The following is a 57509-nucleotide window of genomic DNA, read 5'->3' as shown; positions in this document are numbered from 1 at the left end:
CGCGCGATCTGCTCGACCTGCTCTCGCTCCGGTGCGCTCAACTCCACGGATGAGTCAAGGAAGACCCAGTCGAACTGGCCCGGCGTGAACTCGCCGGTGCGAAGCGCTGACCGGACATCGACGGGGTACACGGCTGCCGCCTTCGGGTGCTTACGCAGCAGCAGGTTCAGCATTGCCTGACTGGAGTCCACGCCGGCGTACCGATCCGGCGCGCCAAGCCCGAGGTCCAGCACGCGACCAGTCCCGCAACCGATGTCCAGCACATGCGGCGGGTAAGTGCCCCGGACGCCGGCGAGGAGCTGTTTCACACGTTCTGACTCTCCATCTGGAATCGGGTGCTCGGCGTCCCAGGTCGTCGCGATGGCGTCGAATGGCGTCTCGATGCCGCTGATCGTCGATTGCGCGTTCTGGACCCCGTAGAAGAGCTCGGTCGTCGCCCGGTTCACCAGCGTCGTGTCTGTGAAGTGCCTGTCCTCGGTCCACCAGCGGCACCTGCCGTCGGGACTGAACAGATAGATCTTCGTTAACGAGTAGTACTTGCCCGGCTGCCCGAACGTGTGGATCACCCGCGCTGCACGGACCATGTCCTCGTGCGTCATGCCAGCCGTGCGGTTCTCGACCACGTAATGGTGCGGCGCGGTCCCGGCGTGGGTCTTGGCGAAGATCCATTCGAGTTCGTTCAGCTCGTACGAGCCACCAATCGAGATCGGCATGAGTGATTCGGTCCTGCGTCATCTGTCCTTCCTAGGGTTCGTTCGTCCGATCGCCGTGATCATCGCTGCGACCACCGACAGAAACGGCAGGGCGGTGCTTCGTCGGTCCGGCTCTGACGCCTGCTTCCTGGCAGGATTTGAACCCGCGACCTCAGGAATTACACAGGCGATTCCGGGTGCTATCGAACGTTGCGGGCAACTGAGGTCGCACGTCCGCATTGACCCGAATCTGTCGGACCCCGATGGGAGGATTGCGGAGTGAAGGACACCCGATTCTCAACCGGCTTCGACAGCACTGCGGATCTTCTCAGCGGCGTCGACATCGACGACGTCGGTGACATCGAGACCTTGCTGATGTTCCTCTTCGCCAGGCCAATGGGCGTTGATGAGGTGTGGGATGACGACGGGGCCGCAAGTTCTCTTGATGTCAATGTGCACGGCAATGACGGGAGCATCGGATTCGTCTACGACTTCCCAATGAGCGTGATGGAGTTGGCTCGCTCATGCGCGGACACGGTGAATGAACTCGGCCCATTCACCCGAGATCGGTTCGCCCAAGAGGAGTCGCCTGACGTCTCGACCATGAGTGACGCCGAACTCATAAGTGCCTTGCAGCAGGCCCTCGGCCAGGTCCGCGTTTTCAACATGATGGACGCCGGCGATTGAGGCTCGAACCAGGTCCATTTTCGCCCGATTCTGTCGGTCCCCTCCTCTACATTTGATCAATGATGCTTCCCCCGGACGACCTGGAACCTGAGCCGTACGACGTCCCGCGCGGCATCTGCCCGACTTGTGGATCGGGCGACATCACCCATTTGGTCATCGGGTTGCCCACCGGACCGGATGTGATGACAGGCGACCCAGACTGGGTGCGCTGGGTCGGCTGCGTGCACCCCGGCTACAACCGGGAGTGCACCAGCTGTGGTTCCACCTGGAGTGCCCAAGCTGCCGCTTCGGACGCACCGGTCCTACGACGACGCACGACTCCCGCACCGCTGCCACGCCCCTTCAAGCGCCGACGCGGATAGGCGCCGACGGCATGCAAATACGCCTTCCTGCAGGCGCGGGTGCTGCACTTCCGCACATCCCACACCGCCAAATGCACCTACGCACCGTCCTCGATGCTTGGGCTACGGCGTACAAAGGACCCGAGCATGGCTGACCATCGGCGGTCCGCGCGATTCTCGTGGAACCTCGTCGATGAGACCTTGATCCGCAAGCTCCTCAGGGCCGCCTACACGAAGTTCGGCCCGCCGGAACAAGCGCAGAGCGTCTCGTCACTAACGCCCGAGCAGCTCCGGCGGAACGCGGAGCGCGTTCTCGGCCGACCACCCAGGACCGCACTGCGATTCGAGCTAACCGACACACTCCGCCTTGGCTGGCTCCCCATGGCAAGCGCCGAGGACCTGGCGAACCTCACCGGCATGGTCAACCGCTACAACTCTCTGACCACCCGGAAGGAGAGGCTCGACTTTCTGCTGACGCGGAATCGCACGGACGGCTTCGTCGCAAATCTGTGGTCAGCATTTGTTGCCGCCCACAAGGAGGCTGTCCTGCACCCAGTCGGCCCCGGCGGCGCGACTCAGAGGGCCAAGGCGTCCGTAATGGAGCTGGTCGGCGAAGACGCCAAGGCGCGGCATACCCCGTACAGCCATCAGGCACACGCGTGGCGGGAGCTGGATCGACTGCGTTCGGCCGGCGGACATCGTTCCGGGCTGATCGTCATCCCGACCGGCGGTGGCAAGACAGCCACCATGGTGACCTGGATCATCGGCGAGCTGCAGCGCCGCTCCAAGTTGCGCGTGTTGTGGATCGCCGACCAGCAGGAGCTCGTCAACCAGGCAGCACGGGAGTTCCGGGAGCATGCCAGAACGGCCCCGGTTGGCTTCCGCCGACGGCTCAGGGCGGTGCACGGACAGGCCGGTAGCGCCTCAGCCCTCGCGGATCGAGACGTCGACGTGGTCTGTACGACGCGGCAGTCGCTGATCGGACAGCAGTTCGACGGAAAGTCGAAGGCAACAATCCGGGCGTTCCTCACCGGCCCGACAGTCGTGGTCATCGACGAGGCTCATCACGCCGTCTCACCGACCTACCAACGGCTGGTCGATTTCCTCTGGGAGGTCGGAAGCGGGTTGATGCTGGTCGGGCTAACCGCCACCCCGTGGCCCGCGGGTGCTGGGCAGACCGCCAAACTCCGGCAGACCTTCGCCCGCGAGCTCGTATCAGTAGCAACCGCGGAACTCGTCGCGAAGGGCGATCTGGCTCGCCCCGTCATCCACACCGTAGCCACGACAGAGCAAGTGAACGTCAGTGCGAGCGATCTGAAGCGACTCGCATCTGGCCGTGAGGTACCTCCCCGGGTGGCGCGACAGCTTGACCGCGCGGGCCGTAACAACCTCGTTGTGAAGCAGTGGGTGGACCGCCAACAGGTGTGGGGTAAGACCCTTGCCTTTGCTTGTGACACCGCCCACGCAGACTCGCTCGTGGACGCCTTCCGCGACGCCGGGGTCGCAGTGCACGTAGTCCACAGTGCGGCGGGCACTGACCGTGCTGCTGTTCTGGATCTCTTTCGACGGGCCACTGAACCGCAGGTCCTTGTCAGCGTCGGCATGCTCCTCGAAGGCGTCGATATCCCGTCGGCCCGCACCGCTTTCTTGTGCCGCCCAACCGCGAGCCACATTGTGATGCGGCAGATGGTCGGCCGCGTGCTACGTGGCGTGCGTGCGGGTGGTGATCCCGAAGCACACGTCGTTGAGTTCGTGGATAGCTGGCGCGAAGACGGCGGTCTCCTCAGTTCGGTCAGCATCCTCAGCTCGGCCGATATCCCGGATGTACCTGCGAGCCCCACCGGAGCAGGCGAAGGCGTCGGGGAGCACGAACTGCCTCCGATCCTCGCCGAGGATGGTGAGACCGAGGTGGGTACCGATCTGATCCGCAGTATTTCCCGAGCCATGGAGGCTCGAGTCCGCAGGGACGGTCTTACAGCCACGCTGACGAGCAGCCGCCTCATCGGCTTCTACGACCTCGACGTACGACGCATTCCCGTCTTCGAACACGCGGCTCTAGCTTGGACGGATGTCGCCACATGGGCCACCGACCCAAGAGACAAGCGCGGCACGACTGCGATGTCCTTCTTCGACGACGTCCCTCCTCCGGCACCGCTTGACGATGAAGTCGCCGCCTTCGTCGACTACTGCAAGTCCTATATCGGAGCGCCGCCCTTCGTTCCCCTTGAGGCATCGGTCGACGTGGTCGCGACGGCACGCAAACTCATCGCGGCGGGCCGGCTCTCCGAGCTGGAGCGCGTTGCAGTGCTCCGAGAAGAGTACGAGTCGTCGCTCGCGCGCAGCCTCTATCCCAGCCTTCAGTTCTTCATCGAAGCCGTCGAGCAAGAAGTGCTCGCGCAGCTGAAGGTGATCGATTCGGGCGCCCGACCCGAGTCCGTGCCGAAACCCGATGCCATCCCTTCCAAGACCCTCCGCAGAGATTCCAACCGGAACCTCAAGGGCTTGTTCAAGGAGACCGTCAAGGCCGGCGTGTCACTGCTTGCCGCTGAGTCAGCGTACGACGGCTGGCTCGACGCTGACGAGCTACCCGAGATCGATTGGACACGCCGAGACGTCCAAGCCGTGTGGGGCTATTGGAGCTGGCGCAAGGGCGCCAGGGCACGCGACAAGCCGGTCATCCGCATCAACCTCGCGCTCAAGGCACCGAAGACGCAGATCTCGGACGACCTGCTCAAGTACCTCATCTGGCACGAGCTCTGCCATCACCTAACGCCCGGACAGGGACACGACGCGGAGTTCAGACGGCTGGAAGGCCTTTGGCCAGAACACGCGCGACTCGACCACGAACTTGACACTCTTCACGAGGCCTACGCGATGCCGAAAAAGCCCGCGAGATAGTAGTCGGGACGCCCCCCGGCCTCACGCAGGCCTAAATCTGGACGCTAGATCCTCGCGCACCGACGCGACGTCGACGACTCCCTCGCCCGTCTCAGAGAGGAACTTCGCGAGTCGCTTCGGCCATAGGACGTGAACCCCCCGGGTTGCGAAAGCTCCACCGATCAACGGCCAATCGGCTTCTACGAAACAGAGCGCTCCGGTCACCGGCAGGTCGTCCACAACCTCGCGGACCAGGTCGACCTGCTTCAGCACCCCGTCGACCAATTTTGTGCAGTCGCGTCGACCAACCATGACCTTCTCGGCGCGGGGACGTAGGATGCCGCCCTCGATGTTCAGTTCAGGCCGACCCTTGTACCGCTTCGCGTCGATCACCCAGATGCCGGCAGGCGTGATGGCAATGTGGTCGATGTTGGCCTTCGTGCCTGGGATGCGCCGGTCGTGCAGGACCGCGAACGACGCCGAGACGAGCGAGTCGAGCCGGGCACCAAGGCGTTCCTCGCCGATCGCGCCCTTCGCCCACGCCTTTGTACTCAATTTCTCGTCGGACAGCGCGACCGCAATGCCGCCGAGCTTTCCCCACTTCTGGCGGAGCTGCTCCTCGTCCTTGGCCTTGCGTCGCTCGTACTCTCGGCGTGCCGACGATCCAGCGATGCCAACCTCCTCGGGCGGTGCGTCGACTGCCAATGCCTTGACCTGGTGCAACTCCGCGACGCCCTGCACCTTGGTCGGGCACTCGACGCAGCGCACGGTCTTCGTCTTCCGCTCGTAGATGGCTTCGGCCCGTGCTGGCAATTCCGTCCCGCAGCGTCGGCAGAGCCCGGCGTAGCGGAGCTTCATCCGCTTCTCTGAATTGACGCCGGGGGCGTCTCCGTCATTCGGGGCGGGCATCGGGCCACACTATTGATGAGGGCCGACAGCGTCGGTGGCCCATCCCATGGAGGACGACCTTCGGATCGCGAAGGCTCACGGCTCTAGCACAGGCACGCTGAGTCGATCGAGCATCGACTGGGCCTCGACCTGGATCGCGCTAATTTCGCGGTCCAGGTCACTTCGGGACGCTTGGTTGTCGCGCACCGACTGGTTGACCTCGTCGATCTCGCGGAGGGCGGCACCAAACTCGGCGTCGAGTTCGCCACGAACCTGGGTGAGCGTGGTCCTCGCGATGTCGTCACACTGCGCAAGCACGCCGCCAATCAGCGCGTTTCGGCGACGCATCTTCTCCTTCGTGGCCGCCTCCTCCTGACGCTCCTCCTTGACGACCGAATACGCCTCAAGAGCTACAGGAAGGACGACGCTTCCGACCCTGGCGACCTTGCCGATGTTGTTCGCCCAGCGCACGGCCTGGTACGGCTTGAATTTGATACCGACGCGCTTCCCAGCGTTGTAGACGATCTTGTGTCCCTTGCTACCTGCTGCCTGCTTGATTCCGTCGCCCGCACCCCAGCCCTGCTGGAACTTCTTCAGATGATCGGTCGCCTTCGGACCCCAAGCGGGGACGCGTAAGCTTCTGCTTTTGACCCGGCTTGCGCACCACGCCCGGCTTGACCGGGACGATCTGCGCCTCAATGTCGCCTTGGACGTCCAGCGCGAGCAACTGGTGGGCGTACGGCGACGCCTCAATCTCGCGCACCTCAGACGTGAAGTCGGCAAGTTGTGAGTCCAAGACAGCGCGCACCCCATCGACGAACCTCTGATTCGCCGAGTTCAGCTCATCGTTCAGCATCTCGGAGGCGGCATCGAGCTCGGACCAGTCGGGGTTCGGAGACTCCTCGATCGACTCCGCCGTGTCGGCGAGGTGCTCCGCTGCCCGGATACACGCGGTTCGGAACTCGGTCGCCTGTCGTTCGAGAGCCGAGTCCAGGAGTCCACGGCGATTCGTGAGCGCGCCGCGTTGGCGCGCGAGGACAGTCAGGACTGCTTCCTCGTCGGGGTCATCAGTGAGCACGGCGAGTGCCTCGCCGGCGACGAGGGCGACCTGCTGAAGTGGCACGCGGAAACGCGCCAAGTCACCACGATCCCGTGCAATCCGGTTGATCATGTCCTTGACCTCGATCATCCTCGACGCCTCAATGCGGCGGCTCGCACGCGACGCGTCCTCCTCATGCAGTCCGTCCACATAGGTCTTGGCGTCGCACTCAACCCACGGCACCTGATCGGCGAAACGGCCAAGAGCCTCACGGACCGCGGCCTCCCGCACCCCTTCGGCCGCGACGAGGCTTCGACACTTGGTGACCACCACAAGCAACTGCGGTGCCTTTCGCAGATCCTCGGTGACGTGCCGCAGGTGCTCGACCGAGCGATCGTCGAACAGGTCAACGCTTACGGCGAACATCACGAGATCGGCGGTACGCAGGGCCTCCTCGGCGAGCTGGTCGTGCCCGAGCAGACCGGCTTGCACTCCAGGGGTGTCTACCAAGTCCACCAATCCATCCCAGTCGAAGACCTCAACCTTGTCGGTCGCGACCGCCGAGTCGATCACCACCTGAGCGGCCTCGTCCGTGAGTGCCTTGATCAAGGTCGACTTGCCGCTGCTGTACTGCCCGGTGAGAACCATCCGGGGCCGTTCGTGCTCCTCCACAAGCAGCATCCGCCGGAGCCGCGCTCCCTCATCGGCCGGCAGGTTCTCGAGTAGCCCATCGAGCCTCTCGGAAAGGTGGCGCGCCACAGCGGGCGCGGAGTGAAACAGGATGTCGGTCATGCGGGGGAACTCCTTTGGACGCTCGGGCCGACGATTTCCACCTGGGTGCCCAGGTGGTCAGACAAAGTCGCTGACCACGCAGCCAGCACCGGCTCCGGCACTGCGGCGTTGGTGGTAACAACCGTGTGGTCGGGACGGCAGCGAATGGATGCGGGGACCTCCTCGGTCAGGCCGAGGACGTAAGACGTCGCGTTTGCACCCAGCACGCCAGGAGAAGGTGCGCGCCCGAAGGTCAGAACCTCGGGCGAGGACGGTGGGAACAGCCATGCCTCGGCCAGAGCTTCGTCAGTGACCTGGATCGCGGTGCAGACCCCGGGGAGCCGGGTCACCCTCTCTACGGACGCGGCCAGGCGAGGTCTGCCGTCGGCGTGCAAGAGGCAGCCGACCGTCTCATGGTCGAGTTTGGAGATCGCGATGTCGATCACCTGCTGCTGAGTCGCCATCACGCCGGCGACGGTCAACGCTGCGGCCTCGGACTCTGCACGGCGCGCGAAAGACCGCGCAACCTCCTCCGCGACGCGTGCGATGGTGTCGGTCCCCGTGGACAGCATCTGACTCTCCAGCTCGCGAAGAACCTCGCCGATCTTGGTCCGCAGGAGCTCGCGGTTCGCTTCCAGGATCTTCGCTTTGCTCGTGAACAGAGCCTGGGCCTTCTTCCGCAGGGGGGTTACGAGCAGTGAGCCGGCCCCTCCTATGACAGCACCGATAGGACCTCCCACGGCGAAACCGACAGCGGCTGCTGCGAGCGCTCCCCCTCCTCCGACCACGATGCCGGCTGCCTTTCGTTTCCACAGTCCCCTGAAGTCACGTAGCCCGCCCACCTTCAGGTTCGGTCTAGCGGCCGTCGTCCATTCTCGTTCGGCGGCGGCGGTCGCCTCACCGACTGCTCGGGACAGCGCGGTAAGCCGGGCATTCAACGCCTCATCGAGTTCGGCAACCAGAGCGCCCTGCTCCTTGTCCCACTCCTCGGAGACTTGCGGGCCGAAGTCGGTGACGTTCTGGTGCCACCCCTGTCGCCGACCGATGAGGCGGATGAAGTCGTCCTCCATCCTCTGCTTGCAGGCATCGACCAAGCGTGCCGTCCGCCGCTCCTGGTCCTCGCGCATACCGCGGGCAATATGGACGAACTCTCGGGTCTGTTGCTCCACGGTGGCGAGGGCTTCGCTCAACGCCTCTGCCTGGGAGCGGACTTCGTCGGCCTCGCGCAGCACGCGCCGAGCGGTACGGCGATCCCGGCTCTCAAGTTCCAAGCTCGCAAGCAGTTCGTCTAATCGGCTCGCTTCGCGAAGCTCGGAACCGTAATCACGGTCCAAGCGCGACTGGCGGGCCGCCTCGGCGTGGAGCATCACTTCGGCGACGGGGCGTACGCCGGCAGCGGAGAGGTGAGAACGGATCGTGTTGAAGTGCCCCTCGTGCTGGTCGAACACCGAGTCCGGGTCCTCGAGGAAGTCGTCGCGGTCCAGGTTGTCGACGAGTGGTGCGCGGCAGTTCAATGCCACAACTACGGGCTTGCCGCGGAACGCCACCGCGCGCAGTGCTTGTGCGGTCTCTTCCTGGAAGGAGTCGTTGCTCGCGACCCACAGCACGAGGTCTGCCCCGGGGACCTCAGCCATCGCGAGAGCTACGTCATCCGCGCCGTCCAAGGCCCCCACTCCGGGGGTGTCGACGATCTCGACGTCAGCGCAAGTCCACTGCCGGCGCCGCGAAGACGTCGAGCGACGTTCGTTGAGCGCCGACCCCGATACGGTCCGCAGAGCCAGCGGTGAGCGTCGAGAGGAGGGTGCTCTTTCCGGCCATCGTCCGCCCCATCAGCACGACACGCATGGGTCGAGCGCTCGGGGGTGCATCAGTGACCTCCACCGCTGTAAGGACGTTGAGAAGCTGTCCAGCGGTCTCGTTTTCAGAGACTGCGTTGAGTGACAGGCGGTAAGAATCCGTCAGTGTTGCGCGGCACGTCGCGACCGCCTTTGAGTGCGACGGTAGAGGGTCCTGGCGTTCTGGTTCGGGACCGATGAACTGGTCCCGAGCCGCCGGACTCCAAGCGTGCCTGTTCGTGCGCTTCTCCTCACGAAGTGTCGTGCGTGTGATTGAGCCCGCGCCTGTCCCGTCCGGGTAAGAAGGGCGGTTCACCGTCGCTTCCCGGGGATGTGGTTCCGGTCCGTGATCGTCGTCATCAGGGAATGGGTCAATCTCCTCCGGCGGCAGCGCGCTTTAGCCACTCGGACGTCACGGACATGCTTCGGCTGTTACGCGTGTTGATGCTGACCTCAGCCATCACTTGCCTCGGCTTCGTGGATGTAGGTCACGCCGAAGGCTTTGACCTGCCGGTACTTCTGGAGCTTCACCGCAAGGTCGAAGGCGTCGTTTGCGACGAACTGGAAGATGTCGAGGCCGCGGCCGAGGTTGATGCGCCAGCCGGAGTTGGCGACGATCGAGCGGTCGTGGATCGTGGCGTCGAACTTCACGTCGAGGGTGATGCCGGCGATCGCGGCGGCCTGCTTCACGCGGAGCAGGAATTCCATCTGCTTCTGCAGCTTCTCTGGCCCGTCGGTGTTCTCGCTCGTCACGAGGAACACCTTCACCTCGTCGGCCGGGTCCTTGACGACTGCAAGCGTTTCGAGCAGCTCCATGAGGTTCCGCGCTTGGTGGAATTGACGGATGTACGGGTCCGTAATCGTGATCTCGGTGGCGCCGTGCAGGTATGGGAGCAGGAGTGTTTCGTAGGAGACGCCACGCTGGTTCTCCTGGAACTCTCGGTGACCCTCGAAGAGGGGCTCGGGCTTCGGCGCAGACTCGGCTGGTGCGGCCTCGGCGGGCTCCTCGACCTCACCACTTTCGATGCGCCGCTGGTGGTAGTGGGCCGGGTACTCGTCCTCCTCCAGTGTGGTGACCGCGTGCCACTCGCCGGACTTGTCGAGGTAGCCGAACTTGACCTCAGCCATCGTGGAGTCGATTCGCAGGATCTGGTCCTTGACGCGCTTGCGGCCCTCGATGGCGAACCGGAGGATCTCGGCGATCTCTTCCTTAGTCGCTTCGCCCTGGGGGTAGAGGATCTTCATCAGCCCGGAGAAGGTTTTGTGGATGCCGTCGCGGTCGCGGGTGGAGATGTCCGAGCCCAGCGTGAAGTGCTCTTGGTAGCGGTCGGAGTAGTCCGCGTTGCGCATCGACTTGAGGACTTCGGCGATGTAGTCGACGACGAAGCCGTAGCCCTCGGAGAACATCTCCCCGCGGATGGTGTCGACCTCCCAGCCCGGGATGAAGTGGTGGAGGCGGTCGAGGTACGCCGCGTCGTGATAACTCTCCGGCAACTCGTCGAACAGGTCGGAGTGCTTGAGCATGTACGCGACGTTGTGGGACGTGTTGCCGACGAACACCATCGATGCCTCGGCTCCCAGGGTCTCGATCCCACGGGAGAACGACTTGTTCGCCATGTAGTTCTTCATGATGTCGACGAGAGCCTTGTCGGTGCGCTTCTTCTTGCCGGCGAACTCGTCGAACGCGACGACGTCCCAGTAGCCGACCAGGCCGATGCGACCGTTGGAGTTGTTTACGAAGAGCTTGGGGACGGTGACCTCTCCCCCGGAGATCAGCATGCCGTGCGGTGAGAACTCCGAGAAGATGTGTGACTTGCCGGTGCCCTTGGGGCCGAGCTCGACGAGGTTGTAGTTGCGCTCGACGAACGGGATCAGGCGGACGAGCTGGATGAGCTTGGCGCGACGGCCGAACAGGGCAGGGTTGAAACCGATCGACTGGATCAGCAGGTCGATCCACTCGTCGGTGGTGAACTCACGGCGCGAGGTGGTGTAGCTGTCGAAGTCGAAGTTCGAGAGTTGAATCGGCTTCAGCGAGCCGAGTTGCCAGGGGACGACGCGGGCGTCGTCGAAGTGGAAGTAGTCGATGTCGCAGATGCACCAGACGCCGCCGACGAGGAGCTTGGGGTGAGCGTTGATCGTGGCCGACTCCACGACGACTCCCTTGATGCCGAGGTTGGAGAACTCTGCCTCGTACCGATCGTCCTTGTCGTTGAGAGAGACAGAGACCTTGTCGATGATCTTGTAGCGCCCGCGTTCCTTGATCGTCGACTTCACCAGCTCGGACTGGTTCCGTTGGACGTAGTGGTCGGCGAGGATCTTGCGCACCGAGTCGATGCCGGCCTGGATGGTGGCTTCGTCGTCGGAGGCTGCGTACTGGCCAAGGAGGTACTCCAGGACGTAGGAGGGCACGATCGCGTTGCCCTTGACGGCCTTGACGAGGTCCTTGCGGACTACGAGGCCGGCAAAGTGCTGGTTGATCTTCTTGTCGAGCGCCGTCTGCTCGGGAGTCTGGTCTGCCGTCTGCCCCTCGATGGTGCCGTCGAGGAGGTCGGCGGCGATCACGTCGAGATCGGTCTCTTCAGTCATGTCGGCCGCCCTTAGAAGTCGAAGTCCGAGGTGAAGGAGCGCTTGAGCGTGAACATCGCCTTCTCGTACACGCGCCACTGGTTCGTGTTGGGAATGAGCTCCTCGAGGCGGAGCTCGACGGCGCGGTTGTTGTAGTCGTTGGCGTCCTTGTTGAGCAGCAGTTGGACGCTCTGGTAGCGGTCACGCTGCTCGGGCGAGGAGGAGTCGAAGGTCAGCTCGGGCGGCGGGTCGTTGGAGATCAGCGTCTCCCCCACGTACAGCCCCGCGCGCAGCACGCGGGCCTGAACCTTGTCGCTGACGGGCTCCGACTGGAACAGCTTCACGACCAGCTGGCCGGTGGTGATCTTGTCGGTGTCCGGGCAGCACCTTGACGTTGACCAGGCGTGTGTCGCTCTTGCGCTTCTTGTTGATCACGAGCACCGGTACGACGATCTCCTGCAGGGTCGCACCGCCGTGGACGAATCGTGTTCCGCCGCCGGCGAGCCTGAGGCGGTGGATCGACTTGGGGATCTGGACCTCGATGTCGCCGTCGAGATTGAGTTGCTCAGCGGTGAACGTGGTGAAGGCGTCGTCGACCTTCAGCCCGTGGCCGAGCACGTAGCGCTTGTTGGAGACGAGGATCTTGTCGCCGTGGGCCTTCTCGGAGAGGAAGAACTGCTCGGGCAGTGCCTCGTCTTGGAAGAGGAAGCCGTGGTCGGCGGTCACGAAGATGTTGGTGGCGTTGGCGTTGGCGGTCTTCTTGACCAGGTCCACCAGCTCGGCCAGCGCGTCAGCTCGGCGGCTTCGAAGACCCGGCGCTCGGTGCCCGGCTTGTCGCCGATCGCGTCGATGACGTCGTGGTAGATGTACAGAACCCGGTTGTTCTTGAACATGTCCCGCCGCTCGTCGGCGGTCAGGGCCCGGAAGGTCCTCGGCTTGGATGGCGCTGCCGCCCACGGTCTCAAGCACCTTCGAGCGCGGACCTACGCCGTTGGTGGGCAGGCCGTCGGCGAGCACTGTCTTGCCGTCAGCGGAGTGCTTCAGAGTGCGGTGCGGCAGGAGTGCGGCCATGCCGAGTTGGGTGTAGCTCGGCAGAACGCCGAGGACGGCATCGAGGTCGGCGTTGAATCGGTCCTCCTGGCGGATGCGGGAACGCAGCTCGTCGGCCACCTCGTATCGGAGGGCGTCGGAGACGATGACGACGGCCTTCTTGTCCTCGCGGAGCGAGCTTGCTCGACGTAGTCGCCGTAGAACGAGCGCTGGGAGCGCAGGACGACCGACTGCCAGCTGGTTGCTGCGTCGACCTGCTTCTGCCAGGCGTTGCCGAGCTCGTAGACGAACTTGTTGGTGTAGCGTCTTCTCGACCAGGTCGCGCAGCGCGTCCAGTGGGCTCGGTCCCTCGAAGGAGCGGCGGGCGTAGGTGAACTGGCGGTAGAGCTGGTCGATGCGGAACCAGTCGGTTCGGTAGCGCTCAAGTCCCTCGTCGAAGGCCGAGATGGTGAAGTCGATTGTGCTCAGCTGCGACAGCAGGTCGGCGGCGGCGTCGATCGCCGCATAGAGCTGGCGGTAACCGTCGATCCACACGCTGCTCTGGCGGGCCCGGACGACTTCGGCCGACCTCACGAGCGGTGACAGTCTGTTCCGTGACGGCTCGAGCAAGGTCCGCGATGATCTTGCGGTCGGTCTCCTCGAACAGGTCATCGGCGACGAGATCGCGGAACGTCGCGTTCTCGATGGTCGCCGTGTAGTCGAGGTCTGCCGATGCCTGCTTGGCTAGGGTCGACATCGCGAGCTTGGCTGCGGCGATCGTTGCGGAAGCTGGCGAAGTCGAGCTGGATGTTCTGCAGCCCTCCGGGGCGGTCGGACTTGAAGCCTCCGAGAGCCGCGCGGAACATCCACAAGACGAAGTCGTCGACACTTGGTGCGGTCGACTCGTAGCCATAGATCGAAGCCGCACCGAGCCAGAGAAAGTCCGCGAGTTCCAGATCGACGAGGGCGTCGTACTTGGAGTGCTGGCCCTTCGATTTCTCAACCAAGAGCGTCCGCATGATCTCAAGGAGGCTGTGCTCCTTCTGCCCGAGCACCACCGCGGACATCTTGGCGCGAAGGCGGGCCGCGTCATCCTCGGTCGTGAGCAGCCCCTTGAGGGTCTCGACGCGCTTCCCCGCGTTGAAGAACTTCTCGTGCTGCGCCACGACCGCGTCGATGCCTTCGGCAGTCAGACCGAGGTCTTGCGAGACCAGGGAGCTCCGGTCGGCGGTGAAGACCCCGTAGGCCAGCTCAAGGTCCAGGAGCCAGTTCCCGACGCCGGCGGGCACTGGGCCTGATCGGTAGACCAAGAACTTCTCGGCGGGTTGCTCCTGGAGCAGTCGGTACTTGATCGCGATACTCGTCGTTTGCTACGCGCAACGTTGTGATACCCGGCAGGGGGATGCTGTCAACGACGGACGCGTACTGACCCTCCGGGTCGTGCCAGAAGACGACGCGGCGGTCGCGAAATCGTCGTTCCAGGTGAGGCATCAGGTTTGCGACATTGGTCATTCGGTCGCCTCCAAGCCAGCGATCTTCTTCAATGCCACACCGAACTTCGGATAGTTGGCCTTCACGCCTTCGTCGAGGTCAATGGCGATGTTCTGTGAGGCCAGCGGGTAGAGCACGTCATGCTCGTACTGGTCGAGCTCCAGCAGGATCGTGCGTAGTCGGTCAGACTCCCTCGCGTTGTTGGACCGTTCAGCGTGCTCCAGGCTCGCCATGAGTTTGGCTTGGAACTCACGGAGGTATTCGTTCAGGACCGTCGATGCGGTCGACGGCGTGTAGCGGTGCATGTAAATCAGGGCGTTGAACGACCCCTTTGGACTGGAGAAAAGCCAGTAGATCGGGCGCTTCTTGTACCGAACTACATGGTCGTCGTAGAACCTTGACCTACCGGCCTTCGTGAGGAAGTAGTCGCGCAGGTGCTTGACCTTGAGCGATTCGTTGATGAATCGGAGATTCTCCTCAAAGTGTTGGGCGCCGAACGCCTCCCGAAGGAACCGTCGGAACTGCTCGACGATGTCGTCCTCGAACCAGTCGCCATCAACGATCGGCAGGACGTTGTCGAAGTCTGGCGCGAACCTCGCCGACGGGACCTTGGCGATGTAGTCGGCGAAGGTGGCACCTTGATCGGACAGAACGAACCCCGGCGCGTCCAAGCTGAACCGCCCCAGCATGCATCCGACCGCAAACGACACCAGCCCCGCGACCAGGCCGTCGGTGGTCGGAACTGAGACGTCGCGGTCTCCGGTAGGCGGCAGGTCGTACGCCTTGGAAAAGAGCAGGTCGATCTCCTGCTCGGCTTCCTGCGCTTGATGCGCGAGGGCGATCTGACGACGGTGCCAGTCGGCGGTAAGCTTCGCGCAGGCTCTGCCTGCCGTCCCAGTGCGCGACCAAGGGATGGCGTTCGAATTCTGCGACTTCCTCTGACTGAGCAAACAGACGCCTCTGGTGCTCGACGAGCCAAGACACCAACTCAACTATGCGTTCCCGATCGCTGGTCGGCGGAATCGGCAACTCCTGGATCTGTCCGACGAGGACGTCGATCGTCCCGGAGATCCGTCGGAGGATTTCGGTCGCAGGGGCACTGTTCAGCAGACCTAGGAGCCATCTGCGCGAGTCATCGCTCACTCCGATCCCAGCGCCCTTGTGGCCGAGGACGAACCCAGCAGGGAGCAGGCGGAACTCGGGGCGCGCGGCAGCCATGGCGGACCATGTGATGGTCTCCTTGAAGTACTCAGACGAACCGTCGTGGCGGAACCCGGGATTGGAACCCGCCCGGGACGCTGCGATCATCGCGCTACCGCCGGCCCGATAGTCGAGGATCTCAGGCCCATAGCCATACCACTTGGCCGGAAAGCTGCCGCGATTTACTGGATACCAGCGGAGATCCGAGGTGTCCGCAGCGGATCTGGCGCCGAACTTGATGGTCTCACGCGAAACCTCGAACCAGAATCGCATGTAGCGCTCGTTGTTCCCAGTCGAGATTCCGCGGTGGACGTGGGCGATGCTCTTCACTCGGGAGGCGTTGAAGAGATCACACAAGTGAGCAGGCAACGAATACGCATAGGACGTCAGCGGCAGCTTCCTAAACTCCGCCGAGTCCACGACGTAGACATTTGTTGTCTCATGGCCACTGATTGCTCGGCGAAGGATGCGGTCCTTCGCCTCGGACCCTTGAGCGTTCAGGTGTAAGAAGGTCGTACGACTTGGATCGCTACGCTGCATATCGCGTCCGCTCAACACGAACGCAGCGTTTGCCCCAAAGATGTCTGAGTGCTTCGAGCTGTCTTGAAGGTGCAGCAGGCTTGAGAGCGAGTAGTTGTCCAAGATCCACTTGCGCATCGTCTCGAAGCTCTTGATGAAGAGCCACGAGTCGCCGACAACCATCGCAGTGATGCCGAGGTCTGCCTGGAGGCTTCTGCTTCGGAGAATGAATCCGGCGTAGATGTCGGCTTTGCCGCTGGGAAACACGTCCTGCATGAACGAGGCGAGGGTGGAGCCCATGTTGGCGCTCCCCATGTAGGGCGGATTGGCAACGACAACCGCGTACTTCTCAGCGAGATACTTCGCTTGGGTGATTGCTCGATGCGCCCACTCCAGCACATCCGCATGCAGGATGTCGCCGCGGTCGTCGAGTTCATCGACGTGGCGCGCGAGCCGAGCAGTGATGTCGGGATCGGGCTCGATGAGCGATCCCAGGGTGTCCGCTTCGGCGAACTGGTTCCAGAAGGTGACCTCGGCGTGCTTGTCGCCGCCCTTGGTTAGGAGGAAGTCAAGTTCGTTGGGGCTGAACGCGATTGGGGCGAGCACGCAGATCCCTGGCTCGACCTGCTTGTTGAAGAAAGTTCGCTGCTTTGCACGGGCCTTCATCGTCAATGCGAACGCGGCCAGCGCCCCCGCACGCGGGTCGATCTCAGTGCCGTTGAGATTGTGAGTGAGGATCAAACCAGGAATATCGGCTGGGCCGTAGCCCTCCTCCTCGTAGATCGCATATAGCAGGTCGAAGGCGTAGGTAAGCATGTGCCCCGAACCGCAGGCTGGGTCGATGACCTTCAACTCCTCAGGCCTGCCGATCCTGAGGAAATCGGTCTGCTCGCCGACCGGCTCGATGTAGTAGTCCATCTGGCTGGCGAGGCCGGACGACGGTCGGTTGAGCATCCAGAGCCGTCCGAGCGAGTTCTCTACCAGGTAGCGCACTATCCAATGCGGCGTGAAGAGCTGGGTCGCAGCGGGCAGTTCATCGGCGCCTGCCTTCTTGCTCTTCTTGAACCCGGCGAAGACCTCGTCTTTACGCTCAGAGATGTAGAACTGGTAGAGCCATCCGATCACCTCGACGTCCTTACAGACGTCAACCGTCAGGACCCTGACCGCGCGGTTGAGAACGGAGTCATCGGCGAGAAGGTTCGCCGGGATCAGCAGTTCCGTGTAGTCACCCTCACGCTCGAACATGAACGGCATCGCCTTGTTCCAGTGTCGGCAGTAGTCCGCCAGCAGCAGCGCATACGCCTCGCCCTGTGGATCGCCGCTTCCGCGAGTGCCGTCCAGAAGTCCCGCGACGGCCGTTCGGGTGAATTTGCTCGCGACCTCGGCGTCAACGACACCACGTTTGGCCTCGGACAAGATCTCGGGCTGGCCTATCTCAATTCCCGCCTGCGGAGAAACGATGCCGATGCCGGTGTACCCGTTGGCGTCCATGAAGCGCAGGGCGACGATCCGGTTGAACCAGATGTAGGCGACCTTGTCCGCGACGGCAGCGCGGCCCTTGTCGCCGCCTCCCGCCGCGGCAACCGCTCTCTCCAGTGCAGCGATAGCCTTGGCCTGCTCGACCCGCTCCGACGAGCCCGGCGCAAGCACTGCGGCGATGCGGGCGGTGACCTCGCGGATGAGCGCGGTCCGTGCCCAGGTCGCGAAGATCTTTAGCGGTGCGGTTTCCATCAGAGGGTGATTCGCTTTCCGTCGTTCAGGGTCTCAATGAGCGCGCTGCGCAGGGCGGTCAGGTAGTTGTCGACGTCTGCCTCGGTCTCGAGGACCCCAGACGCACCTGGCACCCGGACGGTCTTCACTGAGACGGTCTGCTTGACCGGCTCAGGATCGGGGCTCGGAGTGGCTGGCGACGATGCGAGCAGGTCGAGTAGGCCCGGGTACTCGCTGGACTCGAAGTTCGAGCCGATCTGCTGGATGAGCGCGACCTGGTTCTCGGTCCCGATCCGGGCGAGCGTCTGGTCGATCCGCTGGACGGCGCGCTGCTGGGCCTCCGGTGTGGCGGCCGCGTAATACGCGGTGTCGGCGAGCTCGCCGCGGCGGTTCTCCAGGGTGCTGGCGACCGCCGCGCGATTGTCCGCGACAACACTGTCGATCTGGCCCCGCAAAGCGTCGGTGGCTTGCTTGAGCTGGGTCATCTTGCTGCCACGGAAGGCGTTCGGGTCGGCGAGCGCAGTCTTGATGGCCTCATCGCTGCCGGAGGGCAGGTAATTGAGGTTGCTGGTGTGGGTGGTGAGGAGAGCTGCGGCGTCGTCGTAGATCGTCCGCTGTGGTCCGTTGACGAAGGACTGGATCTGGTCGATCACGTGGTCCTTCGCTTCGAGGAGGTCGTCGCCGAGGTTGAAGTCGTTGAGGTACCAATCGTCGCTCTTGCCGACCGCCTGTTCCAGAAGGCCGATCGGGCCGTTGAGTTGTTGGACGAACGGGTAGCGCGAGACGCTCACTGCAGCTCGCAACTCGTCAAGCTTGCCCTTGAGCTTGTCGGCGCCGTGGCGGGCCAACTCAAGGGGATCCTTCGGAGCGCTGGGCTCATCGAAGAAGTCGATGCAGAACTTGCGGAAGCTTGCGACCTTGCGCTCGTCAAACGTCCTCTGCGGCGCGATGACCTGGTGGCCGTGTTTCTGCGTGTTACGCAACGCGGTGGCGACCTCGGTCCGCTTGAGGACGTTGCCATCCATTGTCAGCGTGACCTTCGAGGCGCCGACCAAAGAGGCCACGATGACCTCGATCGAGGCCAGGTCCCACCCGTAGGGCTTGGCCTGGAAGGTGTCGACGATGCTCTTCATGGTGACCTGCTCGCCCTGGCCGGTCTTACGCAGGATCGCCGAGAGGACCTCTTGGGCGGCCTGGTCGATCTTCATCAGTGCTTCTGCATCGAACAGCCCGCTGTCAGGGTTCGCGGCGCCCGCCACCTGCTGTTCGCCGTAGGTGACGCCGCCGAGCAGCTTGAGCTGCGTGTATGTACGGCTGATGAGTTCCTGGAAACCCTCGGTCACTCGTCCGAGCGCGTCGGCCGAGCTGGCGGGGACGTCGGCGGCGTTGATGATCAGCCCCGCCTTGCCGACGGCGGCCTGTATGCGCTGGGCGAGCTCCTTCTCGCGTTCACGGTTGAGGGTCGCCTTGCCCTGAAGGATCTGCTCTTCGATCGCGGAGAGCGAGCTGGTGCGCTTGCGCTTGATGTACTTGTCGGTCTTGAGCAGCAGCCGCAGGTCGGTCAGCACGCGGTCGTCGGGGTCGAGCACGACCCGAAGCTCGTCCTTTCCGGCGCTGTGCATCCGGGTCTCGTCCGCGGTGTAGGGGTAGTCCGGCGTGATGAAGTGGACCGAGAGTTCCTTCTGCTGCCCGTGGACCTGGTCGTCGAGCTTGAACCCGAACGGGAAGTCCTGGCCGTTCTTGGCGTAGCGGATCTTGTTGGTCTTGATGACGTCGACCGAGAGGACCTTGAACAGCTGGGAGCTGACCTCGGAGGCGTCGATGTCGACGTTCTTGATCTCCTCCTCGATAACCTGCTCTTCGTTGGTGAGGTACTCGTAGACCTGGCCGTTGCGCTGGATGTAGGTCTGCCGCTCCAGTTCGGCGAGCGCTTCTTTGACGTCCTCGGCCAACGCCGGCAGATCGAGCCCGAAGCGGTCGTAAACGAGCACGGTGAGGTTGCGGGCGGTGGCCTGGAAGCTCTCGACGTACTTGACGAGGAAGAGCGCCTTGAGAAGCCGGATGGCCAGCTCGTTGTCGAGGTTGCGCTCGGCGACGAGGATCTGCTGCTGGGCCTGTGCCTTCAGCGAGGCGCGGATGCCTTCGAACATGCGGTCAAAGGTGGCCAGCGTTCCGAGCTCGCCGGTGCCGACGACCTTTGCGACGTCCTGGACGACGCCGAGCATGGACCGCTCGCCGACGGAGCTTGTTGCGGCCTTCGAACGCGTTGTGGTCGGAGATCCCGATAATCGCTGCCTGGAAGAGCGGGAACTGGTAGCTGACGAAGGGGTAGGTGCCGACGAAGTGTTCTTCGTCGGTGTAGTTGCGGTACTTCTTCGCGCCGTCGACGAAGTCGAACAGTGTCTTGAAGTTGGCCGACTCGGTGGCGTAGATCTCTCGGAGTGCGAAGGCTCCGGCGTCGTTCTTCTCGAGCAGACGCTTGCGGATGACCTCCTCGACGTCGGCGCTGGTGAGGTGGACGCGGGTCTTGAACCGGGCCTGAATCTTGGAGAAGTCGTTGCCCTGCTGCTTGGTGCGGTCACCGACGACCTTGTCCATGTCCTCCTGGGAGGTCACGAAGACCCAGGCTCGGCCGCCGCACTTGGTATTGAGGCTTTCGGCGATGGTCTGGAGGTTGAGCATCAGGTGGGTGTTGGACCCGATGAACTGGCCGACCTCGTCGACGTAGAAGTTGAGGCGGAAGCCGTCGGGCTGCTTGTCGAGCCATGCCTTGACCTCGTCGGCGAAGTCTTCGATGGAGACCGCGTAGGACTGTTGGTACTGCTTGATGATGCCGTCGGTCGCTTGGCCGTTGATCTCGGCAAAGGCACGGTCGATCGAGGCGCCCTCCAGCGCGCTCTGCTCGCGGCCCTGGCTCCACGGGATCTTGGCGATCCGCTCGAAGGCCTCCCTGAACGCCTCGTACTGGTCGCGTGTGTCGAGGTCGCGCTCGAAGCGGGCGACGTGTCCCTGGTTGCCGTAGTAGCCGCGGCTCTCATCGAAGACCTTCACGAACACCTTGAGCAGCGCGTCGGCCTGGTCTTTGGTGATGAGGGTGGCCTTCTGGTCGATGTTGAACAGCAGGCTCTTGGCCGCGATGCGCTCGGCCTTGGTCAGCAGCGCGGGCAGGAACGATCCGGTGGCCTTGGAGCGAAAGCTCTCCGAGACCTGGCCGCGGTCGAAGTCCTGGCCCTCAACGTCGCCGAGCAGGTGCGCGAGCATCTTGAGCAGGTGTGACTTACCGGAGCCGAAGAAGCCGGAGATCCACACACCGTTGGCGTTGGTGTAGTTGGTGTAGGCCTCAAGCAGGAGCTCGAGGCCCTTGGCTGCCTCGTTCGTCAGGACGTACTCGTCGACCTCGGTGCCCAGGTGTGCAGCGTCGTCGGCCTTGATGACGCCTTCGATGGGGCGCTGGATGTCCTTGGCGAAGATCTGGTTCAACAGCATCGGGGTCACGCTTCCTGTTCCAAGATGTTCTTGGCTCGGTAGTACTGGTCGTCGGTCAACGTGTTGAACAGGACGAGACTCGACCCGAGCGAGTCTGACTGCCGGTAGTCGCCGGGGAAGAACATGAGCATCGGCTTTCCGGTCACCACGCTCTGTAGGTTGTTGAGCACGTTGTGGGACCGGATGTAGGGGAAGACCTCGCCGATGCCGGTAAGGAAGACGATGTCGAAGGCGCCGTCCTGCACCCTGGCCCGCAGTGCCGGGGCGAGGTGGAGTTGCGGGTCGAGCATGGCCTGCAACATCTCTCGGAAGTCGTCCTTGTCGTGGTCGGGCTCGAAGGCGAGCACCCGCTCCCAGACACCGCGTTCCTTGAGAATCTCCACCGACAGGTCGTAGAGGTTGACCTCTCGCACGGTGATGCCGTGCTTGGTCGAGAGCTTGGTCTTGATCCGCTTCTTCGCCTGCGCGACCGCGAGGGAGGCTTCGGGCGGGAAGGGGTAGATGAAGAACGGGACTTCGTTGCTCAGTCCCTCCATACTGAAGGAACCGCTGGCTGCTCAGCACAGCGAGCAGGTGCGCTTCTTGCGCATTCAGGTCCATCGTCTTCATCAGGCTGCGCTCCGGGTCGGGAAGAAGCGGAGGTCGCTGGGCGTCCGGAGATTCAGGAGACCAAGGAGTCGTTCGGACAGGACAGCGGGCACGATGTGCCCGGACTCCGAGAGCAGGTCGGCCTCCACGAGCATCTTGAACACCGTGGATCGAAGCTTCTGCATGGTTGAGTCCTTGATCGTCGCGAGCTCGTCGTGCCACAGGGCCTTGCTCCGGATGAAGCCGTCGAAGTCCTCGTAGGCGAGCGTCGGTGCCAGCAGCAGGAATCGCTCGCGCAGCACCTCCTCAGCGAACTCCGCGATGAGGCTGTAGCGGCGGCAGGCCGCCACCCACATCAGGTGGCCGCGCTCGGTTGCCGTCAGGTCGCCGAGGAGCTCGAGCTCTGGCTCGGTCAGCGCCGAGAGGCGTTTCACCGTCTCGCGGACAAGGCGGACCCCGGTGCGGTGGGTGCGCGCCTGGAGAAGGTTGTCGGCCACGGCTCGGTCACGGGCCTTTTCCCAGTCGCGTTCCTCGAGGTAGACGGGCGCCAGGAGAGCGGCCTCACGGGTCAGGAGCGTGCCGGTGGTGAACGACAACGCATAGCGATCGCTGGTCTCCGCATCGGTCACGGCTGGCACCTCCTTACTGGTGTCTCGGGCAAAGTCGTTCAGGCTATCGGGGACCGGCGACAGTCTCGGTCGTGAAGGTCCGGTTGAGCCGACGGATCAGCCGGTGTTGCTCGGTTCATCTGAGGTAGCGGCACCGCCGCGGCGCACCCATTCGTCGACCTCGCTGGTCTGGAACTTCCAGAGCCGGCCGACCTTGTGGGCTGGCATGGCCTTGTCGGCGATCCAGGCGTAGACCGTGTCCTTCGTGACGCCGAGATGGGCGGCGATGTCCTCTGCGGACATCCACGGTTCGGACACGACGCGTCGACCCTTCCCTCGGCGAACCGGCTTTAGCCGGGTGTGTCCGAGCGTAGTCGAGGGTGAGCCGGGTTTCGGCCGGTTCAGCAGAACCAACGGCCTGTCTTGGAGCCACCTGCCCACTGTCCGTCACCGGGCGCTCCGGCCCGACAACCTGACCAGCTCGCACGACACCCGGGGCGCCCGCTGCCGAGCTGGCGAAAGCCTCTCGCCCAGCTGATCGCTCCCAAGGCCCGGGATCACCTAGGTGACCAAGCAGAGGAGGACTCAATGAGCACTTCACCCGCGGAGCAGCCGGGCTCCGGCATCGTCACCTTCACCCAGCAGGGCGACCGCGCCCTCGATCGCCTCGCCGCCGACCTGGTCGACCACTGCGATGGCTCCACCGCCAGCATCGCCGACATCCTCGAGCGTGTTCTGTCGGCCGACATCGCCGCGGCTCCGCCGGACAAACTCGGCGAAATCCCCCGTCGCCGGTGAGGCCGGCCCAGCCCCCGAGAGTCCAGACCATGCAGCCCGTCGACGCCTCGGCGCCGACCGGTCCACTGCCGGCGGCGCTCCGCCCCCGCCACCCCGGATCGGCCGTTGACACGCGTGGCCACACGCGCGAGAGCTCCTCCGGCCGCATGAGCCCACTGCCACCTAGACTGACCTAGAAAACCCTCCAAATCTAGGTGAGTCTAGGAAGGTGGCGCTGGTGGACCAGAGCCCGTACACGCCCGGTGCCGGCCACAACCCGCCCGTCCTGGCAGGACGCGACGGCCTTCTCCGAGACTGGCATTTGGCGCTCAACGACATTGTCTCTAGCGGCCGCGTCCGCGCACAGGACATGATCCTTGCCGGCCCGCGCGGCGTGGGGAAGACCGTAACGGTGAGCGCGTTCGCGGACCTGGCCAAGGAGCAAGGCTTCGAGGTGGTCAACCTCCAGGCTGTCTCCGGCCAGGCTGGTCTGGTAGAGGCGCTGCTACAGCGCGCTCGCACCCGTATGGCCGAGGAGGCCGGCCCGTGGCAGCGCGCCCGCAAGGCCTTCGAGCGAGTCGGTGGGGTCAACCTGAGCATCGCGGGTATCGGTGCCGGGATCTCCACTCGCCCATCCGACGCTCCCGCAGCAGGCTTGGACGCGGGAACGCTCGCTGACGCCCTGGCCACGCTGGCGGCCGAGGTCCGCAAGGACGCCCATAGCGGGGGGCTGCTGATCACAGTCGATGAGCTCCAGGTCGCCTCTGGTCCTGACCTCGCCCTGCTCGCGGCGACGCTGCACCGACTCAACGTTCGACCACCCCTCCGCGCCGGTTCTCTTCGCCGGCACCGGGCTGCCCTTCACTCCCGATGCGCTCCGCAAGGCTGGCGTGACCCACCCTGATCGCCTCTTCGTGCTGGAGCCCATCCCCCTCACTCTCGAACCCGATGACGCCCGCTACGCCGTGGTGGAGCCAGCACGCCGGGCCGGTGTCGCGTGGACCCCCGAGGCGGCGGCAGTCGTGGTCGAGGCCAGCAATGGCTACCCAGCCCACCTGCAGCTTTTCGCCCACGCCATCTGGACATCCGCGGCCGGGCCCGACCAGATCACCCTCAGCGACGTCGAAGCTGCACTCCCCCAGATTGCCGACATGCTCGAGCGCCGCACCCTTGGCCCCCGCTGGGACCGAATCAGCGATCGACAGATGGAGTTCCTTGCCGCCCTCGCTCTGCACGGCGGGCGCGCCTCGACAGCGGCGATCGCCAGGACTCTCGGTCGCTCCCAGCAAGAGCTGTCCTGGCTCCGTGAGGAGCTCATCGAGGAGGGCGACGTCTACGCACCCAAGCGCGGCCAACTGGCGATGGCGGTCCCGCTCTTCAACCGCTTCGTTCTGAGCCACTACGAACGCACACGACCCGAGGCAGCGACCGAACTGCTGAGCTTGCAGGAGATGATCGCGAACGCCGGGCTGGATCCCTCAGCAGCGCACGCGGGTAGGGACATGCTGCGCCTAAGCGAGCAGAACGAAACCCGCCAGTTGCCACCGCCCAGCGCCGGATCTGGGCGGCCGCGTTCCTGAGTGGCGGCGCGCACCTCTACCGAACGGTGTTGGCATACATTCAGTTACACAACGCAGCTGTGTAACGGGCTTGGAGCGGGCCGACACGGACCGCAGATCGCGCTAGAGATGGCGGTTTGGCCCGTCGCAACATGGGCCCTGTCACGTCGGGCAGTGGCGCGGCAAAGGGCTGCGGCGGCGCGACATCGGCCAGGTCGTCGAGCAGCTCGGAGTCGTTCGACGTCAGTGCCTCCGAGCTGTCGGGAGCGCAGTAGGCGTTCCACTCCCCCACCGCCGCGGCGAGCCGGCGGTAGGCCTCGACGTCCGGCCGGGGCGTTGAACCAGGCAGCCGCGGCGCAGCGCGAACCCGCCGCGCGATCAGGGCCGCCTGTGTCCTCCATGGCTGATCAGTCTCCCGCCTCGCAGGCCCGGAGGGAACCCCTGCGGTTATCCACAGCCGGCCGCCGGCGGCCGCGCGTACCGCCGGCGAGATCCGCGAGACTCGAGCCAGCGACACCTCTCGGCAGGAAGGGCAACCCGGTGGACGACAACGACCAGCTCGAAGCGGGCGGGCACGCGACAGGCGGCCCGCGAGCACGTCTACGGCTTCAACCGCGCCACGATGTGGGAGCGCGACCAGATCCCGGCCGAGACCTCCGACCAGCTCGCGGAGTTCGCCGACCTCGCGGCCGCGCTCCCCCAGGCGTTCTCGCAGCTGTCCAGCACGCTCGAGCAGGCCCTGGCCCACCAGGTGCTCAGCATGGACTCGATGACCGACGAGTCCGACCCGGCCATGGCGATCGGCGTCGCGCGCCTCCACCTGGAGGAGGCCCGCGGTCTCGCGGTCGACCTCCACAAGCACCTCAACGCCGCGCGCAACGCCACCGCGCACATCATCAGCCAGGGCGTCGACGACGGGCAGGAGTCGATGCCCTGGGACCAGCCCTGACCCGGCCCCGCTCGAACGGCCCGCGAGATTTCTTCGCGTCGGGTGATCGCCCCGACGGGTCGACCTTCCTTTGGTGACTGAGAGATGACCCCGGTCCACCAAGGAGCTGCCCGTGAGCACGCCCACCGATTCCCCGTCCGCCGCGGCCGACCGTGACCCGGTTCAGGAGGCCCGCGCCCACCTCGAGCAGGCCCTGGCTGCGCTCGATCGACTCCGCGAGGTCCTGCCCGCCTCCGAGCAGCATCCCCCGCCCGAAACGCGGAGGCGGTGAGTCGGCATGACCACCGACACCGCCCTGCAGCGCCGCCGACGCCGTCTTCATGGCCGAGCAGGCCGTGAGCACGAGCGCGCTGGGTCGTCGAGGAGCTGCACACGACGATCAACTCCGCGCTCCGGGTGCTCGACGACGCCGAGCTCGACTCGGCCAAGGCCCAGCTCTCCGACCGCGGCGACTTCTACCTCGAGGCCGCCGGCGAGCACCTGGGCCGGCTGCAGCACGCGGTGCAACGACAATGCCGGAGCTGACCCACGACCTCGCTCGCGCACCTCGACCGCGCATCGCAGTCGGTCACCGACGCCCGCGACCCTCCTCGACCTGAGCCGACACCTCCGATCCCGTGCATCGCCAGCGAGGTCGCGCAACTCGAAGCCGCGCATCGCGGTCGTCGGCGAGATGGTCGCACCTGGCCAAGCCGGTCGCCCAGCTGGCCGCCCAGCACGTCGAGACCGCGCACCAGGCCAGCTCGGCACGTGACTGCCGCTGGCGCCTGCTGGAGCCGGTCAGCCTGGAGCGGAGCATCGCGACCGCCGGCAAGGAGCTCGGCCGCGCCGACGAGGACGTGCGCCTGCTCGAGCAACGTCGTCGACCACGCCGCGGCCAGCGCCCGTGCAGTCGGCCGGCATCGCCAGCGAGATCACCGACAACGCCCGCCGGCGGATGTCCGAGCAGAGCCGGGACCCGATTCCGAGCGCATCGTCGCTCCGGACGCCCCGGTCCCCGAGTCGGTAGAGGGAGCCGCGGACCTCGACCAGGGCAGGTCATGGACGAGCAGCTGACGACTGGCCGCGAAGACGCTGGCCCGGTGGTGCTACGCCCGTGGCGTCGACGAACGCGTCCTCGGCTGCGGTGAGCAGCTGCTCAAGGCGGTCGGTCGACCAGGCGCTCGGTCGACCGGCGCCGGCGCACCTCGAGCATGCGCTGTGGCAACAGACCGCCACGCTGCTGCGCCAGCGACGCGACTGGGACCGTGACCACCAGGTGAGCCCACCGACGCCCGCGGCGTGCCTGCCCTGCGCCGTGGCGGTCGACCAGTGCCCCACCCACGCCGGCCGGCGATGTCGTGCCTGCGGTGGCCAGCTGCACCGCATCGTCGTCGACGAGGGCTTCGACACCCACCCGTGCTGCGACCGCCCCGGTGAGAACGGATCCCTGGCGGTCCTCGAGCACACCGCGCAGCTGCTGGGAGCCACGCTGCTGGCACAGCCGGCCTGAGCGCGCCCGGGGGGCGCCAACACGGATCAGCCGAGGTGATCGCTCCCACCGCTGGTCCGCACTTAGGAGACCAAGGAGGACTGGCGCAGCCGGTGCCGGTCCACGGGATCCATGGGAGTTCACATGAGTGACGCCGCTCGCGAGGAAGCCGCGCTCGAGGAAGAGGCCCGTCAGCGCGCCGAGGAGATCAGGGCCACCGAGGAGGCCGCCGCCCAGGCCGCGGCCGCCGACACCGGCCCCTCCCCCGACGCCGAGATCGCGCAGGTCCACCGATCCGGCCGCCAGCACGACCACACCGACACGGCCGCCTACCAGCGGCCCCAGCTCGGCCGCCGCCGCGGCCCGCGCCGCTAGGAGGTCGCGATGGCTACCGCACTCGCATCAGCGGACGCCAGCCGCATCGCCGGCCGAACGACGGTCCGCTGGGTCGACTGCTCCCACAAGCTGGGGTCGCTGCCGTGCATGAACCACAAGCCGCACGAGGGCAACGGCCGCGGCTGCGTGCACCACTCAACGTCCGGCTTCCAGGACGACGAGTAGCCCGCGGACCCTGTAGCGCCCAGAGAGTGCTCCTCAGCCGTGCACCAGGTGCAGCCGCGGTCGCGGCTGCTGCTCGACGGCTGTCTCCAGGCGCTGCAGCCGCTCGAGCGTCATCGGATGCCCATGACGCCGGAGCAGACCAGCCAGCACGGAGCCCAGGCCGAGGGAGACCACCAGCTGGTCGGCCGCGGCCTCCGACCAGGCCTCGATCCGCCGGCTGGCCGCCGGCACCAGGTAGGTCAGGGCGATCACCGCGCCGCCCAGGATCCCCGGAGCGGCCCGGCCCTCAGCGACCGACTGCACGATGCAGATCACCCCGACGACACCCCGCAGCGTCCACGCCAGCCGCATGAACGGAAGCCAGGCGAAGGCCCGGCCCACGCCACGGAACGTCGCGACCACCAGCCGCCACGGCGTCGTCGCGGCGAGCACAGCGAGCTCCAGCCGCGGCCGGATCGCTCGCCGCCGGCCGACGGCATGAGCCATCGCGGCGGCCGCTTCCGCAGCGGTCACTCCCCCGCGGTACGTGGCGTCGACCAGTCCGGGGGTGACCACGACGGCGCGATCCGCGATCGCCACAGCCACCGGGGTGCTCGGACCCTGGCGCCGGCGCACGAACAGGGCGTCGACGTCGACGCCGCGGCCGCCCAGCTCGGCGAGCACGGGCGCCATCACCTGGAGCTCAGCTGCGGTCGCGGGACGCGACCGGGTCAGCGTCGCGATCGCCGGCACCTCGAACTGGCCGAGCGCCAGCGCAACGAGCAGGCCGGCTGCAGCCAGGAACGCCACCAGGCCAAGGGCCGGCGGGAGCAGGGCGCACACCACCACGGTGAGGACGAAGCTCACCAGCAGCGCCGGCGCCAGCGTCACCACCCTCAGCACGGTCATCGGGAACCTCATCATCACGACCCTCCTCCATCTGTCAGCACTAGTGCGAATCTCTTGACTTTGCTCGCGGTGATCGTCCGGCGACCGCCGTACGACATAGGCGAACGAGACCAGTTTGTGCCCAGCCGCCGACACGACCCCGAGTTATCCACAGCCCGCCGCTCACGCGGAGCGAGGACCGACCCGGACGTGGGTTCATGGGCCAGACCGACCTCCGACCGAAAGGAACACCCGTGGACACCCTCAACGCTGACGGCACTTGGGACCGCCTCGGCTCGATCGCCCTCCTGCTGCACCAGGCCGCCACCCAGGTGTGGAGCGACGCCGACCGGTCCGCCGCCGACTCGCCGCTGCACGACCTCGGCCTCGGCGTCTATCTCGCGCACTCCCAGGCCAGCGCCCTGCTGCCCGACGACTACGAGCTGCCCAACGTCGACGAGGACGCGGAGCTCGAGGAGCGCACGCCGCTGCAGCTGCTCACCGAGGCCGAGGAGCTGACCCGTCCCCTGCCGCTGCACCGGCCCGACCTGGTGCACGGTTCCCAGCTGGTCGTCGACCTGTGCGACCTCATCCGGGAAGCCCGCGGCCTTGGCTACTGACCTGCGGCTGGCGTACGCCGACATCGACGAGGAGCTCTTCGACGTCGACCAGATCCCGATGACCTCGCGTGACGTGCGCAGCGTCGGCGAGATGCTCTTCGACGTCGACTACCTGGCGCGCCAGCTGCTGATGGACGTCGACGGAGACGCGGCCGGCACGCTGCTGCGCAGCTGGCCGACGATGGTCGCGGCCGCCGAGGACCTGTGGGCATCCCTGCCCGGTCGACGACCTGGCGTCGACGAGCGCGACCGGCCCATCACCAGCCTCTCCGCCCAGGCCGCCACCATCGAGGCCAGCCTCTCCGGCCGCACGGCCTGGCCAGGGCAAGGCCCGACCAGCCCCCGCATCGACCAGATGACCCAGACATTCCTCAACGCCGCCTCGCTGGTCCGCCGCTACGGCGCCGAGATCCGCCACGAGCAGCCCGACGCTCACCGCGACCTCGAGGCAGCACGCACCCGGATCATGCACGGGCTCTACCTCACCGCCCACGCCGTCAACGTCGCGCTCCACGAGCACGGCCGCGACCGCGTCAACGACGCCCGCAGCGCCGGCCGACGGATCCACCTGGCACAGCACCACTCCCCCTACGCGATCGCCCCCACCGGTGTCTGGATCGACCGGATGTCCGCCTGCGAGAACACCGCCCGCAGCTACCTGACCGACCGGTTCGCCCAAGCCCTCGCCGGCGAAGCGATGCGCCCCGTCGACGACCCCGGCCGGCTGGCGCAAGCACTGGCCAACTGGGACATCCAGACCCACCGCGCGCTGGCCCGCGACCTCGAACCGTCCAACATCCTGCTGATCACCCGCACCCAGGGGCTGATCGCCGGCGCGAGCATGGTCCTCGTCGACGCGGCCGCGACCGCCGGCGTGCTCGAGCGTTCCGATCGCCTGGTCCCGGCCATCGCCGACGCAGGGCGGTCCTGGAGCAACCTGGCCAGCCGCTGGGGCGACCTCGCTCCCCCAGGAGCCCGCCTCGAGGAGCCGCTGGCCCGCGCGGCCGCGGAGGTCCGCGCCGCGTACCGCCAGATCACCCACGACAAGACCACCCTGGCCAGCCCCGAGGTCATCGCCGGCCGCCCAGGGCTGCCCCAAGCCGTGCCCGCAACGCTGCGCGCGATCGAGGCCGGGTCCGAGCTCGCGGTGGTCGTCGCCGAGAAGGCCGACGCACCCGACCTCATCGGGCCGGCCCGAGCCCTGTCGCGCCGGGCGCACAACGACGTCGAGGCCGGCATGGCCACCCCGCCGGCCGAGGGCGACGTCGTCTGGGTCTCCCCCACCGACATCTTCGCCAAGCGCCTCGTGCCACTCCCCCCGCCTGTCGCGGAAACCCTGCGCGCGGCCAGCGACGCCACGATCGACGCCACCAGCTCGGCCTCAGCGGTGGCCAGACGCTGCATCAGCGCGAGGACATGGCGGCAACTCCTGACGGGGACCCTGGGTTGCGCGGCGAGACCGTGCCCGAGGTCGGACGCCCACCAATCGCGACGTCCACCGGGCCGCAGCGGTGACCCGCACAACGCCTGTCATATCCGGCCGGAGAGAACGCTGCCACCGAGCATGCAGAGGCCCACATTGGCGTCAGAAGCTGCCGACGAAGGAAAAGCAACCCGCCAGGCGGGAACACCAATCTCATCTTGAACACAGGGGTCTGCTGCACCAGGATAGGTGACAACCGATCTGCCTAACCCGAGAGGTTGGGCTGGAAGGATGTTCACCGTGTCCAAGCCCTACCCCAAAGAGTTCCGTGACGACGTCGTGCGCGTCGCGAGGAACCGTGAGCCAGGTGTCGAGCTCTCCCAGATCGCGAAGGACTTCGGGATCCACTTCACGACCCTGTACTCGTGGATGAAGAAGGCCGATATCGAAGACGGCGAGCGGCCCGGCACGACCGCGGTGCAGTCAGCTGAACTGCGTGAAGCCAAGCGCCGGATCAAGACCCTCGAACAAGAAGTAGAAGTCCTGCGGCGGGCTGCCGCCTACTTCTCTCAGGCTCATCTGCCGGGAAAATGAGCTACCCGCTCGTCCGTGACCTTGCCGCTGACGGAATCCCCGTCACGGTGACTTGCCGGGTGCTCAAGATCGCTCGCCAGCCCTACTACCGCTGGCTCGCCAACCCGATCACCGACGCCGAACTCGACGAGGCCTACCGCGCCAACGCCCTGTTCGACGCTCATCGTGATGATCCTGAGTTCGGCTACCGGTACCTGCTCGACGAGGCCCGCGACGCCGGCCAGGCGATGGCAGCGCGGACTGCGTGGCGCATCTGCTCGAACAACGGCTGGTGGAGCGCGTTCGGGAAGAAGCGCGGCAAGAACGGCAAGAAGCCCGGCCCTCCAGTCCACGACGACCTGTGCGCCGTGACAGATGAGAAGGGCCGGACCCGGCACGAGTTCAAGGCCGCGGCAGCGAATGAATTGTGGATCGGCGACATCACCGAACACTGGACGAATGAAGGCAAGCTCTACGTCTGCGCGTTCAAGGACGTGTTCTCCAACCGGATCGTGGGCTACTCCATCGACTCCAGAATGAAGTCCCGGCTCGCGGTCGCAGCACTCAACAACGCCGTCGCACGACGCGGTGACGTGGCCGGATGTGTGGTCCACACGGACAGGGGCTCGCAATTTCGAAGCCGGAAGTTCGTCCGCGCCCTGGGCCGCCACGACATGGTCGGCTCGATGGGCCGCGTCGGTGCAGCCGGCGACAACGCGGCCATGGAGAAGCTTCTTCTCCCTGCTCCAGAAGAACGTCCTGAACCGCCGCACCTGGGCCACCCGAGAAGACCTGCGGATCGCCATCGTCACCTGGATCGAAAGGACCTACCACCGCCGCCGCAGACAAGACGGGCTCGGCCGATTGACCCCCATCGAGTACGAAGCCATCATGACCACGCCAGCCACTCAGGCTGCGTGACTAACCACTGTCACCAGTCCGTGCAGCAGACCCGACCAAGTTGAGGTCGCTCCAGGGCAGCCTGAACTAACAGCCACCTGCGTTTGCTCGTTCAGCTGTCCTAACTGCCACCCAGGACGTGCTCGAGGCATCGCCATCACCATCCGGCGCGCGCTAGGTTGTTACAATCGCGGTACATCTCGCCATCAATCGTCGACGTTTGCGCAGGTCAGAATGGGTCAGTCAGTCACTACTACGACATCTGACTGACCGCCATCCCCGGACCGGCCCGGGAGAGAGTGGGCGGTTCAAGCCGTCAGTCTCATGTCGGTGCACTCCGTGCGAAATAGGTCGCTGAAGACTGATCGCAGCCGAGCCGTAGAGACACCTAGGTGACTAGCCACCCACTAGTCACCTCGGGAGCCACGCAATGAACGAGCAACTACACGGCGCTAAAGGAGGGAGCGCTCAGGCGGATCAACAGCGCTCGCTTCGTGAGATGGCAGACGCCTACTCACGGCGGGCGCGGAAAGCCCGAGTCGAGCAGGGCAAGCCACCCGTGATCGCGGGCGCCAACGTTCTCAACCGAATCGCAGAGATCATGGCCGCTGAAGTCCCCGCTGTCCGGCCGGAGGATCAGCCCGCCGCTTAGGCTCGCCATATCGGCTCGCCTATCCGCGAGTCATCGAACCGGTTGTTCGACTTACCACGCGGCGCGATCTCGATGCTCTCAACCAGCGCCCGCACGATGTCCCGGCGCCGCCGCATCGGCGCCGTGTTCCACCATGACTCGATGTCGGCTCGCTTCTTTGGCACGTCCGACAGGACAGCATGCAAGTTTGGGGTCCACTGCCCAAGCACCCGCTCGGCCTCACGCTGCCGGATCGCCCACCCTTCCCTCAGAGCATCCCACTCATCTTCGTGAAGCCGATTCGCTGCGAACTCGAGACCGTAGTGCTTGCGAAGTCGAGCCAGTTCAACGATCTCGCTCTCTGCGGCGGCAACGGCAGCGGCGCTGCCGTTGCCACTACGACGCTTGATCGCACCTGATCGAACCTTGGCTTCCGCGACTGCGTCGATGATCGCCATGGAGATGACCACGTCAGTCTGAGGTCCCGTTATCGTGAGACCACCGCACGTATGGGATCGACCAGGCTGTTTCGAACACGCATAACGGAAACCGCCGTTGCCGGTCGGCGAGCCGGCCAGGCTGGAGCCGCACTTCCCGCACTTCAAGATTCCTGCCAGGAGGTACTTCGGCTCACGGCCCCTCCTCGCAGACGGCCGGTCTGTAATGCGCCGGATGTCCTCAATCACTGCCTTCGAGAGAATTGGCGTCCAATCTCCTTGCGAAACCAGTTCTCCGTATCCCCCACGCTGGCCAGGGCTGAACTCACGCCACCCGCAGAGCGATCCGCGGCGAACCATCGCTCGGACGTTCGCGGCTCGCCAGTACGAACGGTCCGCCGGAATTCCAGCGGACGCAAGCAGGCGTGCAACGGTGGAGTCATCCAGCCCATGGTCCCCGGAACTGACGTGGTCCACCCAAGGCTGGTCACGCACCCACGCAGCCGTGCAGAGCGCCGGCGTCCCACCAGCCCTTCGCAACATCCGGGCGAGCGCGCCAGCGGCGACCGCGGCGTTGCCACGCACCGCGGCGATGACCGCTACTACCTCGGGGCGCTGATTGCGCTCAACCGCGCGATCGACGCGCCTCGCGTCCCATCGGCCACTCCCGGGGGTGGCGACGCCGCGAGCGTTGAGGTCAGAGGCGATCGAGTAAAGCGTCTCACCGTCGAGAACGCGCTGTGCGACCTCTCGGATGACTTCTGCTTCCTCCGGAATGATTCGCTGATGGTCGTCGTATCCGTAGCCGAGCGGCCCATGGGCCTGGCCTGACTGTGCGGCCTGCGCCCGCTGTGCAGATAGGCGTGCGGACTTCACGTCACCTTCATTGGCGGCGACTGCAGCGAGTATTCGAGCGAGGAGGCGCCCAGAAGGTGTCATCAAGTCGATCTCACCAGCTTGAAGAAAGACCACGGGGACCGCAGCCTTCTGCGACTCGATTGCGTCGAGCACTCGCTCAAGGTCGACGACTCGTCGCAACACCCGGTCGAGGTGCCACGCGACGATCCCATCGACGTATCCGGACTCGACATCGAGCAGAAGCTGCTCGAAGCTCGGCCGCCGTTTGCCCGAGCGTGCCGAAATGTCGTTGTCGGAGTAGACCTTCGGCTCAGGCCAGCCGAGCGACCGGCATCGTTCTCGGCACTCCTCGACTTGCCTCTGAACGCCGAGCGCTTGCCCTGTGCGGTCGAGGCTGATTCGCGCGTAGATAGCAGGCGCTTGAGGAACTCCGCGCGGGTGTGCCATACGATCTGACTATAGCAGTGGTTTTCATCACTGCGGTCTTGACGGCCGTGAAGCCCCGGCTGATGCCGTCGAGCACGACATGGAGCCGGTGGCCTTGCGCCAACATGGCATCGACGAACGGCTGGCTGATATCGATACGCCGCCCGCTGCTCTTGAGCATCCGCTCGACCAACTCGGAGACCTGGGCGCTGGTGAGCATCAGATTGGTGAGTTCGTGACGGCCGCGCCGCGCCACGAAGACGCGGCTCGGATCATTGATCCAGATCTCTTCGATCTCCGGGTCATCGAGGAAGGGTTGGAGCGGACCGAACCCGGAGACCCGGGCGAGCAACTCCCCCACGGTGGCGCGCGGGTCGGGGACCGGAGCCACAGCGCCGGTGAGGCTGCGTTCGTCGTGCTCTCGTACGACATCCTCGGCGATGCGCTTGACCACGTGGGCGTCACGTTGTGGATCGACGGCCTCGCGGCGCACCAGGTCGCGGACGCGTTGGTCCAATTGCTCGATCAGATCCGCGGGCACCCCCGCGACCGTCGTCACCGCTCCCACCCGTCCCGAGATCGGGTGGGGCGACGACGTTCACAGCAGTTCAAACCTCAGCCCCCCCGAGAGACTTCACGACCCACCAGGCCAAGTGGGCTGTCACGGTAACTACCCCGCAAATCCGCGGTCAAACACAGTCACATCGACCTGTGGAAAACTTTGCCGTACGGAATTGCGGGCGGGCTGGGTGCCCGCGCAGCCGACGGCAGCCCACGGACACTGCGCAGGCACTACGCTCACGCGGGTGACCGACCACGCCTCAGAAGCCGCCGCCCAAGCAGCCGTCGACCAGTCCGACCCCTACGCCGCCGCCGAGCAGGCCGCAGCGAAACTCGCCGAACTCACCGGCGTCGAGTCCCACGACATCGCCCTCGTGCTCGGCTCCGGATGGCTCCCGGCCGTGGATGCCCTCGGCGAGGCCACCGCCGAGATCCACACCACTGATCTGCCCGGCTTCTCCGCCGCCGCAGTGGCGGGTCACTCGGGAAAGATCCGCTCGATCCGCAACGGCGACAAGAACCTGCTGGTCTTCTTGAGCCGAACTCACTTCTATGAGGGCAAGGGCGTGGCGGCGGTCGTCCACCCGATCCGTACGGCCGCCAAGGCAGGCTGTCGTGCGATCGTGCTCACCAACGGCTGCGGGGGTCTCAAGCAGGGCTGGCAGCCCGGTCAGCCGGTGCTGATCTCCGACCACATCAACCTGACGGCCACGAGCCCGATCGTCGGCGCGAACTTCGTCGACCTGACTGATCTCTACAGCCCTCGCCTGCGGGGGTTGTGCAAAGAGATCGACCCGACCCTCGACGAGGGGGTCTACGTCCAGTTCCCCGGCCCGCACTACGAGACGCCTGCGGAAGTGCGCATGGCCGGGATTCTGGGCGGTCACCTGGTCGGCATGAGCACCACGCTGGAAGCGATCGCGGCGCGTGAGGCGGGCATGGAGATCCTGGGCATCAGCCTGGTCACCAACCTCGCCGCCGGTCTGAGCGGCGAGCCGCTCAACCACGAAGAGGTGCTCGAAGCGGGCAAGGCCGCGGCCAGCCGGATGGGCGGCCTGCTCAGCCAGGTGGTCGGCCAGATCTGACGGCGAAGGGCGAGGCAGCCGTTCGGCCACCCCGCCCCGTCGTACGGCGCAATCAGCGCACGCGGTACTTCTTGACCGCCTTGGCGCGCTTATAGACGTCGCTGCCCTGATAGCGCGCGACGATCCTCCACTTGCCGCGCTTGCCCTTCGGCAGGCGTACGACCGCCTTGCCGCCGGCCTTCAGCGTCACCTTGCGCTTCGTGATCACCTTGCCGTTGCGACCGATCGCGACCTTGGCCTTGCCCGTCACAGCGCCCGCGCTCCCGCGCACCCGCAGCACTGCCTTGCCGGCCTTGCCCCGCGCGGGCTTCTTGGTCAGTTTCACCTTCGCGGTCGGCGTCACCTTGGTGACAACCGGCGTGGGTGTGACCGGCGGCTGCAGGCTCGCCCAGTCGATGTTCACCGCCGTCTTGGTGTCTTGGGTGGCGTTCGAGCGGGTGTGGGCCTGCCAGGTGTAGATCGCGTACGCCTTGCCAGACACCAGTTTGGCCGTGCCGGCGGCCAGCACCGTCTCGAAGGTGTCGCCCACGAAACGGTCGGGCGCCACCCAGTCGACGGCGGCGAAGGCCGACATACCGTCGCGAGTGGAATAGTCGATCACCAGGTCAGCGGGCGCGAGACCTACGTAGATGCCTGCATCGCCAGGGTTGGTCACGGGGTTGAAGCCAGCACCCGACACGCTCACCTTGACCCCCGTGGCGTACGACGACGCGGTGACAGCCGCATCGATCTTGGGACTCAGCGACCAAGCAGCCGGAGCCTTCTTGGCATCTGAGCTCCCTCCCGTGGCATAGAAGTGTGCGCGCACACCTGCGGTCAGGTTGGTCAAGAACGACGGGTTGAACGCCTTGCCGTCGACCGGTTTGCCGGCCGGAATGCCCAAGGCCACCGCCTCGGCGGAGTCCGCGGGGAGAACACCAGCCCAGTGCGGGGTGGCGCCGGTCGCCGTGGCACCGGAGAATTCTGCGACGGTGACGAGCGCAGGTGAGGTGCTGGCGGCGGGGTTGCCCATCGCGGCGGCATTCGCGGCCGACACGGTCGCCTGGATCCGACCGTCACCGTCGGGTTCGACCGTCACGATCGGATTGGCGACCGTGACCGAGTAGTACTCGGTCCCTGCCATGGCGAAGGCGCCCTTCACCGAGCCGGCGTACGTGCGCACGATGTCGCCGTCGGCCTGCTTCGCGGTGGACACGGCCGGCCACGAGAACGTCTTGGCGGCGTCATCGAAGGTCAGCCCACCCTCGAGTGTGCGCGTCGAGAGGTGGTCGACGTACTGCTGGGAGATCTGCCAGGTCAGCGGCGCAAGTGTGGGGCTGGCCGCATGCGCAGGCCCTGCGAGCAGACTCGCAGCGGTCGCGGCGAGGCCGAGGGTGGTCGCGGCGGCGACGGCGCCGACGATACGGCGCCGGAGCACGGGTTGAGACTGGGACATGGGTTTCCTTTCGAGGGCGGGTGTTACGAGGTCAGGAGCGAGCGGTAAAGGTGCGGAGCAGGATCAGCACCGCCGCAGCGAGCAGCAGTGCGCCGCCCGCCCACCAGCCGACGTCCGCTGAGTCACGCTCGGCGACGGCTGCTTGGGTTGTCGGAGTCGACGCCGCCAGCACCACTGCCGGCGCGGGCAACGGCGCGGCGGGTGCCGCGGCAGCGACTTGGGGTACGGGGGCCGCAACGGCGGGCGCGGGCGCGACTGGCGCCGCAGTCACGGTGTGGGTCACGACGGCAGGAGCAGGCCGATTCGAGGGCGGGGTCAGAACAGGGTTGGTCGGTGTTGCCCGAGTCGTCGGTGTCGTGGTGGCGCTCGCGGTGGGCGACGGAGTCGTGGTGGGCGCCTGGTCGCCAAAGCCCAGCGTGAGGGGCAGCGGCGCCTTGGTGTGATCGGAGGTGAGCCCGGTCGAATACCAGAACTGGTCGCTGCCGAGCTTGGCCAGATAGCTCACCAGCGACGTCGGGAACGAGCCCCAGCCAGGGCCGGTGCGTACCTGGGGGACGCTGCCTTCCACCGTGACTCCGTCGTAGGCAGGGGTCACCGTGAAGCCCGCATCGCTCACGACGACCCCGGTAAGGTCCGCGAGCGTCACCCGCTCGGCAGGCTGCGGCGTCCACGCCGTGGGGTCCGAACGATCGCTTGCCCAGCCGGCCACGTTCGCGGTCAGCGACCCGGTGCCATCGCCGACCTGCAATGCCGGGTCGGTGACGGTGAAGACGATGTTGCCGCCGTAATAGACGACTGAGAACGTGCCGCGCCAACTCAGGTCAACCGTCTTGCTCGCAGGGTCCACGGTGCCTTCACCGGCGGAGAGCAGCACCCGGTGACCGCTGAACGGCCCGTCGATGCCGATGGCGGCTCCGGACGCGTCGCTGCCCAGACCAGCCCACGTGGCGCGCTGCCACGTGGAGTCTGCGTCGAGCTTTTGCACCTGGACGTTCCCGTCGCGGGCACGCCACTTGGACTGGGGCAACTCGATTCCGCCTGAGCCAGGGTCGGCTACTCCTGCGGAGAGGAAGTTGATCGCGATGGGGTTGTGGGAGCGCGCGTTGCTTTGGTTGCTCAGACCCCACGCGAGGGTGGCGTCGGAAACGCTGAGCGGCTCACCGGCAGGCGCGCTGCTGGCCGCGCCACCAACCGCCACGATGGCAGCCGACACAGCCGCGACCAGAGCACCGACGAGTCCCCTAGACACGCGCACGACGGCTCCTCAGCGCGCGCGCTCCGGCGAAGCCGAGGGCAAGGAGAAACGCCAGCAATGCAACGCCGGCAAAGATCCGAGGAGCAGGGTCGACGTCGTCGGCGTTGGCTGGCGCCGACACTGGTTCCACCGCGGGAGCGGTGAGCCCGAACCGTACGTTCGCCTTCTTGCCCGCACCGAAGAGGCGCAACTCGTGGGTGCCCGACCGAGCATCGGCGGGCAACGCGATCGCGCCGCTGGCACGCCCGTCGGGCCCGGCCGCGAAGGGCCCGCTCGCGCTCAGCCCGTCGTCGAGGATCACCGAGAATTGCCGCCCCGGCGTCAGGTTGGCCACGGTAAAGGCCAGCGCCCGACCGGGCATCGCCGACGAGCGGTCGACGCGCAGTTTCGCTGGGCCTCGCCGGATCGGCTCGACCGGGCCTTGGCTCAGCGCGACCTGGTCGGCCGCCGAGTCCGTCGAGGTCGCGCCGGTGGTGGGTGCGACCACCGTGGTCGACGTTGCTGACGGTACGCTGCTGGTCGGCGTGAGTTCTGCCAGTCGCACCGGCGTGAAAGTCTCGTTGTTGGCGTTGCGAACGCCGTGGGCACCCACCGTGATCACGCCACAGGTGACCTTGCGGCAGTCCACGGTGCGTACGGAACCGTTGCGGCCCACGGCTTGGAAGGTCGGCCCGGGCACCTTGAGGTTCGTGCTCCAGGCTCCAGATTCCGACATGGTCGCCGCGGCAGTCGAGGCCGTCGCCGAGCCGGGGAATGACACAAACCTCTGGAAGCCCTGGTTGGACTTGGATTCGGAGTCCGGCACGTACGCGTAGTCGATTCCCGAACGTCCGCCCCTGCTCGGCTGCCAACCCGGCGACACGGTGCCGAACCACACATAGATGCCCCCATGGCCGCCCTTGATCGACTGGAAGCCGCGACCGCTCACGGTCAGGGAGGTCGAATAGGACGAGTCGATCACCGCGCCCTTGCCGCCGGCGTCAATCGTGACTGAGGACCGGGCATGCGCGGGAGCCGCGACCAGGACCGATGCGGCGACCAGAGGCACGGTGAGGAATGTCAGGAACCGGCGGGACATGTCGCCTCCTCGGACGGCTGGGTCTGATGGGTGCGTACGGGCACGACCATCACTTGGCCGTGGTGATGAACCACCTCGACGGGGTGTTCGTAAACCTCCGTGAGCAGGGCGCCCGTCAGCACCTCGGCCGGTGGACCGTCGACGCGTACGCGTCCCTGCGCCAGCACGCAGACCCGGTGGGCCCAGGCAGCCGCAAGCGAGAGGTCGTGCAGCACCACCACGACGGCCGCGCCCCGATCGGCGCTGGAGCGGGCCTGCGCGAGCAGTGCCTCCTGATGTCGGATGTCCAAGGCAGCGGTGGGCTCGTCGAGCAGATGCACCTCGACGTCCTGGGCGAGCAGTCGGGCGTACGCCACTCTGGCCTGCTCCCCGCCCGACAGTGTGGGCACCCGGCGGTCGGCGAAGTCCGTGACATCGGCGACTCGCATGGCCCACTCGACCTTGGCGTCGTCGTCATCGGCGCGGGGCGTACGCCGCCACACCGACCGCCCCATCTCCACCACTTCGCGCACCCGAAAACCGAACGCCAGTCTCTGCTGCTGGAGTAGGACGGCACGCTCCTGCGCGAGGTCTGCGGTCGAGCGTCCGGTCACAGGGGCACCCGACAGCGTCACCTCGCCCGACTCCGGGGTCAGGTCTCCGGCCAGCACCGACAGCAGCGTCGACTTCCCCGCACCGTTGGGACCGACAAGCGCAACGAGTTCGCCGGCGTGCACGTCGAGATCGACGGCATCGAGAATCCGCTGGCCACCCAGAGACACCGACACCTGGGTTGCCGAGACTACGGCGCTCATGCCCAGCCTCCTGCCGTCTTGCGAGCACGCCGCAGCAGCCAGAAGAACACCGGGCCGCCGACGAGGGCGGTCAGCATGCCGATCGGCAGGTCGGCGTACGCGATCGCGGTGCGCGCCCACAGATCGGCCACGACCAGCAGCAGGCCTCCCGCGAGCGCACTGGCGGGGACCAGAATCCGGTGGCCGGGACCGACGAGGATCCGCATCAGATGCGGCACGATCAGCCCGACGAACGCGATGATCCCGGCGAACGACACCGCTGCCGCTGTCAGGACGGCGACCACGACGATGCTGATCAGGCGCAGGCGCTCGACATCGACTCCGAGATGGCGCGCGGAGCGATCCCCGAGCGCGAGCAGGTCGAGTTGCCGGGCGACCAAGATTGCGCCGAGAAGCCCGGCCAGCGTCACCGGAGCCGTCACCAGCAGATGATCGGTACGGCTCCCGTTGAGGCTGCCCAGTTGCCAGAAGACGATCTCTTCGCGCGCCTGGGTGTCGCCCAGGAACATCAGGTAGGCCAGAGCGGCGCCGGCCATCGCATTGATCGCGACACCCGTCAGCACCAGCGTGACGACCTCCGTACGCCCCCCGTCACGAGCCAGCGCATAGACCGCCAGCGTGGTGACCAGACCGCCGACGAACGCTGCTGCGGCGATCGTCCAACTGCCGAGGACCGTGAGGTCGAAGACGATGACTGCCGCCGCGGCGAAGGCCGCCCCGGCGGACACGCCGACCACTCCGGGCTCGGCGAGTGGGTTGGCGAACACGCCTTGCATCACCGCGCCCGCCGCACCGAGCGCGGCACCGACGAGCACTGCCATCGCCACGCGCGGGAAGCGGACCTGCCACAACGTGGCGTCACCTTGTGGATGGCTGGGCATCGGCCCGAGATCGAGGCCGAAGCGGTGCATGACCGAGCCCAGCACCTCGGCGAAGGAGATGTGCAATTGCCCTGCCCCGGCTGCGCTCGTCACGGCGATCGCCAGCAGCACGCCCAGCCCGAGCAGGACGAACGCGGGCGCCGGACGGCCCAAAGCAGTGCGTACGCGCGGAGCTGCTGTCGCTGTCATTGCAGCGCCTCCGGCGCGTGGATCGCGACCGCGAGGGCGTTGAGCACGTCAGCGGTGAGCGGTCCGTAACCCAGGATCTGGGAGTCCGCCATGGTGATGAATCGCTGCTTCTGACCTGCGGGCGTCTGAGCGAGCGCCGGGAGTTGCTCCAGCAGACCCTCCACCCCGCCCGTGGAGTCCAGGCCCTTGGTCATCATCACCACGACCTCGGGAGCGGCGGCGACGATGCCCTCGGCGGTGGCCGGGCGCATGCCCTTCCACCCGATCTCCTCGGCGACGTCGTACGCCCCGGCGGCCTCGATCAGGTCGTCCGCGCCACTGCCTTCACCGAAGAGGTAGTAGACACCGGCGCTGCCGCGCACATAGAGGAAGATGGTGCGCAGTCGTTCGTTCTTCGGCGGCGAGACAGCTTCGATCTGAGCCTCGACCTCCTCGATCTCCTTGCGCTCACGCTCGGCGAGTTGCGTGCCCACCTGGGGTACGCCAAGCGCTGCGGCGGTCATCTCGGTGATCTCCTCCACGTTGCCGAGGTGTCGCTCGGGCTCGACCACCACGACCGGAATGCCTGCGTCACGCAGTTGCAAGACGACGTCCCAGGGGCCGAGCGAGGTGTCGGTGAGGATCAGCGTGGGGTCGAGCTCGAGGATGGCCTCCGCGTTGAGTTCGTGCCCCGTGCCCGTCACCAGCGGCAGGTCGGCTGCCTCCTCGAACTGAGTGGAGATGTCGCGACCGACGAGCCGATCCCCGAGCCCGAGTTCGAAGACCGTGCGAGACAAGGTGCCGTGGATGTCGAGTGCCAGCACTCGCGAGACGTCGCGCACGGTGACCTTCGTGCCTTGCGCATCGGTCACCGTCGCAGGCAGACGTGGTTCCGGAGCCTGCACGACAGGGCGTACGGCCGCGTCGGCGATCGCCGGCTTGAGCGCTCCCTCGAAGGCCCGGGGATCTGCGGCGGGTTCGACGTCGGCGAGGGAAGGCGCCGGTGCGCTCTCGGGCGTCGAAGCCTCGGGCGCGGGGGGCTCGCCCGACCCGCAGGAGGTCATGAGCAGCACCGAGGCGACGGCCACGACTCCGGCGACACGACGACGCACTATTTCGCTCCTTTGGCTCTGGTGCCCGACCGACAGGATTTGGGACAGGCAAGGCACACCTTATTAAGGTAAGGCTAACCTTGCGCCAGTCCGCAATCCTCACCGGTCTCAGAAAGAACAGCCATGACGCTCCTGCAGCCCGCTCCCACCGCCTCCCTGTCGGTCCAGATGCGTGAGGGTTCACGCCCACAACACGACGCGGCCGAAAGTTCGGTCTTCGTCGAGGAACTCATGGCAGGTCGCGTCAACGAGGTGGGCTACGTGCGCTATCTCACTGACCTGCGGGCGGTGTACGCCGCCCTGGAAGACATCTCGCGACGAGTTGCCGACGACCCGATCGCGGGCCCGATCGTCGACTCGCGCCTGGATCGGGTCGCGGCGATCGACGCAGACCTCGCCTTCTGGTCCGAGGGCGCCACCCAGTTCCCTGCTGCCGGCGCCGCCGCCAGCTCGTACGCCGACGCGATCCACGCCACGGCCGCGCAGCCCGAACTCCTCGTGGCCCATCACTACACCCGCTATCTGGGCGACCTCTCGGGCGGCCAGGTCATCGGCCGGATGCTCGATCGCCATTTCGGCCTCAAGGACGGCGAGGGCACCGCGTTCTATCGCTTCGAAGACATCGAGAAGGTCAAGCCCTACAAGGACGGCTATCGCGAGCGGCTGGACAGCCTTCCGGTGACATCAGCTCAACAAGAGGCCATCGTGACCGAGGTGCAGCGATCCTTCACGTTCAACCAGGCGATCTTCGCCGAGTTGGGCCAAGACCTGGAGTCGTACCTCCGCTGAATCTGCACCGGCCGGTGTCGGCCGTCGGTGACCTGCGGTAGAAATAGAGCCATGGCAACCACAGCGTTCAAGGGCACCCCGGTCAACACCGTCAGCGAGCTTCCGGCACCCGAGGCCGCCGCTCCCGGCTGGCAACTTGTCGGCGACGGCCTCTCCAACTTCAGCTCCGACGAGTTGTCCGGGCAGCGAGTCGTTCTCAACATCTTCCCGAGCATCGACACCGGGATCTGTGCAGCCAGCGTACGCAAGTTCAACGAACTCGCCGCCGGTCTGGACAACACCACCGTCGTGAACGTCTCGAAGGATCTGCCCTTCGCCCAGGCGCGCTTCTGCGGAGCCGAGGGCATCGACAAGGTCAAGGTGGGCTCGGCTTTCCGGTCGTCCTTCGGTGAGGACTACGGCGTCACGATGAGCGACGGCCCGATGGCTGGTCTGCTCGCGCGCGCTGTCGTGGTCGTGGACGAGGGTGGCCAGGTCGTGCACACCCAACTCGTGGACGAGATCACCACCGAGCCGGACTACGACGCCGCGATCGCGTCTCTGGCCTGACACACCGCACGACGCGTTAGCGCGCGCTAACGTGCGGCCATGACCGCAGCACTGATCGAGCAGGCCCGTGACTGGGCGGCCCAGGACCCCGACGACACCACCCGGGCCGAACTCGAGGCGGTGATCGCCGCAGCCGAGTCAGGTGAGGAGTCGGCGGCGGCGGACCTGGCCGACCGTTTCGACGGCACGCTGGAGTTCGGCACGGCCGGGCTTCGCGGTGCGCTGGGAGCCGGTCCCAACCGGATGAACCGCGTCGTCGTGCTGCGCGCCGCGGCCGGACTGGCGGCGTACCTGCGCAGCGAGGGCGCCGCACCAGGCAGCAGCGTGGTGATCGGGTACGACGCGCGTTACAACTCCGATGTGTTCGCCACCGACACCGCCGAGGTGATGACCGGGGCAGGGTTCAAGGCGCTGCTGATGCCCCGACCGCTGCCAACGCCGCTGCTGGCGTACGCGATCCGCGAACTCGGGTGTGTCGCCGGCGTGATGGTGACGGCGAGCCACAACCCGCCGCAGGACAACGGCTACAAGGTCTATCTGGGCGACGGCAGCCAGATCGTGCCTCCTGCGGACTCCGGCATCGCCGCCGAGATCGCGGCGGTAGGCCCGGTGGCCGACATCGCGCGCGGTGGCGCGGGCCGCATCCTCGACGAGGAGATCGTCGACCGCTATTACGACACCATCGCGGGCCTGGCCGGTGACGGGCCACGCGACCTCAAGACCGTCTACACGCCGCTGCACGGCGTCGGGGGCACCTCGGTGCTGCAAGTGCTGGAGACCGCAGGCTTCTCCGCGCCCCAGGTGGTGGAGCAGCAGGAGGAACCCGACCCCGACTTCCCGACCGTCGCGTTCCCCAACCCCGAGGAGCCGGGGGCGATGGATCTCGCCATGGCGCTCGCCGAAAGCACCGGCGCCGACCTCGTGGTCGCCAACGACCCTGATGCCGACCGGTGCGCCGCCGCCACGAAGGGTCCCCACGGTTGGCGGATGCTTCGCGGCGACGAGGTCGGAGCCTTGCTGGGGGCACACCTGATCCGGCGCGGCAGCACAGGCGTTTTCGCCTGCTCGATCGTGTCGTCGAGTCTGCTCGGCAAGATTGCCGCAGCGGCCGGACAGCCCTACGAAGAGACGCTGACGGGCTTCAAATGGATCGGTCGAGTCTCGGGTCTTGCCTACGGCTATGAGGAGGCGCTGGGCTATTGCTGTGCGCCCGAGCACGTCAAGGACAAGGACGGTGTCTCGGCGCTGCTGCTCTTGTGCGAGCTCGCCGCCTCGGCGAAGGCCGAAGGTCGTACGCTCGATGATTTGCTCGACGACCTTGCCCGCGAGCATGGCCTGCACGCGACCGACCAGCTCAGCGTTCGCGTCGAGGACCTGTCGCTGATCGCGCGTGCGATGGAGGCTTTCCGGGCCACGCCCCCGGCCGCGCTGGGCGGACTGGCCGTGGAGCGCATCGACGACCTGGCCAAAGGCAGCGCAGACCTGCCACCGACCGACGGATTGCGGTTCTCTCTCGCCGACGGCGCGCGCGTGATCGTCCGACCGAGTGGCACCGAGCCGAAGTTGAAGTGCTATCTCGAAGTCGTGATCCCGGTCGAAGACTCGGTGGATGCGGCTCGGATCTCCGCGGCTGGGCGGCTGGACGCGATCAAGGGCGATCTGCGGTCGTTCCTGGACGTATGACCAAGCCCGGATACGACAAGCCCAGATACGAAAAGCCCAGATACGAAAAGCCCGGATACGAAAAGCCCGGCCACGACCAGGCCGGTTTTGCGATCCGCTGCGAGTGGGGGCCCGACGGCGCGAAGCACGTGCCGGCCGACATCGCCGTCGTCGTCGACGTGCTGTCCTTCACGACGACGGTGACGGTGGCGGTCGAGCGCGGCATCGCCGTGCTGCCGTACGCCTGGAAGGACGACCGGGCCGCGGCGTACGCCCGATCGCAGCACGCGACGCTGGCGATCGGTCGACTGGAGGCCCTCGAACGCCCCGGCGCGGTGAGTCTGTCTCCTGCCTCGATGGCAGGGGTCACCGCAGTGGACCGGATCGTGCTTCCCTCGCCCAACGGCTCGACCATCAGTGCGTTGCTCACCGAGCGCGCGAACACGGTCGTGGCCGCGAGCCTGCGCAATGCCGCCGCCGTGGGTGCCTGGGTGGCCGGGCGGGTCACCACCGGCGAGTCCGTGGTGGTGGTCCCCGCGGGTGAGCGTTGGCCCGACGACACCCTGCGGCCGGCGGTCGAGGACCTGTGGGGCGCGGGGGCGGTCATCGCGGCGGCCCTGCAGGCGGGCGCGACCGATGCGTCACCCGAGGCGCTAGCGGCGGCGGCGGCCTGGCGAGACGTCAGACCGCACGTCACCGAGGCGATGACACGCTGCGCGGGCGGCATCGAGTTGATCGAGGCAGGCTTCGGCGCCGATGTCGCGATCGCGGCGCAGGCGGATGCCAGCGGGGTCGTCCCCATGCTGCGCGACGGCGCTTTCACCGCGTGAACTAGAGCAAGACGACGAACGCCACCGCCGCGGCGACCAGCGCCACGAGCTCCGGCCAGGCCCACGACCTCTGAACGGTGGCCGCGAGCGCATCCTGCTCGGGCGACATCAAGGCGATGCCCTCGCGCTCGCGCGCGTCGGACGCCAGGCCGCGCAGCCGGTGCTCGACATAGTCGCCATAGGCAGCGTTGGCGAGTCCCTCGGCGGTATTGAGATCACCGGTCGGACGCGGATGGCGCAGCCGGTTGCCCAGCGTGCGGCCGACCGCTGCCGAGGTGAAGCGTCGCTCCCCCGCACGGACGGCGAGATAGTGGCGTACGACCAACTCCTCCACCGCGGCGAGAGGGATCCGCACGGTCGACAACGGGTTGCGCAGCACCAACTCCTGCGTGGTGACGTAGGCGCGCGGTCGCAGCAGCCAGATCCACGCCACGACGATCGCGAGCGCGCCCAGAGCACCCACCCAGGAGTCCACGTCGTCGCGCTCCAGCGCCGCAGTAGTCACCAACGCGGCGCCGATCGCGAGGAGGAAACCCCCGGTCACCCAGGCCGACCCGTTGGAGAAGCGTTCGATCACGCCACCGCCCGACGAATCGAGGTGGCCCTGTTCGGCATTTCTCGACTCACTCGGGGACACCCGCTCACCCTATGCTGTTGCGGGTGACCACAACCCAGACCGGCGAGAGCACGGTGACGTTCGACGACATCACCGCGTCCAATTCCTCCTTGCGCCGCTTCCTGCACGGACTTCCCGGGGTCGACCAGGTGGGCTGTGAGGCGCGCGCCGCCTCGCTCGGCACCCGCTCGATCAAGACGTCGGCCAAGGACTTCGCGATCGACCTGGCGATCCGGATGGTCGACCTGACGACATTGGAGGGGCAAGACACTCCTGGCAAGGTGCGCGCACTGGCCAACAAGGCGATGCGCCCCGACCCGGCCGATCCGACCTGTCCCCAGACCGCCGCGGTCTGCGTCTATCCCGACATGGTGGCGACCGCCAAGGAGACGCTGGGTGACTCCGGCGTCAATGTCGCCGCAGTCGCCACGGCGTTCCCGAGCGGGCGAGCGGCGATGGACATCAAGCTGGCCGACACCCGCGATGCGGTGGAGGCCGGTGCCGACGAGATCGACATGGTCATCGACCGCGGCGCGTTCCTGGCCGGTCGCTATCTCGACGTGTACGACGAGATCGTCCAGGTCCGTCAGGCGTGTGCCAAGGAAAATGGAGAGAGCGCACACCTCAAGGTCATCTTCGAGACCGGCGAGTTGCAGACCTACGACAACGTCCGTCGCGCCTCCTGGCTGGCGATGATGGCGGGCGGCCACTTCATCAAGACCTCGACGGGCAAGGTGCAGCCGGCCGCGACCCTGCCGGTCACGCTGATCATGCTGGAAGCCGTACGCGACTTCCGCGAACTCACCGGCCAGATGATCGGCGTGAAGCCCGCGGGCGGCATCAAGACCACCAAGGACGCGATCAAATACCTCGTCATGGTCAACGAGACCGCGGGGCCCGACTGGCTGGACCCGGACTGGTTCCGCTTCGGCGCGTCGACGCTGCTCAACGACCTGCTGATGCAGCGCACCAAGATGCAGACCGGGCGCTACTCCGGTCCCGACTACTTCACCCTCGACTGAGCTGGGAGCCCACACATCATGGTCAAGGTCTCGAACGAGACGATCCTGCCGGCGGCGTTCGACTACGCCCCGGCCCCGGAGTCGCGCAGCATCCTCAACCTCCAACCGTCCTACGGGCTGTTCATCAACGGCGAGTTCGTCGACGGGCACGGCACCAACTTCAAGACGATCAGCCCCTCTTCGGAGGAGGTGCTGGCCGAGATCCACGAGGCCAGCGCCGACGACGTCGACCTCGCCGTCAAAGCGGCCCGCCGCGCGTACTCCCGCGTGTGGAGCAAGATGCCGGGCAGCGAGCGGGCGAAGTACCTCTACCGCATCGCGCGCATCCTGCAAGAGCGCGGGCGCGAGTTCGCCGTGCTGGAGTCGCTCGACAACGGCAAGCCGATCAAGGAGGCGCGCGACGTCGACATCCCGATCGCGGCGGCGCACTTCTTCTACTACGCAGGCTGGGCCGACAAGTTGGAGTACGCCGGGTACGGCGACAACCCGCAGCCGCTCGGCGTCGCGGCCCAGGTAATCCCGTGGAACTTCCCGCTGCTGATGCTGGCGTGGAAGATCGCTCCGGCGCTCGCGTGCGGCAACACGGTGGTGCTCAAGCCCGCCGAGACCACTCCCCTGACCGCGCTGCTGTTCGCCGAGGTCTGCCAGCAGGCGGACCTGCCGCCCGGTGTGGTCAACATCGTCACCGGCGCGGGCGACACCGGTCAGGCGCTGGTCGAGCACGAGGACGTCGACAAGGTCGCGTTCACCGGCTCGACCGGAGTAGGCAAGATGATCGCGAAGGCGATCGCGGGCACCGACAAGGTCGCGACGCTCGAACTCGGCGGCAAGGCAGCCAACATCGTCTTCGATGACGCCCCGATCGACCAGGCGGTCGAGGGCATCGTCACCGGGATCTTCTTCAACCAGGGCCACGTCTGCTGCGCCGGCTCGCGGCTGCTGGTGCAGGAGTCGATCGCCGACGAGTTGCTCGACCGCCTCAAGCGCCGGATGGCGACCCTGCGCGTGGGTGACCCGCTGGACAAGAACACCGACGTCGGTGCCATCAACTCCGCCGAGCAGTTGGCGCGCATCCGCGAGCTGTCCGCCATCGGCGACGCAGAGGGGGCGGAGCGCTGGTCGGCTCCGTGCGACCTGCCCAGCAAGGGCTTCTGGTTCGCCCCGACCGTCTTCACCGGCGTCACGCAGGCGCACCGGATCGCGCGCGAGGAGATCTTCGGCCCGGTGCTCTCGACGCTGACCTTCCGCACCCCGGCCGAGGCGGTCGAGAAGGCCAACAACACGCCGTACGGCCTCTCGGCAGGCATCTGGACCGACAAGGGCAGCCGGATCTTGTGGATGGCCAACCAACTGCGTGCCGGAGTCGTGTGGGCCAACACGTTCAACAAGTTCGACCCGACCTCACCGTTCGGCGGTTACAAGGAGTCCGGTTATGGCCGCGAGGGCGGTCGCCACGGCCTGGCCGCCTACCTGAAGGGAGCGCACTGAGATGGCGCGCGTGGACGTACGCAAGACCTACAAGCTCTACATCGGCGGTCAGTTCCCGCGCTCGGAGTCGGGCTACAGCTATGAAGTGCTCGACGCGAAGGGGAAGTTCGTGGCCAATGCGGCTCAGGCCTCGCGCAAGGATGCCCGCGACGCGGTGATCGCGGCGCGCAGCGCCTTCAAGGGCTGGTCGGGCAAGACCGCCTACAACCGGGCCCAGATCCTCTACCGCGTCGCGGAGATCATGGAGGATCGGCGCCCCCAGTTCGTCGAGGCGCTCAAACAGTCCGAGGGGCTCACTCCTGCGCGGGCCGAGAGGACCCTCGACGCGGCGATCGACCGACTGGTCTGGTACGCCGGGTGGGCCGACAAGATCACCCAGATCGTGGGCGGTGCCAACCCGGTCGCCGGGCCGTACTTCAACCTCTCCTCCCCCGAACCGACCGGCGTGATCGCCGTCTTCGCGCCACAGGAGTCGTCGCTGCTGGGCCTGATCTCGGTGATCGCCCCGGCGATCGTCACCGGCAATACCGTCGTGGTGGTCTCGTCGGCGCAGCGCCCGCTGCCCGCCGTCACGTTCGCCGAGGTCTTGGCGACCTCGGATGTGCCGGGCGGCGTGGTCAACATCCTGACCGGCGACTACACCGCGCCCGGCCCATGGCTGGCCTCCCATATGGACGTCAACGCACTCGACCTCACCGGCCTGGCCGGCGACGCCGAGAACGCCACGGCGTACGAGGTGGCCGCGGCCGACAACCTCAAGCGCGTACGCCGGGCGCCGGCAGCCGAGCCCGACTGGACTCAAGCTTCCCGGCACGGACCGCTTGATCGAGGGTCTGGAGATCAAGACCGTCTGGCACCCGATCGGGATCTGAGTGATGGCCGATCGGGATCACTGGCTGCGCCGGATCGAGCAACTCGATCCCGAGACCGACTACGAAGAGATCGTGACGATCAGCGCCGCCCACGAGTTCCCGTGGGATGTCACGCAGGCGTTGTCGTTCGCGCTGTTTCGCACCTACGCCGTGCCCAGCATCGGGGTGCTGCTCTACGAGACGGGCGAATTCACCGAGCGTACGCAGAAACGCTATGACGACACCGCGCTGATCCTCGACGCGCTCGGCGAGCACGGCATCCGCTCCGAGCAGGGTCTGACCGCGATCCGGCGGATGAACCAGATGCACGGAATGTACGACATCGCAGGCGACGACATGCGCTATGTGCTGACCACCTTCGTGGCGGTGCCGATCCGCTGGTTGGACGACTACGGCTGGCGGCCCTTGTCTGAGAAGGAGAAGGTCGCCTCGGCGAACTACTACCGCGAGGTCGGCCGATTGATGGGGATCAAGAACATCCCCGGCACCTGGCAGGAGTTCACGGCCGCGATGGACGCCTATGAGGCCGAGCACTTCGCGTACGACCCGCGTGCGCGCGACGTCGCGGAGGCAACGCTGAAGTTGATGGCGACGTTCCCGCCCAACAATCTGGCGCCACGCAAGGCGGTGATCCGCTCGTCGCGGGCATTCATGGACGCGCCGCTGCTCGACGCCTTCAGGTTCGAGCACCCGACTCGCGCCGAGCGCGCTGCCGCCAAGGCGGCGCTACGAGCCCGAGCTGCGTGGCTGCGAAGGCAGCCACCGCGGATGCAACCGACCCGAGCCCGCGACCTGCCGCAGGTCACCGGCTACCCCAACGGCTACGACCTCGCGAAACTCGGCACCTTCCGTCCCACCGGCTGCCCGGTGCCGCACGGGAAGGTCGCACAATAACCCCGTGCATGCCCGCTTGATCGTGCTGGCCGGCCCGTCGGGTGCTGGCAAGTCACGCCTTGCCGAACGTCTCGGGCTGCCCGTGCTGAGGCTCGACGACTTCTACAAGAACGGCGACGACCCCACGTTGCCGCACATCGAGGACGGCCCCAACGCCGGGATCGTGGACTGGGATCACCCCGATTCCTGGTTGCACCACGAGGCCCTGGCCGCGATCACCTCCTTGTGCGCCGACGGCCGCGCGGAGTTGCCCGTCTATGAGATCGCGCAGAACGGCCGGGTGGGCACTCAGGTGCTGGAGCTCGGCGATGCGAAGTTCTTCGTCGCGGAGGGAATCTTCGCCCAGGAGATCGTCCCCGAAGCACGCCGGATCGGCTGTCTGGCCGGCGCGTACTGCATCACTCAGCACCGCCTGATCACCTTCTGGCGTCGGTTGAGCCGCGACCTACGCGAGCGCCGCAAGGCGCCGATGCTCCTGATCAAGCGCGGCTGGGCCCTGATGAAGGACCAGCCGGCAGTCGTACGCCATGCCGTCGCGCTCGGGTGCCAGGAGATGACCGCGGACGAGGCGTACGACGCGATCCGCAGGCTCGGCTGACGTGCGCCGCTTCTCGCGCGAGGGCGAACGGCTGCTGGCGACCCGGCCGCGACAGCCCGACGCACGCTCGTGTGGCGCGGCCTGCCTGGTGATGGAGCGCGTGCTGCGCGACGACGCGTACGCCGCCCTGATCAGTCGCGGCAGTCACCCGGACACCGGCTGGTCGATCCGCGGTGATGCGGCCCAGAGATTCCGTACGGAGGTGTTGGCGATGCACCGACGTACGACCAGCGCCGTGGCGGTGGGCGGGCACCTGCAGGTGCCGTGGCCGCGCGCGCTCGGCACACCGCCGTGGTCACTGGCCGGGCAACTCGGCGCCGACTGGTCGTCGCGGCTGTGGCGGCGCGCCACTCCCAACCGTCTCGACGAGGTGCTGCGCGCCCTGGACACCGGAGCCTGCGTGCCGCTGTATGTCGGCACCGCTCTGCTCCCCCGGCACGTGGTGTTGGCCGTCGACGCGGAGCGGCACGGCGGCGAGGTGACCGGAATCTGGTGCTACGACCCCGGCACTGGTGGGCTGAGGCCGATGCCGATCGCAAGACTGCGTTCCGGGCGCACCGGCTTCGACCGGTGGACCCACCTGTGGTGGGCGGTCCTGCCGCGCTAGCTCGCACCCAGCGCGCGATAGCCGGGCTTGATCACGCCGTCGATGATCGCCAGCCGTTCCTCGAAAGGCAGGAAGGCCGACTTCATCGCGTTGATGGTGAACCAGCGCAGGTCCTCGAGCGTGTACCCGAACGTCTGCACCAGCTCCCACATCTCGTGGGTCATCGAGGTGCCACTCATCAAGCGGTTGTCGGTATTGACGGTGACGCGAAAACGCAGCTTGGTGAGCAGTCCGATCGGGTGCTCGGCCAGGGAGTCCGCCGCGCCGGTCTGGAGGTTGGAGGTGGGGCACATCTCCAGCGGGATGCGCTTGTCGCGCACGTAGGCCGCGAGCCGGCCCAGTGCCGCGTTGCCGCCGTCGTCCACCGCGATGTCGTCGATGATGCGTACGCCATGACCGAGCCGGTCGGCGCCACACCACTGGATCGCCTCCCAGATCGAGGGCAGGCCGAACGCCTCCCCGGCGTGAATGGTGAAATGCGAGTTCTCGCGCTGCAGGTATTCGAAGGCGTCCAGGTGACGGGTCGGGGGGTACCCCGCTTCGGCTCCTGCGATGTCGAAGCCCGCCACCCCACGATCGCGCCAGGCGACCGCGAGCTCGGCCACCTCACGTGAGCGCGCCTGGTGGCGCATCGCGGTGAGCAGTTGGCGTACGACGATGCGACCCTCGGCCGCGGTCGTGCCCTCGTCGAAGCCCTGCTGCACGGCAGCGACCACCTCGTCGAGGCTGAGCCCCTCGTTGACGTGCTGCTCGGGCGCGTACCGGATCTCGGCGTAGACGACTCCGTCGGCGGCCAGGTCCTCGACACATTCGCGGGCGACGCGGGTGATGTTGGCGGCCGTCTGCATCACCGCGACGGTGTGATCGAAGGTCTCCAGGTAGCGCACCAGCGAGCCGCTGTTGCTGGCCTCCTCGAACCACCGGCCCAGCGACTCGGCATCGTCGGCCGGCAACTCGTGGCCGATCTGTGCTGCCAACTCCACGATCGTCTGCGGGCGCAGCCCGCCGTCCAGGTGGTCGTGCAACAGCACCTTGGGTGCGGCCTGGACGACTTCGCGAGTGAGCGGGGTGAGGGCGGTGGCAGACGGGTCAGACATGCGCCCATCCTGACAGGTAGGTTTCGGTTGCGTACCAACTCACAAGGAGAGCTTCATGCGGGTTTTCACCAGTCTGGACGATGTCGCGAGCGCGGCGAACACCGAGATCGGCGTCAGCGACTGGATCGCGGTCGACCAGGACCGGATCAACGCCTTCGCCGACGCCACGTTGGATCACCAGTGGATTCACGTCGACGTGGAGCAGGCAGCGTCGGGTCCGTTCGGTGCCACGATCGCGCACGGCTTCTTGACGCTGAGCCTGCTGCCGCACTTCACCAGCCAGGTCTTCACCTTCGAGATGGACGGCGCCCGGCTCAACTACGGCCTCAACAAGGTGCGCTTTCCCAGCCCGGTGCCGGTGGACTCTCGCCTTCGCTCGCACGTGTCGTTCGGCGACGTGACCGACCTGGCCGCCGGCAAGCAACTGATCATCAAGCACACCGTGGAGATCGAGGGTGCGGACAAGCCGGCCTGTGTGGCCGAGCACGTCGTGCTCCTGCTGGCCTGATCAGTCGGGGGTGTCCGGTCGCTCAGTCCACCCGGCCGAGGATGATCGGGGTGGGCTCGAAATCGGGGCTCTCCGCCGCGATGTCGAAGCCGTCTTCGAGGGGGGCCAGAGCCCGCTCGAAACGCTCGGGTTCGTCGGTGTGAAGGGTGAACAGCGGCTGGCCCGCCGACACCGTGTCGCCCGGACGGGCGTGCCAGGTGACTCCGGCGCCTGCCTGCACCGGGTCCTCCTTGCGCGCCCGACCGGCGCCCAGCCGCCAGGCTGCCAGGCCCACGGCCATCGCATCTAGACGGGTGAGTACGCCCGACGTGGGCGCGTTGACCACATGGGTTTCTTTGGCAGTCGGCAAGGCGGCCTCCGGATCACCGTCCTGAGCGCGGATCATGTCGCGCCACACATCCATGGCGCGGCCAGAGGCCAGCACCTCGGCCGGGTCGACCTCATCGCGGCCCGCACCTGCGAGCATCTCCCGAGCCAGCGCCACGGTCAGTTCGACGACGTCCGCCGGCCCGCCGCCCGCGAGCACCTCCACCGACTCCGCGACCTCGATCGCATTGCCTGCGGTGAGTCCGAGCGGAGTGGACATGTCGGTGAGCAGAGCGACCGTGTGGACACCTGCGTCCTTGCCCAGAGCCACCATCACCTCGGCGAGTTCGTGGGCGCGGTCGAGGTCCTTCATGAACGCTCCGGTGCCGACCTTGACGTCGAGCACCAGGGCGCCGGTGCCCTCGGCGATCTTCTTGCTCATGATCGAGGAAGCAATCAGGGGTACGCACTCGACGGTGCCCGTCACGTCACGTAGTGCATAGAGCTTCTTGTCAGCCGGAGCCAGCCCGTCACCGGCCGCACAGATCACCGCACCGACGGATTCGAGTTGGGCGAACATCTCCTCGTTAGACAGCGCCGCACGCCAACCGGGGATCGCCTCGAGCTTGTCGAGAGTGCCACCGGTGTGACCCAGCCCGCGACCGGACAACTGCGGCACCGCGACCCCACAGGCCGCGACCAGCGGCGCGAGCGGCAACGTGATCTTGTCTCCGACCCCGCCCGTGGAGTGCTTGTCGGCGGTGGGGCGCGACAGCCCGGAGAAGTCCATCCGCTCACCGGACGCGATCATCGCGTTGGTCCAGCGGGCGATCTCTTCGCGCGACATCCCATTGAGCAGGATGGCCATCGCCAGCGACGACATCTGCTCGTCGGCAACCTCACCGCGGGTGTAGGCGTCGATCACCCAGTCGATCTGACTGTCGCTCAGGGCGTGCTTGTCGCGCTTGGCGCTGATCACCTCGACGGCGTCGTGGGCAGCCATCAGCGGACCTCCTCAAGGTCTTCGGGCCCGAACGCGTCGGGCAGGACTTCACTCATCGGCTTCACGCCACGCACCGTCCAGATCAGCAACCGGTTGCCGCCGTGCTCGAAGATCAACTGGCGGCAACGACCGCACGGCATGATCACCTCGCCCAGCTTGTTCACGCACACGAAGTGCGTGAGCCGGCCACCCCCGGTCGCATGCAGCGAGGAGACCAGCACCGCACTCGGCGCACAGCACCACGCCGTACGACGCGTTCTCCACGTTGCAGCCCACGACGACCCGGCCGTCGTCGACCCGGGCGGCGGCGCCGACGGGGAAGTCCGAGTAGGGCACGTACGCCCGCTTCGAGACCTCCACCGCGGCAGCTTTGCAGCCCCTCCCAGTCGAAATCGCTCTCGTCGACCACGATCAGCTCTTGACGTACGGCTCACCGTCGGCGGCCGGCGGGCGAACCCGACCGACGAACCCGGCCACCGCGATGATCGTCGCGAGATAAGGCGATGCCAACAGCAACTCGCTCGGGATCTTGTCGAGCCCCTGGAGCTGGAACTGCAAAGTGGTCAAGAAGCCGAAGAAGAGTGCCGCCATCGTGGCGCCGATGGGGTGCCAACGACCCATGATCACGGCAGCCAACGCGATGAAGCCGTTGCCTGCCGAAGCACCGTTGTCGAAGGAGCCTGTCGATCCGACGGTGAAGAAGGCACCGCCCAGACCGGCGAAGACACCGCCGAGCAGCACGGCCTGCCAACGGGTGCGGTTGACCTTGATGCCCACCGTGTCGGCGGCCTTGGGGTGCTCGCCGACCGAGCGGACGCGAAGGCCCCACTTGGTCTGGTAGAGCAGGAAGGTCACCAGCGCGATCGAGAAGTACATCAGGTAGACCAGGATCGTCTGGTCGAAGAACGTCGGCCCGATGACGGGGATCTCGGAAAGTCCCGGGATCGGGATGCGTTCCAATCGCACCGGCAGGTTGAACTTCTCGGCCTTGCCGTCGGGAATCTGTGAAAGCAGGAAGCTCGTGAGGCCGGTCGCGAAGGCGATCAAGACGACGCCGAGCACCACCTGGTTGACCTGATAGCGCATCGAGAAGATGCCGAGCATCCAGGAGAGCAGGACACCGGCGAGGATGCCGCCGAACAGGCCCATGTTCGCGCTCTGGAACAGCGACGACGCGACCGAGGCGAAGAACGCGCCCATCAGCAGCTGACCCTCGATCGCGATGTTGATGACGCCCGCGCGCTCACACATCACACCGGCCAACGCGCCGAGCACCAGGGGCGTGGACAGCCGGATCGTGCCGGGCAGTGGGTTCACGATCGCCAGTGAGGTCTCGGTCTGATCGGCGTAGTTCCAGATGATGAAGCCGACGAAGAACGCGACCCCGACCGCGAGGTAGACCAGCGCCCCCGCAATGCCCTTGGGCACCTTGTTGAGCACCGCCAGGACGGTCGCGAGCAGCGAGATGAGGAAGGCGCCAAGCACCCACGTCTTGCCGTTCATCTCCTCGGCAGGAGTGTCCCTGCTGATCCGCTCACCCAGGGTGAAGAGCACTTTGGAGTGATCGATGCTGGTCCAGAAGAACAACAGCAGCAGCGACACCAGCGCGAAGACAGCCACCAGTTTGATCTGGCGCTGGATGTCGGCCCGGTCGCGTACGGGTGCCTCGCCCGGACCTGGGATCGATCCGGTCGGTTCCATCGTTGCGGTGCTCATCAGCCGCCCCATCCCTTCGCCATCATCGCATCATCGCTACCACTGCCCTTGAGCCTTGCGATCCCGCGTACGAGTGCGGGCGCGGCCACGAAGAGCACGATCAGCGCCGAGAGCACCTGGGTGAGTTCCTTCGGAGTGCCGGCCGCTGCCTGCATCGCCACGCCGCCGACGCTGAGCGCGCCGAACATCAGGCCCGCCAGCACGG

General features: G+C 66.5%; 55 protein-coding genes and 3 pseudogenes (2 of these 58 cut by a window edge). 27 read left to right on the top strand and 31 right to left on the bottom strand.

Annotated elements, in window-relative coordinates; translation table 11 throughout:
* On the bottom strand, positions 1 to 623 hold the 5' portion of the coding sequence (locus V9G04_15505) for a methyltransferase domain-containing protein (GenBank protein MEI2714655.1). The gene continues 103 nt to the left of window position 1, outside the view; the window shows 623 of its 726 coding nt (coding positions 1-623); it begins with the start codon at positions 621 to 623; its stop codon lies off the left edge, out of view.
* Between the two features lie 348 nt (positions 624 to 971).
* On the opposite strand from V9G04_15505, the gene V9G04_15500 reads away from it, so the two are divergent.
* The 3 genes from V9G04_15500 (at position 972) to V9G04_15490 (ending at position 4618) form a co-directional block, all read left to right on the top strand.
* Positions 972 to 1379 (top strand): hypothetical protein, encoded by a 408-nt coding sequence (locus V9G04_15500; protein MEI2714654.1) that lies wholly within the window; start codon positions 972 to 974, stop codon positions 1377 to 1379.
* Positions 1380 to 1438: 59 nt separating this feature from the next.
* Positions 1439 to 1741 carry a hypothetical protein gene (locus V9G04_15495; protein MEI2714653.1) on the top strand — a complete coding sequence of 101 codons (303 nt, stop codon included), beginning with the start codon at positions 1439 to 1441 and terminating at the stop codon, positions 1739 to 1741.
* Positions 1742 to 1867: 126 nt separating this feature from the next.
* Entirely contained in the window at positions 1868 to 4618 is a 2751-nt protein-coding gene (locus V9G04_15490) for a DEAD/DEAH box helicase family protein (GenBank protein MEI2714652.1), read from the top strand.
* 21 nt (positions 4619 to 4639) lie between these two features.
* Here the strand turns inward: V9G04_15490 and V9G04_15485 are convergent, their stop codons facing one another.
* The 15 genes and pseudogenes from V9G04_15485 to V9G04_15415 all read right to left on the bottom strand — a co-directional run bounded on the left by V9G04_15485 (position 4640) and on the right by V9G04_15415 (position 22644).
* Positions 4640 to 5506, bottom strand: coding sequence for a nuclease-related domain-containing protein (locus V9G04_15485; GenBank protein MEI2714651.1), 867 nt, complete (start codon positions 5504 to 5506; stop codon positions 4640 to 4642).
* A 75-nt stretch (positions 5507 to 5581) separates the two neighbouring features.
* Positions 5582 to 6010: a LeoA/HP0731 family dynamin-like GTPase gene (locus V9G04_15480; GenBank protein ID MEI2714650.1), complete on the bottom strand. Its 429-nt coding sequence runs from the start codon at positions 6008 to 6010 to the stop codon at positions 5582 to 5584.
* Positions 6011 to 6023: 13 nt separating this feature from the next.
* Positions 6024 to 7316, bottom strand: coding sequence for a GTPase domain-containing protein (locus V9G04_15475; GenBank protein MEI2714649.1), 1293 nt, complete (start codon positions 7314 to 7316; stop codon positions 6024 to 6026).
* Positions 7313 to 8929: a hypothetical protein gene (locus V9G04_15470; GenBank protein ID MEI2714648.1), complete on the bottom strand. Its 1617-nt coding sequence runs from the start codon at positions 8927 to 8929 to the stop codon at positions 7313 to 7315. The genes V9G04_15475 and V9G04_15470 overlap by 4 nt, the downstream gene beginning before the upstream one ends.
* Before the next feature lie 654 nt (positions 8930 to 9583).
* Positions 9584 to 11716, bottom strand: coding sequence for a BREX system Lon protease-like protein BrxL (gene brxL, locus V9G04_15465; GenBank protein MEI2714647.1), 2133 nt, complete (start codon positions 11714 to 11716; stop codon positions 9584 to 9586).
* Between the two features lie 11 nt (positions 11717 to 11727).
* Complete coding sequence (locus V9G04_15460; protein ID MEI2714646.1) at positions 11728 to 11970, bottom strand: hypothetical protein; 243 nt, start codon at positions 11968 to 11970, stop codon at positions 11728 to 11730.
* Entirely contained in the window at positions 11897 to 13318 is a 1422-nt protein-coding gene (gene pglZ / locus V9G04_15455; protein MEI2714645.1) for a BREX-1 system phosphatase PglZ type A, read from the bottom strand. The genes V9G04_15460 and pglZ overlap by 74 nt, the downstream gene beginning before the upstream one ends.
* Before the next feature lie 74 nt (positions 13319 to 13392).
* Positions 13393 to 14013 carry a hypothetical protein gene (locus V9G04_15450; protein MEI2714644.1) on the bottom strand — a complete coding sequence of 207 codons (621 nt, stop codon included), beginning with the start codon at positions 14011 to 14013 and terminating at the stop codon, positions 13393 to 13395.
* Between the two features lie 219 nt (positions 14014 to 14232).
* Entirely contained in the window at positions 14233 to 14925 is a 693-nt protein-coding gene (locus V9G04_15445) for a class I SAM-dependent DNA methyltransferase (protein ID MEI2714643.1), read from the bottom strand.
* 151 nt (positions 14926 to 15076) lie between these two features.
* Positions 15077 to 17665: pseudogene (gene pglX / locus V9G04_15440) on the bottom strand (BREX-1 system adenine-specific DNA-methyltransferase PglX).
* The gene (brxC, locus tag V9G04_15435; GenBank protein MEI2714642.1) at positions 17665 to 19869 is read right to left on the bottom strand and encodes a BREX system P-loop protein BrxC; all 2205 of its coding nucleotides are present in this window, start codon (positions 19867 to 19869) and stop codon (positions 17665 to 17667) included. Before brxC (V9G04_15435) ends, pglX begins: the two are co-directional and overlap by 1 nt.
* Positions 19799 to 21130 (bottom strand): BREX system P-loop protein BrxC, encoded by a 1332-nt coding sequence (brxC, locus tag V9G04_15430; GenBank protein MEI2714641.1) that lies wholly within the window; start codon positions 21128 to 21130, stop codon positions 19799 to 19801. The genes brxC (V9G04_15435) and brxC (V9G04_15430) overlap by 71 nt, the downstream gene beginning before the upstream one ends.
* Positions 21131 to 21135: 5 nt before the next feature.
* Positions 21136 to 21666, bottom strand: a complete 531-nt coding sequence (locus V9G04_15425; GenBank protein MEI2714640.1) for a DUF1788 domain-containing protein — start codon at positions 21664 to 21666, stop codon at positions 21136 to 21138.
* 72 nt (positions 21667 to 21738) lie between these two features.
* A complete protein-coding gene (locus tag V9G04_15420) occupies positions 21739 to 22347 on the bottom strand; it encodes a DUF1819 family protein (GenBank protein MEI2714639.1) in 609 nt (202 codons plus the stop codon).
* Positions 22348 to 22443: 96 nt separating this feature from the next.
* The gene (locus V9G04_15415; protein ID MEI2714638.1) at positions 22444 to 22644 is read right to left on the bottom strand and encodes a helix-turn-helix domain-containing protein; all 201 of its coding nucleotides are present in this window, start codon (positions 22642 to 22644) and stop codon (positions 22444 to 22446) included.
* Positions 22645 to 22914: 270 nt separating this feature from the next.
* Between V9G04_15415 and V9G04_15410 the strand changes: the two genes are divergently transcribed.
* From V9G04_15410 to V9G04_15370, 9 genes are all read left to right on the top strand, one after another.
* Entirely contained in the window at positions 22915 to 23124 is a 210-nt protein-coding gene (locus V9G04_15410) for a hypothetical protein (protein MEI2714637.1), read from the top strand.
* Between the two features lie 217 nt (positions 23125 to 23341).
* Complete coding sequence (locus V9G04_15405) at positions 23342 to 24007, top strand: ATP-binding protein (protein ID MEI2714636.1); 666 nt, start codon at positions 23342 to 23344, stop codon at positions 24005 to 24007.
* Positions 23994 to 24683, top strand: a complete 690-nt coding sequence (locus tag V9G04_15400; protein MEI2714635.1) for a hypothetical protein — start codon at positions 23994 to 23996, stop codon at positions 24681 to 24683. The genes V9G04_15405 and V9G04_15400 overlap by 14 nt, the downstream gene beginning before the upstream one ends.
* A gap of 601 nt (positions 24684 to 25284) precedes the next feature.
* Positions 25285 to 25611: a hypothetical protein gene (locus V9G04_15395; GenBank protein ID MEI2714634.1), complete on the top strand. Its 327-nt coding sequence runs from the start codon at positions 25285 to 25287 to the stop codon at positions 25609 to 25611.
* Positions 25612 to 25723: 112 nt separating this feature from the next.
* Positions 25724 to 25882, top strand: a complete 159-nt coding sequence (locus V9G04_15390) for a hypothetical protein (protein ID MEI2714633.1) — start codon at positions 25724 to 25726, stop codon at positions 25880 to 25882.
* A gap of 125 nt (positions 25883 to 26007) precedes the next feature.
* Positions 26008 to 26136 (top strand): hypothetical protein, encoded by a 129-nt coding sequence (locus V9G04_15385; protein ID MEI2714632.1) that lies wholly within the window; start codon positions 26008 to 26010, stop codon positions 26134 to 26136.
* A 571-nt stretch (positions 26137 to 26707) separates the two neighbouring features.
* The gene (locus V9G04_15380; protein MEI2714631.1) at positions 26708 to 27103 is read left to right on the top strand and encodes a hypothetical protein; all 396 of its coding nucleotides are present in this window, start codon (positions 26708 to 26710) and stop codon (positions 27101 to 27103) included.
* 123 nt (positions 27104 to 27226) lie between these two features.
* Positions 27227 to 27457 carry a hypothetical protein gene (locus V9G04_15375; GenBank protein ID MEI2714630.1) on the top strand — a complete coding sequence of 77 codons (231 nt, stop codon included), beginning with the start codon at positions 27227 to 27229 and terminating at the stop codon, positions 27455 to 27457.
* Positions 27458 to 27466: 9 nt separating this feature from the next.
* On the top strand, positions 27467 to 27643 hold the full coding sequence (locus V9G04_15370; GenBank protein MEI2714629.1) for a hypothetical protein: 177 nt from the start codon (positions 27467 to 27469) through the stop codon (positions 27641 to 27643).
* 33 nt (positions 27644 to 27676) lie between these two features.
* On the opposite strand, the gene V9G04_15365 is transcribed toward V9G04_15370, so the two are convergent.
* Positions 27677 to 28531, bottom strand: coding sequence for a hypothetical protein (locus V9G04_15365; GenBank protein MEI2714628.1), 855 nt, complete (start codon positions 28529 to 28531; stop codon positions 27677 to 27679).
* Between the two features lie 233 nt (positions 28532 to 28764).
* Here V9G04_15365 and V9G04_15360 point away from each other — a divergent pair, with 233 nt between their 5' ends.
* The 3 genes and pseudogenes from V9G04_15360 to V9G04_15350 all read left to right on the top strand — a co-directional run bounded on the left by V9G04_15360 (position 28765) and on the right by V9G04_15350 (position 32047).
* Complete coding sequence (locus V9G04_15360) at positions 28765 to 29130, top strand: hypothetical protein (protein ID MEI2714627.1); 366 nt, start codon at positions 28765 to 28767, stop codon at positions 29128 to 29130.
* Positions 29120 to 30775, top strand: a complete 1656-nt coding sequence (locus V9G04_15355; GenBank protein ID MEI2714626.1) for a hypothetical protein — start codon at positions 29120 to 29122, stop codon at positions 30773 to 30775. The genes V9G04_15360 and V9G04_15355 overlap by 11 nt, the downstream gene beginning before the upstream one ends.
* Before the next feature lie 69 nt (positions 30776 to 30844).
* Positions 30845 to 32047, top strand: a pseudogene (locus V9G04_15350) (IS3 family transposase).
* Positions 32048 to 32674: 627 nt separating this feature from the next.
* Here V9G04_15350 and V9G04_15345 read toward each other — a convergent pair.
* Together V9G04_15345 and V9G04_15340 are read right to left on the bottom strand one after the other, a co-directional pair.
* Positions 32675 to 34351: a recombinase family protein gene (locus V9G04_15345; GenBank protein ID MEI2714625.1), complete on the bottom strand. Its 1677-nt coding sequence runs from the start codon at positions 34349 to 34351 to the stop codon at positions 32675 to 32677.
* Positions 34263 to 34937 carry a hypothetical protein gene (locus tag V9G04_15340; GenBank protein MEI2714624.1) on the bottom strand — a complete coding sequence of 225 codons (675 nt, stop codon included), beginning with the start codon at positions 34935 to 34937 and terminating at the stop codon, positions 34263 to 34265. Before V9G04_15340 ends, V9G04_15345 begins: the two co-directional genes overlap by 89 nt.
* A gap of 247 nt (positions 34938 to 35184) precedes the next feature.
* Here V9G04_15340 and V9G04_15335 point away from each other — a divergent pair, with 247 nt between their 5' ends.
* Positions 35185 to 36024, top strand: a complete 840-nt coding sequence (locus V9G04_15335; GenBank protein ID MEI2714623.1) for a purine-nucleoside phosphorylase — start codon at positions 35185 to 35187, stop codon at positions 36022 to 36024.
* 52 nt (positions 36025 to 36076) lie between these two features.
* Here the strand turns inward: V9G04_15335 and V9G04_15330 are convergent, their stop codons facing one another.
* Genes V9G04_15330 through V9G04_15305 form a run of 6 tightly spaced genes read right to left on the bottom strand, consistent with a single transcriptional unit; the run spans position 36077 to position 42747 of the window.
* The gene (locus tag V9G04_15330; GenBank protein MEI2714622.1) at positions 36077 to 37441 is read right to left on the bottom strand and encodes a hypothetical protein; all 1365 of its coding nucleotides are present in this window, start codon (positions 37439 to 37441) and stop codon (positions 36077 to 36079) included.
* A 49-nt stretch (positions 37442 to 37490) separates the two neighbouring features.
* Positions 37491 to 38708, bottom strand: a complete 1218-nt coding sequence (locus tag V9G04_15325; protein MEI2714621.1) for an HtaA domain-containing protein — start codon at positions 38706 to 38708, stop codon at positions 37491 to 37493.
* Positions 38701 to 39792 (bottom strand): hypothetical protein, encoded by a 1092-nt coding sequence (locus V9G04_15320; GenBank protein ID MEI2714620.1) that lies wholly within the window; start codon positions 39790 to 39792, stop codon positions 38701 to 38703. Before V9G04_15320 ends, V9G04_15325 begins: the two co-directional genes overlap by 8 nt.
* Complete coding sequence (locus tag V9G04_15315) at positions 39774 to 40586, bottom strand: heme ABC transporter ATP-binding protein (GenBank protein MEI2714619.1); 813 nt, start codon at positions 40584 to 40586, stop codon at positions 39774 to 39776. Before V9G04_15315 ends, V9G04_15320 begins: the two co-directional genes overlap by 19 nt.
* Entirely contained in the window at positions 40583 to 41656 is a 1074-nt protein-coding gene (locus V9G04_15310) for an iron ABC transporter permease (protein MEI2714618.1), read from the bottom strand. Before V9G04_15310 ends, V9G04_15315 begins: the two co-directional genes overlap by 4 nt.
* Positions 41653 to 42747 carry an ABC transporter substrate-binding protein gene (locus tag V9G04_15305; GenBank protein MEI2714617.1) on the bottom strand — a complete coding sequence of 365 codons (1095 nt, stop codon included), beginning with the start codon at positions 42745 to 42747 and terminating at the stop codon, positions 41653 to 41655. Before V9G04_15305 ends, V9G04_15310 begins: the two co-directional genes overlap by 4 nt.
* 123 nt (positions 42748 to 42870) lie before the next feature.
* Between V9G04_15305 and V9G04_15300 the strand changes: the two genes are divergently transcribed.
* The 4 genes from V9G04_15300 to V9G04_15285 are packed head-to-tail and all read left to right on the top strand — an operon-like array spanning position 42871 to position 46577.
* Entirely contained in the window at positions 42871 to 43536 is a 666-nt protein-coding gene (locus tag V9G04_15300; GenBank protein ID MEI2714616.1) for a biliverdin-producing heme oxygenase, read from the top strand.
* A gap of 51 nt (positions 43537 to 43587) precedes the next feature.
* Positions 43588 to 44085: a thiol peroxidase gene (tpx, locus tag V9G04_15295; GenBank protein ID MEI2714615.1), complete on the top strand. Its 498-nt coding sequence runs from the start codon at positions 43588 to 43590 to the stop codon at positions 44083 to 44085.
* A 39-nt stretch (positions 44086 to 44124) separates the two neighbouring features.
* On the top strand, positions 44125 to 45768 hold the full coding sequence (locus tag V9G04_15290) for a phospho-sugar mutase (GenBank protein MEI2714614.1): 1644 nt from the start codon (positions 44125 to 44127) through the stop codon (positions 45766 to 45768).
* Positions 45765 to 46577, top strand: a complete 813-nt coding sequence (locus tag V9G04_15285; GenBank protein MEI2714613.1) for a 2-phosphosulfolactate phosphatase — start codon at positions 45765 to 45767, stop codon at positions 46575 to 46577. The genes V9G04_15290 and V9G04_15285 overlap by 4 nt, the downstream gene beginning before the upstream one ends.
* A gap of 1 nt (position 46578) precedes the next feature.
* On the opposite strand, the gene V9G04_15280 is transcribed toward V9G04_15285, so the two are convergent.
* Positions 46579 to 47214: a hypothetical protein gene (locus tag V9G04_15280; protein ID MEI2714612.1), complete on the bottom strand. Its 636-nt coding sequence runs from the start codon at positions 47212 to 47214 to the stop codon at positions 46579 to 46581.
* 23 nt (positions 47215 to 47237) lie between these two features.
* On the opposite strand from V9G04_15280, the gene deoC reads away from it, so the two are divergent.
* The 6 genes from deoC to V9G04_15250 are packed head-to-tail and all read left to right on the top strand — an operon-like array spanning position 47238 to position 52674.
* A complete protein-coding gene (deoC, locus tag V9G04_15275) occupies positions 47238 to 48215 on the top strand; it encodes a deoxyribose-phosphate aldolase (GenBank protein ID MEI2714611.1) in 978 nt (325 codons plus the stop codon).
* An 18-nt stretch (positions 48216 to 48233) separates the two neighbouring features.
* Entirely contained in the window at positions 48234 to 49703 is a 1470-nt protein-coding gene (locus V9G04_15270; protein MEI2714610.1) for an aldehyde dehydrogenase family protein, read from the top strand.
* A gap of 1 nt (position 49704) precedes the next feature.
* The gene (locus V9G04_15265; protein ID MEI2714609.1) at positions 49705 to 50793 is read left to right on the top strand and encodes an aldehyde dehydrogenase family protein; all 1089 of its coding nucleotides are present in this window, start codon (positions 49705 to 49707) and stop codon (positions 50791 to 50793) included.
* Entirely contained in the window at positions 50696 to 51469 is a 774-nt protein-coding gene (locus tag V9G04_15260; protein ID MEI2714608.1) for an oxygenase MpaB family protein, read from the top strand. Before V9G04_15265 ends, V9G04_15260 begins: the two co-directional genes overlap by 98 nt.
* Positions 51470 to 51473: 4 nt before the next feature.
* Entirely contained in the window at positions 51474 to 52067 is a 594-nt protein-coding gene (locus V9G04_15255; protein ID MEI2714607.1) for an ATP-binding protein, read from the top strand.
* A 1-nt stretch (position 52068) separates the two neighbouring features.
* A complete protein-coding gene (locus V9G04_15250; protein MEI2714606.1) occupies positions 52069 to 52674 on the top strand; it encodes a hypothetical protein in 606 nt (201 codons plus the stop codon).
* Here V9G04_15250 and V9G04_15245 read toward each other — a convergent pair.
* A complete protein-coding gene (locus V9G04_15245; GenBank protein ID MEI2714605.1) occupies positions 52671 to 53771 on the bottom strand; it encodes an adenosine deaminase in 1101 nt (366 codons plus the stop codon). The two genes, V9G04_15250 and V9G04_15245, sit on opposite strands and share 4 nt — an antisense overlap.
* A 55-nt stretch (positions 53772 to 53826) precedes the next feature.
* Here V9G04_15245 and V9G04_15240 point away from each other — a divergent pair, with 55 nt between their 5' ends.
* Positions 53827 to 54279, top strand: a complete 453-nt coding sequence (locus V9G04_15240; protein ID MEI2714604.1) for a MaoC family dehydratase — start codon at positions 53827 to 53829, stop codon at positions 54277 to 54279.
* A 22-nt stretch (positions 54280 to 54301) separates the two neighbouring features.
* Here V9G04_15240 and V9G04_15235 read toward each other — a convergent pair whose 3' ends face one another.
* The 4 genes and pseudogenes from V9G04_15235 to V9G04_15220 all read right to left on the bottom strand — a co-directional run.
* Positions 54302 to 55588: a thymidine phosphorylase gene (locus tag V9G04_15235; protein ID MEI2714603.1), complete on the bottom strand. Its 1287-nt coding sequence runs from the start codon at positions 55586 to 55588 to the stop codon at positions 54302 to 54304.
* Positions 55588 to 55924, bottom strand: a pseudogene (locus V9G04_15230) (cytidine deaminase). Before V9G04_15230 ends, V9G04_15235 begins: the two are co-directional and overlap by 1 nt.
* 75 nt (positions 55925 to 55999) lie before the next feature.
* The gene (locus tag V9G04_15225) at positions 56000 to 57304 is read right to left on the bottom strand and encodes an ABC transporter permease (GenBank protein ID MEI2714602.1); all 1305 of its coding nucleotides are present in this window, start codon (positions 57302 to 57304) and stop codon (positions 56000 to 56002) included.
* On the bottom strand, positions 57304 to 57509 hold the 3' portion of the coding sequence (locus V9G04_15220; GenBank protein MEI2714601.1) for an ABC transporter permease. The gene runs 1063 nt beyond the window's last position; 206 of the gene's 1269 nt are visible here — the last part of the coding sequence; the start codon falls outside the window, past its right edge — the gene reads right to left on this strand; it ends in the stop codon at positions 57304 to 57306. The genes V9G04_15225 and V9G04_15220 overlap by 1 nt, the downstream gene beginning before the upstream one ends.

The sequence above is a fragment of the Nocardioides sp. genome (assembly GCA_037045645.1).
GTDB lineage: Bacteria > Actinomycetota > Actinomycetes > Propionibacteriales > Nocardioidaceae > Nocardioides.
This window is presented reverse-complemented; position numbering and strand designations above follow the sequence as displayed.

What these genes read in the sequence shown, in the direction of transcription:
- V9G04_15470 (MEI2714648.1), bottom strand. Translation starts at nt 8,929, where the DNA reads ATGGCTGAGGTCCCCGGGGCAGACCTCGTGCTGTGGGTCGCGAGCAAC.
- V9G04_15395 (MEI2714634.1), top strand. Translation starts at nt 25,285, where the DNA reads ATGTGGGAGCGCGACCAGATCCCGGCCGAGACCTCCGACCAGCTCGCG.
- V9G04_15315 (MEI2714619.1), bottom strand. Translation starts at nt 40,586, where the DNA reads ATGAGCGCCGTAGTCTCGGCAACCCAGGTGTCGGTGTCTCTGGGTGGC.
- V9G04_15245 (MEI2714605.1), bottom strand. Translation starts at nt 53,771, where the DNA reads ATGTCTGACCCGTCTGCCACCGCCCTCACCCCGCTCACTCGCGAAGTC.
- V9G04_15300 (MEI2714616.1), top strand. Translation starts at nt 42,871, where the DNA reads ATGACGCTCCTGCAGCCCGCTCCCACCGCCTCCCTGTCGGTCCAGATG.
- V9G04_15320 (MEI2714620.1), bottom strand. Translation starts at nt 39,792, where the DNA reads ATGTCCCGCCGGTTCCTGACATTCCTCACCGTGCCTCTGGTCGCCGCA.
- V9G04_15240 (MEI2714604.1), top strand. Translation starts at nt 53,827, where the DNA reads ATGCGGGTTTTCACCAGTCTGGACGATGTCGCGAGCGCGGCGAACACC.
- brxC (MEI2714642.1), bottom strand. Translation starts at nt 19,869, where the DNA reads ATGCTCGGCGTCGTCCAGGACGTCGCAAAGGTCGTCGGCACCGGCGAG.
- V9G04_15425 (MEI2714640.1), bottom strand. Translation starts at nt 21,666, where the DNA reads ATGGAGGGACTGAGCAACGAAGTCCCGTTCTTCATCTACCCCTTCCCG.
- V9G04_15495 (MEI2714653.1), top strand. Translation starts at nt 1,439, where the DNA reads ATGATGCTTCCCCCGGACGACCTGGAACCTGAGCCGTACGACGTCCCG.
- V9G04_15225 (MEI2714602.1), bottom strand. Translation starts at nt 57,304, where the DNA reads ATGAGCACCGCAACGATGGAACCGACCGGATCGATCCCAGGTCCGGGC.
- V9G04_15310 (MEI2714618.1), bottom strand. Translation starts at nt 41,656, where the DNA reads ATGACAGCGACAGCAGCTCCGCGCGTACGCACTGCTTTGGGCCGTCCG.
- tpx (MEI2714615.1), top strand. Translation starts at nt 43,588, where the DNA reads ATGGCAACCACAGCGTTCAAGGGCACCCCGGTCAACACCGTCAGCGAG.
- brxC (MEI2714641.1), bottom strand. Translation starts at nt 21,130, where the DNA reads ATGCTGTTGAACCAGATCTTCGCCAAGGACATCCAGCGCCCCATCGAA.
- V9G04_15370 (MEI2714629.1), top strand. Translation starts at nt 27,467, where the DNA reads ATGGCTACCGCACTCGCATCAGCGGACGCCAGCCGCATCGCCGGCCGA.
- brxL (MEI2714647.1), bottom strand. Translation starts at nt 11,716, where the DNA reads ATGACTGAAGAGACCGATCTCGACGTGATCGCCGCCGACCTCCTCGAC.
- V9G04_15485 (MEI2714651.1), bottom strand. Translation starts at nt 5,506, where the DNA reads ATGCCCGCCCCGAATGACGGAGACGCCCCCGGCGTCAATTCAGAGAAG.
- V9G04_15265 (MEI2714609.1), top strand. Translation starts at nt 49,705, where the DNA reads ATGGCGCGCGTGGACGTACGCAAGACCTACAAGCTCTACATCGGCGGT.
- V9G04_15490 (MEI2714652.1), top strand. Translation starts at nt 1,868, where the DNA reads ATGGCTGACCATCGGCGGTCCGCGCGATTCTCGTGGAACCTCGTCGAT.
- V9G04_15375 (MEI2714630.1), top strand. Translation starts at nt 27,227, where the DNA reads ATGAGTGACGCCGCTCGCGAGGAAGCCGCGCTCGAGGAAGAGGCCCGT.
- V9G04_15410 (MEI2714637.1), top strand. Translation starts at nt 22,915, where the DNA reads ATGAGCACTTCACCCGCGGAGCAGCCGGGCTCCGGCATCGTCACCTTC.
- V9G04_15365 (MEI2714628.1), bottom strand. Translation starts at nt 28,531, where the DNA reads ATGACCGTGCTGAGGGTGGTGACGCTGGCGCCGGCGCTGCTGGTGAGC.
- V9G04_15475 (MEI2714649.1), bottom strand. Translation starts at nt 7,316, where the DNA reads ATGACCGACATCCTGTTTCACTCCGCGCCCGCTGTGGCGCGCCACCTT.
- V9G04_15285 (MEI2714613.1), top strand. Translation starts at nt 45,765, where the DNA reads ATGACCAAGCCCGGATACGACAAGCCCAGATACGAAAAGCCCAGATAC.
- V9G04_15235 (MEI2714603.1), bottom strand. Translation starts at nt 55,588, where the DNA reads ATGGCTGCCCACGACGCCGTCGAGGTGATCAGCGCCAAGCGCGACAAG.
- V9G04_15270 (MEI2714610.1), top strand. Translation starts at nt 48,234, where the DNA reads ATGGTCAAGGTCTCGAACGAGACGATCCTGCCGGCGGCGTTCGACTAC.
- V9G04_15290 (MEI2714614.1), top strand. Translation starts at nt 44,125, where the DNA reads ATGACCGCAGCACTGATCGAGCAGGCCCGTGACTGGGCGGCCCAGGAC.